The 56,663-nt window shown below is 72.1% G+C and carries 50 protein-coding genes (2 of these 50 cut by a window edge); 25 read left to right on the top strand and 25 right to left on the bottom strand.

Annotated features, from left to right (window positions below):
- Window positions 1-1,718, top strand: partial view of a 1,4-alpha-glucan branching enzyme gene (gene glgB / locus ACIP8Z_RS25930; RefSeq protein WP_402087322.1) — the 3' portion only. Its footprint begins 565 nt before the window's first position; 1,718 of the gene's 2,283 nt are visible here — the last part of the coding sequence; its start codon lies beyond the left edge, outside the window; it ends in the stop codon at window positions 1,716-1,718.
- A gap of 153 nt (window positions 1,719-1,871) precedes the next feature.
- Complete coding sequence (locus tag ACIP8Z_RS25925) at window positions 1,872-2,789, top strand: ScbA/BarX family gamma-butyrolactone biosynthesis protein (RefSeq protein ID WP_402087320.1); 918 nt, start codon at window positions 1,872-1,874, stop codon at window positions 2,787-2,789.
- Here the strand turns inward: ACIP8Z_RS25925 and ACIP8Z_RS25920 are convergent.
- The 5 genes from ACIP8Z_RS25920 to ACIP8Z_RS25900 all read right to left on the bottom strand — a co-directional run bounded on the left by ACIP8Z_RS25920 (window position 2,764) and on the right by ACIP8Z_RS25900 (window position 6,997).
- Window positions 2,764-5,007, bottom strand: a complete 2,244-nt coding sequence (locus ACIP8Z_RS25920; RefSeq protein ID WP_402087317.1) for a HelD family protein — start codon at window positions 5,005-5,007, stop codon at window positions 2,764-2,766. The two genes, ACIP8Z_RS25925 and ACIP8Z_RS25920, sit on opposite strands and share 26 nt — an antisense overlap.
- A gap of 141 nt (window positions 5,008-5,148) precedes the next feature.
- Window positions 5,149-5,484 carry an SCO4225 family membrane protein gene (locus ACIP8Z_RS25915; protein WP_402087314.1) on the bottom strand — a complete coding sequence of 112 codons (336 nt, stop codon included), beginning with the start codon at window positions 5,482-5,484 and terminating at the stop codon, window positions 5,149-5,151.
- A 152-nt stretch (window positions 5,485-5,636) separates the two neighbouring features.
- Window positions 5,637-5,990, bottom strand: a complete 354-nt coding sequence (locus tag ACIP8Z_RS25910) for a thioredoxin family protein (RefSeq protein WP_402087312.1) — start codon at window positions 5,988-5,990, stop codon at window positions 5,637-5,639.
- The gene (locus ACIP8Z_RS25905) at window positions 5,987-6,418 is read right to left on the bottom strand and encodes a MerR family transcriptional regulator (protein WP_319309774.1); all 432 of its coding nucleotides are present in this window, start codon (window positions 6,416-6,418) and stop codon (window positions 5,987-5,989) included. The genes ACIP8Z_RS25910 and ACIP8Z_RS25905 overlap by 4 nt, the downstream gene beginning before the upstream one ends.
- Window positions 6,419-6,472: 54 nt before the next feature.
- Window positions 6,473-6,997: an Lrp/AsnC family transcriptional regulator gene (locus ACIP8Z_RS25900; RefSeq protein ID WP_402087309.1), complete on the bottom strand. Its 525-nt coding sequence runs from the start codon at window positions 6,995-6,997 to the stop codon at window positions 6,473-6,475.
- Between the two features lie 77 nt (window positions 6,998-7,074).
- Between ACIP8Z_RS25900 and ACIP8Z_RS25895 the strand changes: the two genes are divergently transcribed.
- Together ACIP8Z_RS25895 and ACIP8Z_RS25890 are read left to right on the top strand one after the other, a co-directional pair.
- Window positions 7,075-7,998: an NAD-dependent epimerase/dehydratase family protein gene (locus tag ACIP8Z_RS25895; RefSeq protein ID WP_402087306.1), complete on the top strand. Its 924-nt coding sequence runs from the start codon at window positions 7,075-7,077 to the stop codon at window positions 7,996-7,998.
- Between the two features lie 11 nt (window positions 7,999-8,009).
- A complete protein-coding gene (locus tag ACIP8Z_RS25890; RefSeq protein WP_402087515.1) occupies window positions 8,010-8,879 on the top strand; it encodes an aldo/keto reductase in 870 nt (289 codons plus the stop codon).
- 216 nt (window positions 8,880-9,095) lie between these two features.
- On the opposite strand, the gene ACIP8Z_RS25885 is transcribed toward ACIP8Z_RS25890, so the two are convergent.
- A complete protein-coding gene (locus tag ACIP8Z_RS25885) occupies window positions 9,096-10,511 on the bottom strand; it encodes a cation:dicarboxylate symporter family transporter (RefSeq protein ID WP_402087303.1) in 1,416 nt (471 codons plus the stop codon).
- 194 nt (window positions 10,512-10,705) lie between these two features.
- Between ACIP8Z_RS25885 and ACIP8Z_RS25880 the strand changes: the two genes are divergently transcribed.
- The 5 genes from ACIP8Z_RS25880 (at window position 10,706) to ACIP8Z_RS25860 (ending at window position 16,758) form a co-directional block, all read left to right on the top strand.
- Window positions 10,706-12,652 (top strand): ATP-binding protein, encoded by a 1,947-nt coding sequence (locus ACIP8Z_RS25880; RefSeq protein WP_402087301.1) that lies wholly within the window; start codon window positions 10,706-10,708, stop codon window positions 12,650-12,652.
- On the top strand, window positions 12,649-13,344 hold the full coding sequence (locus tag ACIP8Z_RS25875) for a response regulator (protein WP_402087298.1): 696 nt from the start codon (window positions 12,649-12,651) through the stop codon (window positions 13,342-13,344). Before ACIP8Z_RS25880 ends, ACIP8Z_RS25875 begins: the two co-directional genes overlap by 4 nt.
- 177 nt (window positions 13,345-13,521) lie before the next feature.
- Window positions 13,522-14,130, top strand: coding sequence for a helix-turn-helix domain-containing protein (locus ACIP8Z_RS25870; protein WP_402087512.1), 609 nt, complete (start codon window positions 13,522-13,524; stop codon window positions 14,128-14,130).
- Window positions 14,131-14,208: 78 nt separating this feature from the next.
- A complete protein-coding gene (locus ACIP8Z_RS25865) occupies window positions 14,209-14,949 on the top strand; it encodes a tyrosine-protein phosphatase (protein WP_402087296.1) in 741 nt (246 codons plus the stop codon).
- 147 nt (window positions 14,950-15,096) lie between these two features.
- Window positions 15,097-16,758, top strand: coding sequence for a protein kinase (locus ACIP8Z_RS25860; protein WP_402087293.1), 1,662 nt, complete (start codon window positions 15,097-15,099; stop codon window positions 16,756-16,758).
- A 25-nt stretch (window positions 16,759-16,783) separates the two neighbouring features.
- Here ACIP8Z_RS25860 and ACIP8Z_RS25855 read toward each other — a convergent pair whose 3' ends face one another.
- On the bottom strand, window positions 16,784-17,902 hold the full coding sequence (locus ACIP8Z_RS25855; RefSeq protein ID WP_402087291.1) for a helix-turn-helix domain-containing protein: 1,119 nt from the start codon (window positions 17,900-17,902) through the stop codon (window positions 16,784-16,786).
- A gap of 280 nt (window positions 17,903-18,182) precedes the next feature.
- Complete coding sequence (locus ACIP8Z_RS25850) at window positions 18,183-19,208, bottom strand: ATP-dependent 6-phosphofructokinase (protein WP_402087289.1); 1,026 nt, start codon at window positions 19,206-19,208, stop codon at window positions 18,183-18,185.
- 345 nt (window positions 19,209-19,553) lie between these two features.
- Here ACIP8Z_RS25850 and pta point away from each other — a divergent pair, with 345 nt between their 5' ends.
- The 3 genes from pta to pyk all read left to right on the top strand — a co-directional run bounded on the left by pta (window position 19,554) and on the right by pyk (window position 24,408).
- Window positions 19,554-21,635, top strand: coding sequence for a phosphate acetyltransferase (gene pta / locus ACIP8Z_RS25845; RefSeq protein ID WP_402087287.1), 2,082 nt, complete (start codon window positions 19,554-19,556; stop codon window positions 21,633-21,635).
- Complete coding sequence (locus tag ACIP8Z_RS25840) at window positions 21,632-22,903, top strand: acetate kinase (RefSeq protein ID WP_402087285.1); 1,272 nt, start codon at window positions 21,632-21,634, stop codon at window positions 22,901-22,903. The genes pta and ACIP8Z_RS25840 overlap by 4 nt, the downstream gene beginning before the upstream one ends.
- Window positions 22,904-22,977: 74 nt before the next feature.
- Entirely contained in the window at window positions 22,978-24,408 is a 1,431-nt protein-coding gene (pyk, locus tag ACIP8Z_RS25835) for a pyruvate kinase (protein ID WP_402087283.1), read from the top strand.
- Window positions 24,409-24,481: 73 nt separating this feature from the next.
- Here pyk and ACIP8Z_RS25830 read toward each other — a convergent pair whose 3' ends face one another.
- From ACIP8Z_RS25830 to ACIP8Z_RS25815, 4 genes are all read right to left on the bottom strand, one after another.
- Complete coding sequence (locus ACIP8Z_RS25830) at window positions 24,482-25,801, bottom strand: hypothetical protein (protein ID WP_402087281.1); 1,320 nt, start codon at window positions 25,799-25,801, stop codon at window positions 24,482-24,484.
- Window positions 25,791-26,378, bottom strand: coding sequence for a DUF6114 domain-containing protein (locus ACIP8Z_RS25825; RefSeq protein WP_319309788.1), 588 nt, complete (start codon window positions 26,376-26,378; stop codon window positions 25,791-25,793). Before ACIP8Z_RS25825 ends, ACIP8Z_RS25830 begins: the two co-directional genes overlap by 11 nt.
- A gap of 119 nt (window positions 26,379-26,497) precedes the next feature.
- Window positions 26,498-27,178, bottom strand: coding sequence for a DUF6230 family protein (locus tag ACIP8Z_RS25820; RefSeq protein ID WP_030321181.1), 681 nt, complete (start codon window positions 27,176-27,178; stop codon window positions 26,498-26,500).
- A gap of 590 nt (window positions 27,179-27,768) precedes the next feature.
- A complete protein-coding gene (locus tag ACIP8Z_RS25815; protein WP_402087278.1) occupies window positions 27,769-28,746 on the bottom strand; it encodes a tetratricopeptide repeat protein in 978 nt (325 codons plus the stop codon).
- A gap of 322 nt (window positions 28,747-29,068) precedes the next feature.
- On the opposite strand from ACIP8Z_RS25815, the gene ACIP8Z_RS25810 reads away from it, so the two are divergent.
- The gene (locus ACIP8Z_RS25810; RefSeq protein WP_055604165.1) at window positions 29,069-29,701 is read left to right on the top strand and encodes a TetR/AcrR family transcriptional regulator; all 633 of its coding nucleotides are present in this window, start codon (window positions 29,069-29,071) and stop codon (window positions 29,699-29,701) included.
- A gap of 122 nt (window positions 29,702-29,823) precedes the next feature.
- Here the strand turns inward: ACIP8Z_RS25810 and ACIP8Z_RS25805 are convergent, their stop codons facing one another.
- The 4 genes from ACIP8Z_RS25805 to ACIP8Z_RS25790 form a co-directional block, all read right to left on the bottom strand.
- Complete coding sequence (locus ACIP8Z_RS25805; protein WP_319309790.1) at window positions 29,824-31,524, bottom strand: methylmalonyl-CoA mutase family protein; 1,701 nt, start codon at window positions 31,522-31,524, stop codon at window positions 29,824-29,826.
- A gap of 71 nt (window positions 31,525-31,595) precedes the next feature.
- Complete coding sequence (locus ACIP8Z_RS25800) at window positions 31,596-31,928, bottom strand: DUF3817 domain-containing protein (protein WP_055601175.1); 333 nt, start codon at window positions 31,926-31,928, stop codon at window positions 31,596-31,598.
- Between the two features lie 65 nt (window positions 31,929-31,993).
- Entirely contained in the window at window positions 31,994-32,503 is a 510-nt protein-coding gene (locus tag ACIP8Z_RS25795) for a MarR family winged helix-turn-helix transcriptional regulator (RefSeq protein ID WP_402087275.1), read from the bottom strand.
- A gap of 31 nt (window positions 32,504-32,534) precedes the next feature.
- Window positions 32,535-33,905 (bottom strand): MFS transporter, encoded by a 1,371-nt coding sequence (locus ACIP8Z_RS25790; protein ID WP_402087273.1) that lies wholly within the window; start codon window positions 33,903-33,905, stop codon window positions 32,535-32,537.
- Window positions 33,906-33,988: 83 nt separating this feature from the next.
- On the opposite strand from ACIP8Z_RS25790, the gene ACIP8Z_RS25785 reads away from it, so the two are divergent.
- Both ACIP8Z_RS25785 and ACIP8Z_RS25780 read left to right on the top strand, forming a co-directional pair.
- Entirely contained in the window at window positions 33,989-34,984 is a 996-nt protein-coding gene (locus tag ACIP8Z_RS25785) for a DUF5937 family protein (protein ID WP_402087270.1), read from the top strand.
- 71 nt (window positions 34,985-35,055) lie between these two features.
- On the top strand, window positions 35,056-36,078 hold the full coding sequence (locus tag ACIP8Z_RS25780) for a glycoside hydrolase family 6 protein (RefSeq protein WP_402087509.1): 1,023 nt from the start codon (window positions 35,056-35,058) through the stop codon (window positions 36,076-36,078).
- A gap of 18 nt (window positions 36,079-36,096) precedes the next feature.
- Here the strand turns inward: ACIP8Z_RS25780 and ACIP8Z_RS25775 are convergent, their stop codons facing one another.
- From ACIP8Z_RS25775 to ACIP8Z_RS25745, 7 genes are all read right to left on the bottom strand, one after another.
- The gene (locus tag ACIP8Z_RS25775) at window positions 36,097-38,058 is read right to left on the bottom strand and encodes a galactose oxidase-like domain-containing protein (RefSeq protein WP_402087268.1); all 1,962 of its coding nucleotides are present in this window, start codon (window positions 38,056-38,058) and stop codon (window positions 36,097-36,099) included.
- Between the two features lie 3 nt (window positions 38,059-38,061).
- Window positions 38,062-39,885, bottom strand: coding sequence for a glycosyltransferase family 2 protein (locus tag ACIP8Z_RS25770; RefSeq protein ID WP_402087266.1), 1,824 nt, complete (start codon window positions 39,883-39,885; stop codon window positions 38,062-38,064).
- Between the two features lie 90 nt (window positions 39,886-39,975).
- Complete coding sequence (locus tag ACIP8Z_RS25765; RefSeq protein WP_402087264.1) at window positions 39,976-40,668, bottom strand: TetR family transcriptional regulator; 693 nt, start codon at window positions 40,666-40,668, stop codon at window positions 39,976-39,978.
- A complete protein-coding gene (locus ACIP8Z_RS25760) occupies window positions 40,665-41,324 on the bottom strand; it encodes a DUF4166 domain-containing protein (protein WP_402087506.1) in 660 nt (219 codons plus the stop codon). Before ACIP8Z_RS25760 ends, ACIP8Z_RS25765 begins: the two co-directional genes overlap by 4 nt.
- 44 nt (window positions 41,325-41,368) lie before the next feature.
- Complete coding sequence (locus tag ACIP8Z_RS25755) at window positions 41,369-42,091, bottom strand: hypothetical protein (RefSeq protein WP_402087261.1); 723 nt, start codon at window positions 42,089-42,091, stop codon at window positions 41,369-41,371.
- A gap of 156 nt (window positions 42,092-42,247) precedes the next feature.
- On the bottom strand, window positions 42,248-42,541 hold the full coding sequence (locus ACIP8Z_RS25750) for an MTH1187 family thiamine-binding protein (RefSeq protein WP_402087258.1): 294 nt from the start codon (window positions 42,539-42,541) through the stop codon (window positions 42,248-42,250).
- A complete protein-coding gene (locus ACIP8Z_RS25745; protein WP_402087256.1) occupies window positions 42,538-42,891 on the bottom strand; it encodes a DUF3817 domain-containing protein in 354 nt (117 codons plus the stop codon). Before ACIP8Z_RS25745 ends, ACIP8Z_RS25750 begins: the two co-directional genes overlap by 4 nt.
- 107 nt (window positions 42,892-42,998) lie before the next feature.
- Between ACIP8Z_RS25745 and ACIP8Z_RS25740 the strand changes: the two genes are divergently transcribed.
- From ACIP8Z_RS25740 to ACIP8Z_RS25725, 4 genes are all read left to right on the top strand, one after another.
- The gene (locus tag ACIP8Z_RS25740) at window positions 42,999-43,637 is read left to right on the top strand and encodes an AIM24 family protein (protein ID WP_030321149.1); all 639 of its coding nucleotides are present in this window, start codon (window positions 42,999-43,001) and stop codon (window positions 43,635-43,637) included.
- On the top strand, window positions 43,637-44,287 hold the full coding sequence (locus ACIP8Z_RS25735) for an AIM24 family protein (RefSeq protein WP_055602106.1): 651 nt from the start codon (window positions 43,637-43,639) through the stop codon (window positions 44,285-44,287). Before ACIP8Z_RS25740 ends, ACIP8Z_RS25735 begins: the two co-directional genes overlap by 1 nt.
- A gap of 23 nt (window positions 44,288-44,310) precedes the next feature.
- Window positions 44,311-45,069: an AIM24 family protein gene (locus tag ACIP8Z_RS25730; protein WP_266973781.1), complete on the top strand. Its 759-nt coding sequence runs from the start codon at window positions 44,311-44,313 to the stop codon at window positions 45,067-45,069.
- Between the two features lie 83 nt (window positions 45,070-45,152).
- Window positions 45,153-45,629, top strand: coding sequence for a MarR family winged helix-turn-helix transcriptional regulator (locus tag ACIP8Z_RS25725; protein ID WP_402087253.1), 477 nt, complete (start codon window positions 45,153-45,155; stop codon window positions 45,627-45,629).
- A 90-nt stretch (window positions 45,630-45,719) separates the two neighbouring features.
- Here the strand turns inward: ACIP8Z_RS25725 and meaB are convergent, their stop codons facing one another.
- Window positions 45,720-46,676: a methylmalonyl Co-A mutase-associated GTPase MeaB gene (meaB, locus tag ACIP8Z_RS25720; protein WP_055602103.1), complete on the bottom strand. Its 957-nt coding sequence runs from the start codon at window positions 46,674-46,676 to the stop codon at window positions 45,720-45,722.
- A 35-nt stretch (window positions 46,677-46,711) separates the two neighbouring features.
- The gene (locus tag ACIP8Z_RS25715) at window positions 46,712-47,914 is read right to left on the bottom strand and encodes an acetyl-CoA C-acetyltransferase (protein ID WP_383869395.1); all 1,203 of its coding nucleotides are present in this window, start codon (window positions 47,912-47,914) and stop codon (window positions 46,712-46,714) included.
- 137 nt (window positions 47,915-48,051) lie between these two features.
- Here ACIP8Z_RS25715 and mce point away from each other — a divergent pair, with 137 nt between their 5' ends.
- The 6 genes from mce to ACIP8Z_RS25685 all read left to right on the top strand — a co-directional run.
- Window positions 48,052-48,504, top strand: coding sequence for a methylmalonyl-CoA epimerase (gene mce / locus ACIP8Z_RS25710; protein ID WP_055602101.1), 453 nt, complete (start codon window positions 48,052-48,054; stop codon window positions 48,502-48,504).
- A 215-nt stretch (window positions 48,505-48,719) separates the two neighbouring features.
- The gene (scy, locus tag ACIP8Z_RS25705; RefSeq protein ID WP_402087503.1) at window positions 48,720-53,243 is read left to right on the top strand and encodes a polarized growth protein Scy; all 4,524 of its coding nucleotides are present in this window, start codon (window positions 48,720-48,722) and stop codon (window positions 53,241-53,243) included.
- Window positions 53,244-53,357: 114 nt separating this feature from the next.
- Window positions 53,358-54,293, top strand: coding sequence for a cellulose-binding protein (locus tag ACIP8Z_RS25700; RefSeq protein WP_030321132.1), 936 nt, complete (start codon window positions 53,358-53,360; stop codon window positions 54,291-54,293).
- 163 nt (window positions 54,294-54,456) lie between these two features.
- On the top strand, window positions 54,457-55,425 hold the full coding sequence (locus ACIP8Z_RS25695; protein ID WP_402087249.1) for an ABC transporter ATP-binding protein: 969 nt from the start codon (window positions 54,457-54,459) through the stop codon (window positions 55,423-55,425).
- 3 nt (window positions 55,426-55,428) lie between these two features.
- Window positions 55,429-56,208: an ABC transporter permease gene (locus ACIP8Z_RS25690; protein WP_319309805.1), complete on the top strand. Its 780-nt coding sequence runs from the start codon at window positions 55,429-55,431 to the stop codon at window positions 56,206-56,208.
- A gap of 184 nt (window positions 56,209-56,392) precedes the next feature.
- A protein-coding gene (locus ACIP8Z_RS25685) for an ATP-binding cassette domain-containing protein (protein WP_402087247.1) crosses the window boundary here: on the top strand, window positions 56,393-56,663 show its 5' end (the start). The gene runs 884 nt beyond the window's last position; 271 of the gene's 1,155 nt are visible here — the first part of the coding sequence; the start codon lies at window positions 56,393-56,395; its stop codon lies off the right edge, out of view.

The following is a 56,663-nucleotide window of genomic DNA, read 5'->3' as shown; positions in this document are numbered from 1 at the left end:
CCGGGCTGCCGATGCGCTCGCTGGGTTCGACGGGTGTGTGGGAGCTGTTCGTGCCGGGGGTCGGCGAGGGCGCGCTCTACAAGTACGACATCACTCGGCCCGACGGTACGCACACCGTCCGCGCGGACCCGATGGCCCGCCGTACCGAGTGCCCGCCGAACACGGCGTCGATCGTCACCGCCTCGCACTACACCTGGGACGACGCCGAGTGGATGGCGCGGCGCGGGGCGCGCCCGCCCCACGAGGCGCCGATCTCCGTCTACGAGGTCCATCTGCCGTCCTGGCGGCCGGGGTTGACCTATCGGCAGCTGGCCGAGCAGCTCCCCGCGTACGTCCGCGATCTCGGCTTCACGCACGTGGAGCTGATGCCGGTCACCGAGCACCCCTTCGGCGGCTCGTGGGGCTACCAGGTCACGGGCTTCTACGCGCCGACGGCCCGCATGGGCACCCCCGACGACTTCAGGTTCCTGGTGGACGCGCTGCACCGGGCGGGCATCGGGGTCCTGATGGACTGGGTGCCGGCGCACTTCCCGAAGGACGACTGGGCGCTGGCCGAGTTCGACGGGCGGCCGCTGTACGAGCACGAGGACCCGCGCCGTTCGCACCATCCCGACTGGGGCACCCTTGAGTTCGACTACGGCCGCAAGGAGGTGCGCAACTTCCTGGTGGCGAACGCCGTGTACTGGTGCCAGGAGTTCCACATCGACGGCCTGCGGGTGGACGCGGTGGCGTCGATGCTCTACCTGGACTACTCGCGGGAGCACGGGGAGTGGCTGCCGAACGAGCACGGCGGCCGGGAGAACCTGGACGCGGTGGCCTTCCTCCAGGAGATGAACGCGACGGTGTACCGGCGCTGCCCGGGGATCGTGACCTTCGCGGAGGAGTCCACGGCCTGGGACGGGGTGACGCGGGCGACGGACCAGGTGGGGCCGGGCGGCTTCGGTGGTCTGGGCTTCGGGATGAAGTGGAACATGGGCTGGATGCACGACTCGCTTGAGTACGTACAGAAGGAGCCCGTGCACCGCAAGTACCACCACCACGAGATGACGTTCTCGATGGTGTACGCGTACAGCGAGAACTACATCCTGCCGATCTCCCACGACGAGGTGGTGCACGGCAAGCGGTCGCTGGTGTCGAAGATGCCGGGCGACTGGTGGCAGCAGCGCGCCAACCACCGCGCCTATCTGGGCTTCATGTGGGCGCACCCGGGCAAGCAACTGCTGTACATGGGGCAGGAGTTCGCGCAGGGCGGCGAGTGGTCGGCGGACCACGGGCCGGACTGGTGGCTGCTCGACCCGGCGTACGGCGCGGAGCCGGACCACCGGGGTGTGCGGGATCTCGTCCGGGACCTGAACACGGTGTACCAGGCGACGCCTTCGCTCTGGGAGCGGGACACCGTGCCGGAGGGCTTCCAGTGGGTGGTCGGGGACGCGGCCGAGGACAACGTCTTCGCGTTCCTGCGCTTCGACGCCTTCGGCTCGCCGCTGCTCGCGGTCTCGAACTTCTCGCCGGTCGTACGGCACGACTACCGGCTCGGCGTGCCGGACGCGGTGGTGGCCTGGGCGGAGGTCCTGAACACGGACGCCGGCCGGTACGGCGGCGGGGACGTGGTGGGGCGGGATCCGGTGAAGACGGAGTCGGTTCCGCACCACGGGCGTTCGGCCAGCATCCGGATGACGCTGCCGCCGCTCGCGACGGTCTGGCTGCGCCCGGCCTGAGTCGCGCCGGGGCCGGCGGGGCGGGAAAGTCCGCTGTCTGTCCGATAATTGACGGTCATTCTGTTGATCGTTCATTCGTTCGGGCATTCCGCCCGTTGTTCGGATATCTTCGCTCTCCGGATCAGACCGACAGGTCCAGATGGGCGGGGAACGATGCAGGAGACCGTCGAGCGACGTCTGTCGCCGCAGCTCTGCCACCGGGTGCGCAGCGAGGACACCTTTCCCGTCGAGTGGCGACCGCTCGACGGGAGGGACCGCTTCGCGGTCCGGGCCGCCTGGCCCACCGACCACCCGTTCTTCACCCCGGTCCGCCGGGGTGCGGAGCGGTACCACGACCCGCTCCTGGTCGTCGAGACGTTGCGGCAGGCCACCATGGCCCTCCTGCACTCGGTCCACGGACTTCCGCTGACCCGGCACATCCTGCTGGGCGAGATCTCCCTGACCTGCGACCCGGCGGGCCTCTCCGTCACCGGCGACGCGCCGGACAACGAGGTCCGGTTCGTCGAACGCACACTGCGCGGCGATCAGTTGACCGAGGTGCTCGTGGAGTGGACCGTGCGGCGCGACGCGCGCGTGGTGGCGACGGGCGCCGCCCACGCCCGGCTCACCGGCGGCGCCGCCTACCGCAGACTGCGCGGCGGACACGTCGAGGCCGGGGTCGTCCACCCGGGACCGGGGACCCACCGGGCGCCTGCGCCGCTCGCCGGGCGGGCGAGGCCCGAGGACGTCCTGCTCGCCCCCACCGGGCGGGAGGGGGTGTGGGAACTGGTCGTCGACACCGGTCACCCCACCCTCTTCCAGCGGCCCAACGATCACATCCCGGGAATGCTCTTCCTGGAGGCCGCCCGGCAGGCCGTCTCCGCCGCCGTGTGGCCCCGCCCCTGTCTGCCGGTCGGCCTTCGGATCGCCTTCGACCGGTACGCCGAGTTCCACGGCGGCCCCTGCCTGCTCCGGGCCGTGCCCATGAGCACGGCAGGGGCGGCGGAGACGGCCGACGCACCCGGGATGTTCGAGGTCACCGGGTACCAGGACGGCGCACGGCTCTTCACCTGCGAGCTGCGGACCGGATGATCGCGAGCCGCTGGGTCGCCCGGGTCAGCGCCACGTACAGGTCGTTCGTCCCGTGCACGGCCCCGGCCACGATGCCCTCCGGGTCGACGACCAGCACGGTGTCGAACTCCAGGCCCTTCGCCTGCCGGGGGTCCAGCAGCACGACCGGCCGGGTGAGGTCGGGAGCCGGGCCGTACGCGGCCTCGGGCAGCGCGGCGATCAGCCCGGGGTGCAGCTCCGGCGGGGCGATCACGGCGATCCTGCCCTCCTCGCGCAGTTCGGTCGCGACCGCGTCGGCGGCCTCCTTCACCGGGTCGTCCACCGTCCGGTCCCAGGGCTCCACCCCGGTGGACCGCACCGAGCTCGGCGGCTCGAACCCCGGGTCGTCGGCCCGCCGCACCTCGGCCGCGACGGCCATGATCTCGGCGGGCGTGCGGTAGTTGACGCCGAGGCGCACCAGCTCCCAGCGGTCCTCCACGTACGGGGCGAGGATCCGTTCCCAGGCGCCGACGCCGGCCGGGTCGCCGGTCTGGGCGGGGTCGCCGACCAGGGTCATCGAGCGGGTGGGGCTGCGGCGCATGAGGAGCCGCCAGGCCATCGCGGAGAGCTCCTGCGCCTCGTCGACGATGATGTGCCCGAAGGCCCAGGTGCGGTCGGCGGCGGCGCGCTCGGCGGCCGTCCGGTGGTCGGCCTCCTCGTGGCGCTCGGCGAAGCGCTCGGCGTCGATGATGTCGTGGGCCGAGAGGACCTCGGAGGCGTCCTTGTCGTGCTCCTCCTTGTCCTCGAACTCGTAGGTGCGGGAGGCGTAGGAGACGTCGAGGACGCCCTGTGCGTACTGGATCTGCTTCTGCCGTTCGGCCTCCTCGGCGGCGCGGACCGCGGAGTCGTCCTCGCCGAGGAGTTCGGCGGCCTCGTCGAGCAGCGGCACGTCGGCGGGGGTCCAGGGGCCGTCGCCGCGCCGGATCTCCCGGGCGTCGGCCTCGTCGAGGTGGGTGGGTTCGGCCAGGTAGTCGGCGAGGAAGTCCCGCGGGGTGAGCGCGGGCCAGAGGGTGTCGATCGCCGCGTACACCTCGGGGTTCCCGGCGATGCCCTTGGCGAGCAGGGCGATGTCGTCGGGGCCGAGGAAGTTGGGGCCGCCGTAGGGGTCGGCGCCGATCCGGTCGGCGAGCTGTTCGGCGAGCGCGTCGAGGATCCGGAAGACGAAGTAGGGGCGGGCCAGGTTGTGCGGGAGGGCCGTCTCGCGGGCCTTGTGGCGGGCCTCCAGGGCCATGTCCCAGTCGATGACCAGGTCGCCGTCGTCGTGCGGGACGATCAGTGGCTCGCCGCGCTCGGGGACCTGCTGGCGGTCCCGTACGGCCGCGGCGAGGGCGTCCGCCATGGCGGCGGAGCCCTTGACGGCGGCGGCGCGGGGGGTGTCGGTGCCGGTGGCGCGGACGCCGGGGAACAGCTCGGCGGGGGTGGCGAGGAGCACGCCGGTCTCGCCGAGCGAGGGCAGGACGTTGCCGATGTAGCCGAGGAAGGCCGGGTTGGGGCCGACGATGAGGACGGCCCGCTTGGCGAGCTGCTCGCGGTGCGCGTAGAGGAGGTAGGCGGCGCGGTGCAGGGCGACCGCCGTCTTGCCGGTGCCGGGGCCGCCCTCGACGACCAGGACACCGCGGTGCGGGGAGCGGATGATGCCGTCCTGCTCGGCCTGGATGGTCTGCACGATGTCGTGCATCCGGCCGGTGCGGGCGGCGTCGAGCGCGGCGAGCAGCACCTCGTCGGCGTCGCGGTTCTCGTGCCCGGTGCGGGTGGCGTCGCCGAGGTCGAGCACCTCGTCGTGGAGTGCCGTGACCGTCCGGCCGAGGGTGCTGATGTGCCGGCGGCGGGAGAGCCCCATCGGCTCGTATCCGGTGGCGAGGTAGAAGGGCCGGGCGACCTCGGCGCGCCAGTCGACGACCAGCGGGGTGCGGTTCGGGTCGTCCTCGCGGATGCCGAGCCGGCCGATGTGGTGGTCGCGCCCGTCCTTGAAGACGAGCCGGCCGAAACAGAGTCCGCTCTCCCCGGCGTTGAGCGCGGCGAGCAGCCCGGACTGCTCGGCGACCATGACGTCGCGTTCGAGCCGTCCCTGGTTGCCGCCGACCCCCGGGGTGCGCAGGGCGCGCTCGACGGCGGCCTCGGCCTGGTCCCTCAGATCGTCGAGTCGTGTGTACAGATCGGTGATGAATTGCTGCTCGTTCCGAAATTCCTCGGTTGACAATTCGACTCCCGGCGCGATACAGTGCGTTTATTGAACTTCTCTGCGCCTGTGGTGTTTCCGGGCGCAGAATCCATCAATATACGCGATGAAATACCCCGACTGTCAATTGTAGTCGGGGTATTTCTGTATGCCCTGCCGGACTCACGCGGTGGTGCGGGCCCGCCGCGCCGGGTTTCCCCGGAGCGCCCGGTATACGAGGCCGAGGAGGAACGCGTGGAGCAGCGCGGAGAAGGCCAGCGCCGCGAGGAAGTACCCGCTCGCCAGGGCCGAGTCGCCGTCCGCGAAGCCGGGGAGGAGCAGGACCATGCTGGTGGGCGCGGTGATCAGGAGGATCCAGACGGCCGCGAAGCCGGTGTCCGCGGTCGCCGAGGTGAACACCATGGGGAGCGCCGCCACGGCCGCCAGGCCGAGGTAGACCAGCGAGGCGGGATTGGCGAACGTGATCCGGACGAGTGTGCGGGCGCGACTGTCTCGCATGATCGATTCCTCCTGAGCGGATCGGCTCCGCCGTGTCGACGAGGGTTCCATCGTGCGGCGGAGCGGCCCCCGGCACCTGAGTAGCGCTACTCAACTCCCCCTGGGGTCATGCACGTTGCGGGCCGACCGTGGGGCGCCACCACCCTCGCGGATCACCCGCACGCGTCCTGCCCGAGGACGTCCTCCAGATCCTGCAGCAGGCGGCGCTTCGGGCGGGCGCCGACGATCGACCTCACGGGCTCGCCCGCCCGGAAGACCATGAGGGTGGGGGTCGCGAGGACGCCGTACCTCATCGTGGTCTCCGGGTTCCGGTCGACGTCGATCTCGACGATCCGGAGCCGCTCGGCCTCCTCCGCGGCGAGGGAGGCGAGCACCGGCGTCAGCTGCCGGCACGGCCCGCACCACTCCGCGGTGAACTTCACCAGGACCGGCAGCTCGGCGGCCAGCACCTCCGTACCGAAGTCCGCGTCGGTGACCTCGGCCACGCCCTCCGCGTACGTCCTCATCCTTGCCGTCCTTCCGTCGTCGCTTCCGTGTCCCACTCCGCACCGAGCTCGCACCGGGGTTCCGGGCCGTGCGGCAGCTCCGCCTCGGCCCGCAGCAGCTGCGCGCCCACCTCGGCGCGTACCGCCTGGAGCTGTGCGATCAGCCCGTCCAGCTCGGCGACCTTCCGCCGGTAGACGGCGATCGACGCGGGACAGGAGTCCCCCGCCGGATGCCCGGCGCGCAGACAGTCGACGAACGGCCGCGTCTCCTCCAGTTCGAACCCGAAGTCCTGCAGGGTCCTGATCTGCTGGAGGAGGCGCAGGTCGTCCTCGCCGTACGTGCGGTAGCCGTTCTCCGTGCGCCGGGCGGCCAGCAGGCCACGGGACTCGTAGTAGCGCAGAGTCCGTGTGGTCGTTCCGGCCCGCTCGGCGAGCTCTCCGATGCGCATGTCCACGACCGTAAGCCTTGACGCCCACGTCAAGGCAAGGAGTCGGGGAAGGCGTCAGGAGCGGGCGGGCGGCAGCAGCGGTTTCCGGTCGACCGGGGACGACAGCACGATCGACGTCGTGGTCCGGCCGAGCGCCGAGGTCTGTTCCAGGACGTCTTCGAGGTGGACGGTGTCGGTGACGGCGACCTTGAGGATCCAGCAGTCCTCGCCGACCACGTGGTGGACCTCCAGGATCTCGGGGCGCGCGATCAGTTCGAGGGTCCGCGGGTGCCTCAGGTTGTAGCCGCCGTGCGGGTTCACCCGGATGAAGGCCTGGATGCCGTAGCCGAGGCGGGCCGGGGAGACGTGGGCGCCGTAGCCGGTGATCGCGCCGCTCGCCTCCAGGCGCCGGACCCGCTCGGTGACGGCCGCGGGGCTGAGCCGGACGCGGCGGCCGAGTTCGCTGAGCTTGATGCGGCCGTCGCTCTGCAGGAGGTCCATGATCTGCCGGTCGACGGCGTCGAAAACGGCCACCGAGGTTTCTTCGGTGGCCGACCGCGAATGCCGTGGTTCCTTCGGCGCGACTGCCTGGACACCCATGTCTCCCCCTTCAGACGGCGAAGAATCAACGTAACACTTGTCCTGTGAGACAAGGGAGTTGGGACGGTGGGACATATATGAAGGACGTTCTGGTCATCGGCGGGAACCGGTATTTCGGAAAGCGGCTCATCGCGCTGCTCAAGGAATCCGGTCATCGCGTCGCGATGCTCAATCGGGGTTCCTCGGAGGCGCCCGACGGAATCGAGCAGCTCGTCGCCGACCGCGACGACGAGGCCGCCCTGGAAGCCGTTCTCGCGGGCCGTTCCTTCGATGTCGTCGTGGACCAGGTCTGCTACACCCCGCGCCAGGCGGAGATCGCCCGCCGCGTCTTCGCGGGGCGCACCCGGCGCTATGTGATGACGTCGACGGTGGAGGTGTACGAGTACGAGGACTCGGCCGCACCCGTCCCCGAGGACGCCCTCGACCTGGGCGCGGTCACCGTCGACACGGGCGCGGCCTGGGAGGACCCGGAGTTCCGCGAGGCCCACTACGGGGAGGGGAAGCGGCAGGCGGAGGCGGTCTTCGCGCGCGCGGCAGCCGACGGCGCCGGCGCGCCCTTCACGTGGGCGTCGGTGCGGGTGGCCCATGTGCTGGGCGGCGCCGACGACTTCACCGGCCGGCTCGACCACTACGCCCGGCGCGTCCGGGCGGGCGAGCCGATCGCCGTACCGGTCGCGAACCATCCGGCGACCTATGTGTACGTCGAGGAGATCGCCGCGTTTCTCGCCTGGGCGGCGGTCGGAGCGGACTTCACCGGCCCGGTGAACGCCCATTCCCACGGGCCGCTGACCACGGCCGAGATCTGCGCCGAGGTCGAGAGGCGGGTCGGCGGCCGGACCGTCTTCCAGGAGGTGGAGGTCGGCGAGATCTCGCCGTTCTCGTTCGCCCGCTCGTACGCGATGGACAACTCCCGTGCGGTCGGCCTCGGTTATTCCTTCACTCATTCCTCCGCCTGGCTCGCGGACGCCGTGGCCGAGACGATCGGCGAGGTGACGACGTGACGCGCTTCCGGATGCTGGGCGACGTACGGGTCGGGGCGGTCGGCCTCGGCACCATGCCGCTCTCCGTGGAGGGCCGGCCGGACGAGGCGCGGGCGGTGGCCACCGTGCACGCCGCCCTCGACGCGGGCGTGACCCTGCTCGACACCGCCGACTCCTACCATCCGCCGAACGGCACGCCCGGCGAGGGCGAACTGCTCGTGGCGCGGACCCTCGCCTCGTACGGGGGCGACGTGGACGGCGTACTCGTGGCGACGAAGGGCGGACGGGGCCGTACGGCGGACGGCGGCTGGACCGTCGACGGCCGGCCCGAGCACCTGCGGCGGGCCGCGGAGGCGTCGGCGCGCCGACTCGGCTCCACACCGATCGGCCTCTACCAGCTGCACAAGCCGGACCCGGCCGTCCCGTACGCCGAATCCCTCGGCGCGATACGGGAGTTGCTGGACGCGGGCACGGTCCGGCTGGCCGGGATCTCCAACGCCGGCGTCGAGCAGATCCTGCTCGCCCGCGAGATCCTGGGCGACCGGCTGGTCTCGGTGCAGAACCGCTACTCACCGGCGGACCGCACGAGCGAGCCGGAGCTGCGGCTCTGCGCGGAGCTGGGTCTGGCCTTCCTGCCGTGGAGCCCCCTGGGCGGCATCTCGCGCAGCTCCCTCGACGGCACCTCCGCCCAGGAGGAGGACCCGGCGTTCGGGGCCTTCCACCGGGTGGCACGGGCACGGGGGGTCAGCCCGCAGCGGGTGGCACTGGCGTGGCTGCTCGCGCGCTCGGAGACGGTCCTGCCGATCCCGGGGGCGAGCCGCCCGGAGTCGGTACGGGACTCGGCGGCGGCGAGGGCGTTGGTGCTGACGAGGGAGGAGGTGGGGGAGCTGGACGGGGCATGAGGGCGGGGCAGGGGCCTCGGGCCGGGCCATGCGGCAAGGGCGCCCCCGTGCGGAGGCGCCCTTCCCTCGGGCCCCGGATCCGGCTCAAGGCCCGGGACCTGACTGTGGGGGTGTGTCAGGGGGTGGGGGTGCGGGTCCGGGTCGGAGCCACCGTTCGGGAAGGGGCGGGGGGAACAGGCCCCGCCCGACCGCCCCGCCCCACCCCACGGCCCGTCGTCAGACGCCCGCGCGTGCCTTCTCCTCGCCCTCCTCCGCCCGCTGGTCCGGGACCTCCGCGGAAGCCGGCCCGTGGTCGTCCACCAGCGTCTTCTCGTCGAACGGCACCCGCCCGGCCAGCACCTCCGCCACCCGCTCCTTGTCGATCTCCTTCGTCCACGTGCCGACGAGCACCGTCGCGACCGCGTTGCCCGCGAAGTTGGTCAGCGCGCGCGCCTCGCTCATGAAGCGGTCGATGCCGACGATCAGGCCCACCCCGTCGACCAGCTCGGGCCGATGCGACTGGAGGCCGCCCGCGAGGGTGGCGAGACCGGCGCCGGTGACGCCCGCCGCACCCTTCGAGGCGATGATCATGAAGACGAGGAGGGAGATCTGCTCACCGACGGAGAGCGGGTCGCCCATCGCCTCGGCGACGAAGAGCGAGGCCATCGTGAGGTAGATCGCGGTGCCGTCGAGGTTGAAGGAGTAGCCGGTCGGCACGGTGATGCCGACGACCGGCTTGCTGACACCCAGGTGCTCCATCTTCGCGATCAGCCGCGGCAGCGCGGACTCGGACGAGGAGGTGGAGAGGATGAGCAGGAACTCGCGGCCCAGGTACTTGAGGAGGGTCCAGATGTTGAGCCCGGCGACCAGCCTGAGGAGCGTCCCGAGGACCACGAACACGAAGATCGCGCAGGTCAGATAGAAGCCGATCATGATGACGGCGAGCGACTTCAGCGCGTCGACACCGGTCGCGCCGACCACGGCCGCGATCGCGCCGAACGCGCCGACCGGGGCGGCCCACATGATCATGCCGAGGATGCGGAAGACGAGCCGCTGGATGTGCCCGATCCCGCGCAGCACCGGCTCGCCCGCCGCGCCCATGGCCTGGAGCGCGAAGCCGGCGAGCAGCGCGACGAGGAGGGTCTGGAGGACCTCGCCCTCGGTGAAGGCGGAGACGATGGTCGTGGGGATGATCCCGAGGAGGAAGTCCGGCGTGGACTCGCTCGCGCCCTCGGCCTGCTTGGCGCCGGCCTCGGCCAGCTCCTTGGTGAGGTGCAGCCCGGAGCCGGGCTCCAGGATGTTGCCGACGACGAGGCCGATCGCGAGTGCGACGGTCGACATGAGGAGGAAGTAGCCGAGGGCGAGACCGCCGACGGCACCGACCTTCGCGGCCTTCCGGACCGATCCGACGCCGAGCACGATCGTGCAGAAGATGATCGGCGAGATCATCATCTTGATCAGATTGACGAAGCCGGTGCCCAGCGGCTTCAGCTCGACGGCGACGCCGGGCGCCAGGAATCCGACCGCGATGCCGAGCACCACGGCTCCGATCACGGCCAGGTACAGATAGTGCGTACGGTCCCGTCTTGCGGCCACGGGGTCCTCCTCGTGCTGATGGGTGTCCACGTCCCGGTGGACTTCGAGAGCATCCATCAGCCTGTGACCGGGGTCACGGTTACGTACGTTTCGTTCACGACCGAACCGTGCGGACGGGACGGACGGGGGCGGCCGGGGCCCGACGGGGGGGCGGCCGGGGGGCCGGACGAGAGGCGTCCGTGGAGGGCGGCGAGGGAACGATTCGGGAACGCAATGCGTCGCCGCACCGTCCCACGTGCACACTTACCCGCATGCGTTTCCCCCTCCCCCGCCCCCGCAGCCTGGCCGGCCAGCTCTTCGCGATGCAGGTCGTGCTCGTGGCTGTCGTCGTGGCCGGGTGCGCGGTCTTCGCATACGTCACGGACCGGGCGCAGGCCGAGGAGAACGCGCGGCGCCAGGCCACCGCGACCGCCGCGGCGGTCGCCGACTCCCCGTTCGTGGTCGCCGCGGCGCGGTCCGCCGACCCGACGGCGGTGCTCCAGCCGTACGCCGAGGCGCTGCGCCGCCACGCGGGCGTGGCCTTCGTGGTGATCATGGCGCCGGACGGCACACGCTGGACCCATCCCGAGCCGGAGCAGATCGGCCGGACGTACCTCGGGCACATCGAGGAGGCGGCGGCGGGCCGGACGCACTCCGAGACCCACCTGGGGGTGCTCGGTCCTTCCGTACGGACGGTGGCGCCGGTCTTCGACGGCGGCGGCCGGGTCGTGGCGCTGGTCAGCGCCGGCATCACGATCGACAAGATCAGCGAGCAGGTACGCGAGCAGGTCACCGCGCTGCTCGTCATGGCGGGCGCGGCGCTCGCGCTCGGCGGGGCGGGGACGTACGTGATCAACGCGCGGCTGCGGCGCCACACGCACGGCATGAACGCGACGCAGCTGAGCCGGATGCACGACTACCACGAGGCCGCGCTGCACGCGGTCCGCGAGGGACTCGTGATGCTCGACGGGCGGCGGCGGATCGCGCTGATCAACGACGGGGCGCGGGAGCTGCTGGGCCTGGACGAGGGGGTCGTCGGCCGTCCGGCGGCGGAACTCGGCCTCCCCGCGACGCTGACCGGCGCGCTGCTGTCCTCGGAGCCGCGGGTCGACGAGACGCATCTGACGGCGGACCGGGTGCTGGTGGTCAACACCCGGCCGGTGGTGGGCGGGGAGCGGCGCGGCACGGTCGCCACCCTCCGGGACCGTACGGAACTCCAGGCGCTGTCGGGCGAGCTGGACTCGGAGCGGGGGTTCACGGAGGCGCTCCGCTCACAGGCCCACGAGGCGGCGAACCGGCTGCACACGGTCGTGTCGCTCATCGAACTGGGCCGGGTGGCGGAGGCGGTGGAGTTCGCGACGGCGGAGCTGGAACTGGCCCAGGCGCTCACGGACCGGGTCGTGGACGCCGTCGGGGAGCCGGTGCTCGCGGCGCTGCTGCTCGGCAAGGCGGCGCAGGCGAACGAGCGGGGCGTGGAGCTGGTCCTGACGGAGGACAGCCGCATCGACGACGGCCTGGTGCCGACGGCGCTGCCGTCCCGGGACCTGGTCACGATCCTCGGCAACCTCATCGACAACGCGGTGGAGGCGGCGGGCGGCACCCCGCACGCGCGCGTGACGGTCACGGTCGCGGCGCGCGCGGGAGACGGCGAGCTGCTCCTCCGGGTCGCCGACACCGGCCCCGGCGTCCGCCCGGCCGACCGCGACGCGGTCCTGGGCCGGGGCTGGACCACCCGGGGCCCGGGCCGGGGCCTGGGCCTGGCGCTGGTGGGCCAGGCGGTGTCCCGCGCGGCGGGCACGCTGGAGGTGACGGACGCGGAGGGGGGCGGGGCGCGGTTCACGGTACGCCTGCCGCTGCCGTCACCCCTGCCGGTTCCGACGCCGGATCCGGTGCCGTCACCGGTGCCGGTTCCTGTGCCGGTTCCTGTGCCGCGAGAGGGCGCACCGGGCACGGCGGCCGCGCCCAGCCCCGTCGCCGGACCGGACACGCCCACCGGACCGCACGCATCCCCCGGACCGGACGCACCCACCGCGCCCAGCCCCGCCCCCGGGCCGGACACGCCCACCGCGCCCAGCCCCGCCCCCGGGCCGAACACGCCCACCGCGCCCAGCCCCGCCCCCGGGCCGAACACGCCCACCGCGCCCAGCCCCGCCCCCGGGCCGGACACGCCCACCGGGCCGGACACGCCCCCCATCGGCCCCTCCGAGGTGGTTTCGTGAGCACGCTTCCCCTGCGGGTGCTCGTCGTCGAGGACGACCCCGTCGCCGCCGACGCCCATGCCCTCTACGCCGGGCGCGTCGACGGGTTCACCGTCGTCGGCGTCGCCCACTCCCGGGCCGCCGCCGTGCGCCTGCTCGAACGGACGCCCGTCGACCTGATCCTGCTCGACCTCTACCTGCCCGACGGCCACGGCCTCCAGCTGTTGCGCGCGCTGCGCGCCGCCGGGCACTCCGCCGACGTCATCGCCGTGACCTCCGCCCGTGACCTGGCCGTCGTCCGCGAGGGCGTCTCGCTCGGCGTCGTCCAGTACGTCCTCAAGCCCTTCGCCTTCGCGACCCTGCGGGACCGGCTCACCCGGTACGCCGAGTTCCGGGCGACCGCCGGCGAGGCCTCGGGGCAGGACGAGGTCGACCGGGCGCTCGCCACCCTCCGGGCCCCGCACCCGACCACCCTCCCGAAGGGCCTGAGCGCGCCCACCCTGGAGTCCGTCACCCGGACCCTCCGGTCCACCCCGGCCGGGCTCACCGCCGCCGAGGCCGGTACGGCCGTCGGGATCTCCCGGATCACCGCGCGCCGCTATCTTGAGCACCTGGTGACCGAGGGCCGGGCCGTGCGCGCGCCGCAGTACGGTCAGATCGGACGGCCGGAGCTCCAGTACCGCTGGCTCGACGGCCCCGCCCGCGGTCACTGATCGTCTTCCCCTCCGCCACCCGCGGTTACCGACCGGTTCCCACGTTCCTACGAGTTCGCATGTTGGGGGAACGCACCGTAGCCAGCCGTCACCCTCCGCACCTACGTTGACCGGGTGCACCAACCCTCCCCACCCTTCAACGCCCTGGCCGCGCGGCGCTTCCGTGAGGGTCTCGGCATGACCCACGGTCACGTCGCGTACGGCCTGCGCGCGCAATACGGCCTCTTCGTCACCCCCGACACCGTCGTCGCATGGGAACGCGGCCGGGCCCTCCCGAGCGAGCAGGAACTCACCGCCCTCGCGGGCGTCCTCTGGTGTGCCCCCGCCGAGCTCATCGCCGCCGCCTCCACCCTCCGCGAGCACCGGATGGCGCGCGGCCTCGCCCCCGAGGAGCTGGCCCGGCGGGTCGGCGTCGCGGCCCACGCGTACCAGCGCATGGAGGACGAGGGCCGCTGGCGCGGCACCGAGCGCCAGACGGCCGCCCTCGCCGAGGTCCTCGGTCTCGGCCCGCGCGCCCTCATCACCGCCACCGGCGGCGACGAGCGCCTCGCGGAGCTGCTGCGGGACGCCGCCACCACCCGCTGGCAGGCGTACGTGAAACCGGCCGTGAAGATGCTGCCGCTGCCCAGACAGACCCTGGAGTACGCCCTCCAGCGGCTGCACACCGACTACCACGCCAAGATGGCGGCGACCAGCAGCTGGGGCGCCTCGGCCGGCACCGGCGACGAGGGCCGCGCCTTTCTCGACGACATCACCGGGCACTTCTGGGCCGCCGTCGGCTCCTAGCCGGCGCCCGGCCGGAACCCGGCTGCCACGCCGCTGCCGGAGCGCTGACTTCCGCATCCCGGCCCGTACATTGGCGCCGTGAGACGACACATATCCTTCGAACGACTCCACAACTTCCGTGACCTGGGCGGCTATCGGACCGCCGACGGCGGGACCGTGCGGTGGGAGACCCTCTACCGCTCCGACTCCCTCGCCAAGCTCGCGGACGCCGACCCCTCCGATCTGGAGCGCTTCCGCGCGCTCGACGTGACCACGGTGATCGACCTGCGCTACCCGTGGGAGATCGCCGCCAAGGGCCGCCTCCCGGAGACCGAGGACGTCTCCTGGCACAACCTCTCCATCGAGCACCGCCCCTACGACCAGGCGGAGATCGACCCGGACCTCGACCCCTGGCGCTACCTCGCCGACCGGTTCGCCGAGGTCGCCGAGGACGGCGCGGTGGAACTCCGTACGGCCCTGGAGGTCATCGCCTCCGCCGACGGCCCGCTCGTCTTCCACTGCGCGTCCGGGAAGGACCGTACGGGGCTGCTCGCCGCCGTCCTCCTCGCCCTCCTGGGCGTTCCGGACGAGGAGATCCTCGCGGACTTCGCGCTCACCGAGCTGGCCACGGAGCGGCTGATCGCCGACTGGCGGGCCTCCCACCCCGGCCGCGAACTGCGCTGGCCGGGCTACGGCCGGGCGCCCGCCGACATCATCCGGCTCTTCCTCGCGGATCTGCGCGCGCGGTACGGCTCCGTGGACGCGTACGTCACCGGCCACGTCGGGCTCGACCCGGCGGTGGTGACGGCGCTCAGGGCCCGGCTGGTCGAGCCGGCCTGACGGCGGCCCTCCGCCGCGGCCGTTCCCGTGCCGCCGGGGCCGTTCCCGTACCACCGGCGGCCCTTTCCGGGCCGCCGGGATCAGTAGGATCTCGGCGGACGGACGGCGCTGCGGCGCCATGGGGGCTTGTGCCGTGGGGGGCCTGTGATGAAACCGCTCGACGACTCCGAGCCGACCGAGGTCGGCCCGTACCGGCTGCTCGCCGAGCTCGGCCACGGCGGCATGGGCCGGGTCCTCCTGGGCGCGGCCCACGACGGCCGGCTCGCCGCCGTCAAGCAGGTGCACGCCCGGTTCGCGTCCGACGGCGACTTCCGGGCCCGCTTCCGCCGTGAGGTCGCCGCCTCCCGCAGGGTCTCCGGCGCCTACACGGCGGCCGTGATGGACGCCGACGCGGACGCCGCGCTCCCCTGGCTCGCCTCGGTGTTCGTGACCGGGCCCTCGCTGGGGGCGGCGGTGCGGGAGACCGGTCCGCTGCCCGAGGCGGCCGTACGCCGGCTCGCCCTGGGCCTGGCGACGGCGCTGACCGAGATCCACCGGGTGGGGCTGATCCACCGCGACCTCAAGCCCGAGAACGTCCTGCTCGCGGAGGACGGGGTCCGGGTCATCGACTTCGGCATCGCGCGGGCGGTGGAGCACCCGGGCGCCGCCGAGCCGACGCAGCTGACCCAGACCGGCTGGGTCATCGGCTCGCCCCCGTTCATGTCGCCCGAGCAGGCCGAGAGCCGGGAACTCACCCCCGCGAGCGATGTGTTCTCGCTCGGCGCCGTCCTCGTCCTCGCGCTGACCGGGGCGTCCCCGTTCGCCGGCTCCTCGACCTTCCAGACGCTCGCCAACGTGGTGCAGGGCGTCCCGGATCTGAGCGGGGTTCCGGCGGGGCTGCGCGGGATCGTCGAGGAGTGCCTCGCCAAGGACCCGGCCGCCCGGCCCACGCCGGCCCGGCTGATCGGGCTCCTCGGCCCGGTCCCGCCGGCCGCCCGCGTCTGGCCCCCGGCGGTCCACGCCCTGGTGGCCGACCAGCGGGCCCGTATCGGCGCGTTGCTGGGCGAGGGCCCGGCCCCGACCCCCACGGTCGTCGAGCCGGCCCGCCGTACGGACGTGCCGGCGACGGCCGATCAGCCGCCCGCCCGGCCGACCGCCGAGGTGACCGCCCACCTGACCGGCCGGCCGACCGCCGAGGCGACCGCCCACCTCACCACCCTGCCGGCCGGCCGGCCCGTCGATCGGCCGGCCGGTCGACCGGCCGCCCGGCCGAGCCGGAGAACCGTGGCGCTCGGCGCGGCGGGGCTGCTCGTCGTGGCGGGGACGGGTGTCGGCGGGTACTTCCTGTTGCGGGAGGACCCGGGCGCGGACAGGTACCGCACGCTGCCCGCCTGCCAGGACGTGGACCTGGCACTGCCCTCGTACGAGCGGGACCCCCAGCGGGACTTCTCCGTCAGCCACGCCGACGGCCCGGAGATCCGCTGCTCCTGGACCACCGGGGAGTCGAGCGGGGCGAAGGCCGAGAGCGCCGAGGTCTGGTGGAACCTGAAGACCCCCACGGGCCGGCTGGGCGAGGCGACGGACCGTCAGAAGGCCGAGCACTCCGCGCAGTCGGACGGCGGCACCATGAACCTGGACGTCGGCGACGAGGCCTACTGGGCGGTCCTCTCGGCAGGCGAGGGCGACTGCGTCCTGCGCGTGCGCGACAGCAATCTCACCCTGCGCGTCTCGGTCACGCTCAAGGACAAGGGCGACCCCGAGACGAACTGCCGGCCGGAGGCCGTGCGCATCGCCAGAAGCGCTCTCGACGTCCCGGCCCTGAGTCCCTGACCCCCTCGCCTTTTCGGGTTCCCGCTCAGTCCCGCCGGTCGAAGGAGAAGAGCTGGCCGGCCGCGTCCGGGGTGCAGGGCGCCTGGGCCAGCTTCGCCCAGGCCGCCGCGCGGTCGCCGACGACGGTGACGCAGGCGCCGGGGGTCGCGGAGCCGACCGGGACGATCCGGTAGCCGCGGACGGGGCCTCCGGGGGTGCCGTACGGCTCCAGGGCGAAGGCCTCGACCCGGCTGGGGTCCCCGCACTCGGAGTCCTCGTACGCGGAGTCGGGTATCCGGCCGCCGGAGGGGATGCCGGAGCAGCCGGGGCCGAAGTCGGGATGGTCGGAGACGATCCTCCACCGGCCGGTGCCCACCGTGGCGAGGGAGTAGAGCGGGAAGCCCGACTCGGCGCACGGCACCTGGTGGACCTGCCCGGTGCGGGTGCCGCGCCGTTCGGCGAGGCAGAAGTCGGTGCCGGTGACCCGGATGCGTACGTCTCCCACGGCGGGGGCCGCTGCGACGGGGATACGGGGCGGCTGACCCGCGGGGCCGGTGCCGCCGTCGCGGAGGAAGGCGACGACGCTGACCCCGGCGAGGACGAGCCCGGCCACGGCGACGGTGGCGACGAGCGCGCGCCGTACGCGGGACGAGGTGTCGCGAGGGGGGCCGGACGGGGTGCCGGACGTGCCGCCCCGCGACTCGGCCGCGGCCTCGGGCCCGGGCCAGGCGGGCGGTGGGCCGACCGCCCCCGTCGGATCGGGCGCCGTCGCCCCCGCCGCCTCGGGATCGGCCGTCGCACCCAGACCGGAGTCCGAGCCCGCATCCGAGTCCGCGTCCGTCTCGGAGTCCGCGTCCGCCTCGGCAGCCCCGTACGCCCCCCGTGCCGCCAGCTCCGTCCGTGCCGTCCGCCACTCCTCCAGCCCGGCCGGCGCCACCCCGCAGGCGCGGACGAAGGCGGTCAGCAGTTCCTCGCGGGGCAGGGTCGCGCGGGCCAGCATGTTCGCCACGGTGGACCGGGGCAGGACGTCCCCGTGTGCCTCCGCCCGGGCCGAGAGCTCGCGGTAGGTCAGGCCCGACCAGTCCTTGAGGGCCTGGAGGCGCGCGAGGAACTCGGCGGGGGTGCGTGCCTCCCGTGGGTCAGGGGTGTGCCGCCCCGGTGTCATCCGCGCCTCTTCCCTTCGAGCGAGCCACCGAACTCCGCCGGACAGGGGTTGGGACATGTCCGGGACAAGCCCCAAGCCTTGTTGATCGCACGCTCCGGCTCAAGAGTGGAACCCGGCATTTCCAGGGGTGATGCCGCGCACAGCGGAGTGGCCCCGACCGTCCACGGGGGGACGGTCGGGGCCACTCGGGTGTGTCCGGGTCCCGGCGGGAATCCGGGACGGTTCGGGACGGAGGTCCCGACGACAGGGCCGCAGGACAGGGCCGCAGGGCGGAGACGCTCTAGAAGACGGACTCCGCCTCGCGGATGCGGTCCTCCGGGACCGTCTTGAGGCGGGTGACCGCCTCGGCCAGCGGCACCATCTCGACGCCCGTGCCCCGCAGCGCCGTCATCCTGCCGAACTCGCCGCGGTGCGCGGCCTCCACCGCGTGCCAGCCGAAGCGGGTCGCGAGCACCCGGTCGTACGCGGTCGGCGTGCCGCCGCGCTGGACGTGGCCGAGGATGACCGGGCGGGCCTCCTTGCCGAGGCGCCGCTCCAGCTCGACGGCGAGCTGGTTGCCGATGCCCTGGAAGCGTTCGTGGCCGAACTGGTCGATCTCGCCCTTCTTGTACTCCATCGAGCCCTCGGCCGGATGGGCACCTTCGGCGACGCAGATGACGGCGAACTTCTTGCCGCGCGCGAAGCGCTCCTCGACCATCTTGACCAGGTCGTCGATCTCGAAGGGCCGCTCGGGGAGGCAGATGCCGTGCGCGCCGCCGGCCATGCCGGACTCCAGGGCGATCCAGCCGGCGTGGCGGCCCATCACCTCGACGACCATCACCCGCTGGTGGGACTCGGCGGTGGTCTTGAGCCGGTCCATGGCCTCGGTGGCGACGCCGACGGCGGTGTCGAAACCGAAGGTGCGGTCCGTGGACGAGATGTCGTTGTCGATCGTCTTCGGGACGCCGACGACGGGCATGCCGGCGTCGGAGAGCATCCGGGCGGCGGTCAGGGTGCCTTCGCCGCCGATCGGGATGAGGACGTCGATGCCGTACTCACGGGCCAGGTCGGGGGCCGATTCCGCGGCCTCGGCCAGCCGGTTCCGCTCCAGGCGCGCGGAGCCGAGGATGGTGCCGCCGCGAGCCAGGATGCCGCTGACGGCGTTGAGGTCGAGGGGGCGGTAGTGGCCGTCGAGGAGGCCCTTGAAGCCGTCCTCGAAGCCGATGACCTCGTCGTCGTGGCCGGTCAGCGCCCGGTGCACGACCGACCGGATCACTGCGTTCAGGCCGGGGCAGTCTCCGCCTGCGGTGAGAACTCCGATGCGCATCGTGCTGTGTCTCCTGCTCGGTCGCGTTCCGTTGTGAGCCAGAGCGATTCTCACACGCCCGGCCTGAGGGGCGCGCTCGCGGCGGCTCCGCGCGTCCTTGCCGGGGCGCTCGCGGAGGCCTTTCGTCCCGGGGTTCCGGGCCCTTCGTCCGGCGGGCGACCTAACCATCGGCGGGGGTATTGTCAAGGGGGTAATGCCGCCCTATCGGGGCTTTCTGAGCACAGCCGGTTGACGCGAGGGACGACGGCGTCGACCGGCGTACGGGCCGCGAGCGTGCCACGAGCGCACCGCTCGCCCCGGCTCCGTGAGTCCCGTTTTCCGCAGGACTGGACAGGAGACCACGGCGTGACGCGCAGCGTGTACGTGACCGGGATCGATCGCGGTGACGGCCGCCAGGTCGTCGAGCTGGGAGTCATGGAGCTCCTCACCCGCCAGGTGGACCGGGTGGGGGTGTTCCGGCCGCTGGTGCACGACGGTCCCGACCGGCTCTTCGACCTGCTGCGCACCCGCTACCGGCTCTCACAGGACCCCTCGACGGTCTACGGCATGGACTACCACGAGGCCTCCGCGCTGCAGGCCGAGCGGGGCACCGACGAACTGGTGTCGCAGCTGGTCGACCGCTTCCACACGGTCGCCCGCGACTACGAGGTCGTCCTCGTCCTCGGCACCGACTTCGCCGCCACCCAGCTCCCCGACGAGCTGGCGCTCAACGCGCGGCTCGCCAACGAGTTCGGCGCCTCCGTCATCCCGGTCGTCGGCGGCAAGGGCCAGTCGGCGGAGTCCGTACGGTCCGAGGCGCGCAACGCCTTCCGCGCGTACGACGGACTCGGCTGCGACGTGCTCGCGATGATCGTCAACCGGGTGGCGGGCGAGGACCGGGAGGTCATCGCCGAGCGGCTCGCGGCCCGGCTGCCCGTACCCTGCTACGTCCTGCCGGACGAGCCGGCGCTCGCCGCACCCACCGTCGCCCAGATCAAGCACGCGCTCGGCGCCTCCGTGGTCCTCGGCGACGAGGCGGGCCTGGCGCGCGACGCGCTGGACTTCGTCTTCGGCGGCGCGATGCTGCCGAACTTCCTCAACGCGCTGACCCCGGGCTGCCTGGTCGTCACCCCCGGGGACCGGGCCGACCTGGTCGTCGGGGCGCTGGCCGCGCACTCGGCCGGCACCCCGCCGATCGCCGGCGTGCTGCTCACCCTGAACGAGCGGCCCAGCGACGAGATCCTCACCCTGGCGGCCCGTCTCGCGCCGGGCACCCCGGTCATCTCCGTACCGGGCAACAGCTTCCCGACCGCCACCGAACTCTTCGCCCTGGAGGGCAAGCTGAACGCGGCCACCCCGCGGAAGGCGGAGACGGCGCTCGGCCTGTTCGAGCGGCACGTGGACACGGCCGACCTGCTCAAGCGGGTCTCGGTGGCCCGCAGCGGCCGGGTCACGCCGATGATGTTCGAGCACGAGCTCATCGAGCAGGCGCGCGCCGACCGGCGCCGGGTGGTGCTCCCCGAGGGCACCGAGGAGCGGGTGCTGCGCGCCGCCGACGTGCTGCTGCGCCGTGACGTGTGCGATCTGACGCTGCTCGGCGACATCGAGGTCATCCGCAAGAAGGCCGCCGATCTGGGCATCGCGCTCGCCGGCACGCAGCTGATCGACCCGGCGACCTCGGAACTGCGGGACTCGTTCGCCGAGAAGTACGCGGCGCTGCGGGCCCACAAGGGCGTGACCGTGGAGCTGGCGTACGACGTGGTCTCGGACGTCAACTACTTCGGCACGCTGATGGTCCAGGAGGGTCTGGCCGACGGCATGGTCTCCGGTTCGGTGCACTCCACGGCGGCGACGATCCGCCCCGCCTTCGAGATCATCAAGACCAAGCCGGACGCGTCGATCGTGTCCTCGGTCTTCTTCATGTGCCTCGCCGACAAGGTCCTCGTGTACGGCGACTGCGCGGTCAACCCGGATCCGAACGCCGAGCAGCTCGCGGACATCGCCGTGCAGTCGGCGGCCACCGCGGCCCGGTTCGGCGTCGAGCCGCGGATAGCGATGCTCTCGTACTCGACCGGCACGTCGGGCTCCGGCGCCGACGTCGACAAGGTGCGGGAGGCGACGAAGCTGGTCCGCGAGGCGCACCCGGAGCTGCGGATCGAGGGGCCCATCCAGTACGACGCCGCCGTCGAGCCCTCGGTCGCGGCGACGAAGCTGCCGGGCTCGGAGGTGGCGGGGCAGGCGACCGTGCTGATCTTCCCGGACCTCAACACCGGCAACAACACCTACAAGGCCGTGCAGCGTTCGGCCGGCGCCGTGGCCGTCGGCCCGGTGCTCCAGGGTCTGCGCAAGCCCGTGAACGACCTCTCGCGCGGCGCGCTCGTCAGCGACATCGTCAACACGGTCGCCATCACGGCGATCCAGTCCCAGGCCCAGGAGATCCCGGCATGACAACCCCCACCCGCGTCCTGGTCCTCAACTCCGGTTCCTCGTCGCTGAAGTACCAGCTGCTCGACATGCGCGACGGCAGCCGGCTCGCCCAGGGGCTCGTGGAGCGGATCGGCGAGGAGACCTCGCGGCTCGTGCACACCCCTCTCCTGGGCGGTGGGGGTGAGAAGCACGAGAAGAACGGCCCGATCGCCGACCACGCGGCCGCGCTGAAGGCGGTCTCCGAGGAGCTGGCGGCGGACGGTCTCGGGATCGACTCCCCCGAGCTGGCGGCGATCGGCCACCGGGTGGTGCACGGCGGGCTGCGGTTCACCGAGCCGACGGTCATCGACGACGAGGTGCTGGCGGAGATCGAGCGGCTCGTGCCGGTGGCGCCGCTGCACAACCCGGCGAACCTCACGGGCATCCGTACGGCGATGGCTCTCCGTCCCGACCTGCCGCAGGTCGCGGTCTTCGACACGGCCTTCCACACGACGATGCCGGAGTCGGCGGCGCGGTACGCGATCGACGTGGAGACGGCCGACGCGTACCGGATCCGGCGGTACGGCTTCCACGGCACCTCGCACGCGTACGTGTCGCGGGAGACGGCGAGGCTGCTCGGCAAGGAGCCGGAGGAGGTGAACGTGATCGTGCTGCACCTGGGCAACGGCGCGTCCGCGTCCGCGGTGCGGGGCGGCCGGTGCGTGGACACCTCGATGGGCCTGACGCCGCTGGAGGGCCTGGTCATGGGCACCCGCTCGGGCGACATCGACCCGGCGGTCACCTTCCACCTCAAGCGGGTGGCGGGCATGTCGGCCGACGACATCGACGCCCTGCTGAACAAGAAGTCCGGCCTGGTGGGGCTCTGCGGCGACAACGACATGCGGGAGATCCGCCGCCGGATCGACGAGGGCGACGCGCGTGCGGCGCTCGCCTTCGACATCTACGTCCACCGGCTGAAGAAGTACATCGGGGCGTACTACGCGGTGCTCGGCCGGGTGGACGCGGTGGCGTTCACGGCGGGGGTCGGGGAGAACGCGGCCCCCGTGCGGGAGGCCGCGATCACGGGCCTGGAGGAGCTGGGGCTCGCGGTGGACGCGGACCTCAACGCGGTGCGGTCGGACGAGGCACGGCTGATCTCGCCGAACTACGCGCGGGTGGCGGTCGCCGTGGTGCCGACGGACGAGGAGCTGGAGATCGCCCGGCAGGCCTTCGCTCTGGTGGGCGGGGAGACACCCGGGGAAAGGCGCGGGGAAGGCCTCGGAGAAACACTCGGAGAAGTGAACGCCTGAGCGACCCCGCGCCCATTTGTACTTTCCGCCAGTCGGAATATTCCGCAGTGAAACAAACCGATAGGATCCGCCTCATGCGCCGTTCCAAAATCGTCTGCACGCTGGGCCCCGCCGTCGACTCGTATGAGCAGCTGAAGGCTCTCATCGAGGCCGGCATGAACGTGGCCCGATTCAACTTCAGCCACGGATCCCAGGCGGAACACCAGGAGCGGTACGACCGCGTCCGGCAGGTCTCCGCGGACACCGGTCGCGCCGTCGGCGTGCTCGCCGACCTCCAGGGCCCCAAGATCCGTCTCGAGACCTTCGCCGAGGGCCCGGTCGAGCTGGTGCGCGGTGACGAGTTCACCATCACCACCGAGGACGTCCCCGGTGACAAGTCCATCTGCGGCACCACCTACAAGGGCCTGCCCGGCGATGTCTCCAAGGGCGACCAGATCCTGATCAACGACGGCAACGTCGAACTGCGGGTCGTCGAGGTCGAGGGCCCCCGGGTCAAGACCATCGTCGTCGAGGGCGGTGTCATCTCCGACCACAAGGGCATCAACCTGCCCGGTGCGGCGGTCAACGTCCCCGCCCTGTCGGAGAAGGACGTCGACGACCTCCGTTTCGCGCTCCGCATGGGCTGCGACATGGTCGCGCTCTCCTTCGTCCGTGACGCCGACGACGTCAAGGACGTCCACAAGGTGATGGACGAGGAGGGCCGCCGGGTCCCCGTCATCGCCAAGGTGGAGAAGCCGCAGGCCGTCGAGAACATGGAGGCCGTCGTCGCGGCCTTCGACGCGGTCATGGTGGCCCGTGGCGACCTCGCCGTCGAGTACCCGCTCGAGAAGGTCCCGATGGTGCAGAAGCGCCTCGTGGAGATGTGCCGCCGCAACGCCAAGCCGGTGATCGTCGCGACCCAGATGATGGAGTCGATGATCACCAACTCCCGTCCGACCCGCGCCGAGGCGAGCGACGTCGCCAACGCGATCCTGGACGGCGCGGACGCGGTCATGCTGTCGGCCGAGTCCTCGGTCGGCGCGTACCCGATCGAGACCGTGAAGACGATGTCGAAGATCGTCACCGCGGCCGAGGAGGAGCTGCTCTCCAAGGGCCTGCAGCCCCTGGTCCCGGGCAAGAAGCCGCGCACCCAGGGCGGTTCCGTCGCCCGCGCGGCCTGCGAGATCGCCGACTTCCTGGGCGGCGAGGCCCTGGTCGCCTTCACCCAGTCCGGCGACACGGCCCGCCGCCTCTCGCGCTACCGCGTCCAGCAGCCGATCCTCGCCTTCACGACGGACGAGAACACCCGCAACCAGCTCACCCTGAGCTGGGGCGTCGAGTCCTTCGTCGTCCCGCACGTGGACAACACGGACGCGATGGTCGACCTGGTGGACGCCGAGCTCCTGAAGCTCCAGCGCTACAACGCGGGCGACACCATGATCATCACGGCCGGTTCGCCCCCCGGCGTCCCCGGCACGACGAACATGGTCCGCGTCCACCACCTCGGTGGCGGCGAGCGCGCCTGACGTCACGACGAAGCCCCCGTCCGCTGGGTGCGGACGGGGGCTTCGTCGTGCGGCTGAGAACGTCGGGCGCCGATCAGCTGGGCTCGATCGTGTTGCGGAGGCCGGGGACCCTGAGGGTGCCGCCGAACTGGCCGGCCTGCATCACCGTCACATCGGTGAAGATGGCGAGCGGAACGTCGAGCGGCGGCGGGGTCGCCGGGCTGAACGTGACCGGGAAGATCCCGAAGAGGTTGCCCTTCAGGGACTCCGTGTACATGGTCACCGTGCCCTCGGTGATGGTCGACTCCTCGCCCGGGGTGGACCGGACGTGGCCCGACAGACCGTCGGAGTGGACCGTCGTCTGGTGCAGATCCTTGATCTTGACCGTGGACGCGGTGAACTTCAGCGCCTTCTTGATCTTGCCGCTGCCGGTCTTGACCTCGACGATGCCGTGGTACTTGAGGCCCAGCAGGGTCAGCTTCGTGCTGTCCAGGCGCCACGGCTCGTCCGGGAGCAGTGGGATGCCGGGCTCCAGCTCGGCCGCCGCCAGCGCCTCGGGGTCCGGCACGGCGCACGGGATGTGCGGCTTGGCGCCGTCGGGTATGGACTCGTCCTTCTTGGCGTCCAGGCCCTTGGCGCTCTCGGGCAGTTCCTGGACCTTCGCGCCGGCCTGCTCGGCGGCCTCCTCGATCTGCCGCTTCGTCTTCTCCGCGCCCGGGTCGGCGGTCGCCTTCGGAGCGGCGGTCGACTTCGGCGGGGTGGTCGCGGCCGGCTCGTCGGCGGTCCCCGGCTTGTCGGCGGGGGCCGTGGCGGAGGCGCTCGGGGCGGGTGCCTGGGTCGTCGGGGCCGCCGTGGTGGGCGTTGCCGTCGGCTTCGGGTCCGGGCCGTCGAACAGGTCCTTGAGGGCGTCGCCGACGCCCAGCGGGTCGAGCGGGTTCTTCGACTTCGTCGGCGTGGGTGTGGCCGTCGGGGTCGGCGTCGCGGTCGGCGAGGCGGTGGTCTTCGCCTGTTCCCGCGCCTGCGTGGCCGCCTGCTCGGTCTCCGTCGCGGTCGGCGCCGGGCTTCCGGTGGCGGTGGGGGTCGCGGTGGCGGTGGGGGTGGCGGTCGCGGAAGGCGTCGCGGTCGGCGTGGAGGAGGGCGTCGGCTTCGTCGTCTCGGCCGGCTTCTCCGTCTCCTCCTGCGTCGGCTCGTCGGAGCGCGTCACACAGGGACCGGGGGCGAAGGGGATGTCCTTCTCGTCGGCGAGGGCGAGCCTGGGCGTGAGGCCCATGCCCACGAACACCGCGGTCGGCATGGCGGCCAGCGCCATCGCCTTGCCCGCGGGGCCCTGGATCCTGTTCAGCAGCGACTTGCGCGGGGCCGCGTGCCGCGGGCCCTCCTTCGCGAGCGCCGACTGAGTCTCGTCACCCCGCACTGTTCCTCCCGCCCTTGGCGTCGATCGTCGTGTCGGTCAGCGGCTGCGCGCCCTCGCGCTGCTCCGGGAATACGGCCGCCACCATGGCCTCGGTCTCGGGGTCGAGGGCGGGGACGGCCTCGTCGGAGGCCTCCGGCCGGCCGTCGTGCTCTGCGTCGGCCTCTGCCTCGTCGGTCTCCTCGGCCGGCGGGGCGGGCGCCCACGCGGCGGACATGCCGCCGCCGATGACCGCGAACAGATAGCCGATGATCAGGCCACCGAAGTTGGAGACCGGGATGGAGACGAGCGCCAGGACGATCGTCGCGACACCCGCGAACACCCGGACGATGGGCTGGAACCACATCGTCAGACCGAGCGTGATGAGCAGGACGCCGATGATCAGCGCGCCGGCTCCGGCGGTCGTCTGCATGGCGAGGGTGACATTGCCGAGCCGCATGTCCCCGTACGGAAGGTAGGCGATCGGTACGCCGCCGATCATGGTGAACAGTCCCGCCCAGAAGGGCCGGGTCTGCCGCCAGACCTTGAACCGGTTCTCCTTCTTGGGGACTTCGCGGGAGGCGGGGATCTCGGCGCTCATGGAACAGCTCCCTGGAAGCGGTGTTGCTGAGATGTTGAAGAGAGGGTGCCTGGGGGGGGTGGGACCGCACGGGGCGGCCCCACCCTCAGGACGACCTGGTCCTCACGGACCGGTCAGTCCTAGTAGCACTCCTTCGAGGTGCCCCGGTGCAGGGACAGGTGAAGGTCGGGGAGCTTGAAGGTGCCGGCCGTGGTGGCCCACGCCTTCTGCTCCACGTTGTTCAGCGTCGCCTGCTCGGCGCGCTGGCCGAAGCCGTACGGGTTGGCCTTGGTGTTGGGCTGGATGCCCGGCTTGCCCGGAACCGGCTGGCCGTTGACCTTGTGCAGGTCGCCGGCGGCGATGCCGATGTCGATGTTGGTGAACTCGGCGTCGGCCTTGAGCTCGGAGACATCGAGGTAGATGCCCTTCGCGTAGACCTTGTCCTCGGCCTTGCCGGTCTTGGCGGCCTCGGTGCCGGCCTCCAGACGGAGGGTGACGTCACCGATGAACGGCACCTTCGGCGTCACGACCGACTGGCACATGTTCGTGATCCAGGCCTCGGAGAAGCCGGACACCGCCACCGGGGCGGCGAAGTCCTTGCCCTCGAGGTCCTTGCCGGCGTCGACGCTGCCGTACTGGACGAAGTCCGTACCGACGAGGCTGTTGGCCTTAACCTTGAATTCCTGGCCGGAGATGCTGAAGGACGCGGCCAGCGCGCCCTGGGCCAGGCCGACACCGATCGCGGCCGTCGCGGCCACACTCGGGACCATGACGACGGCGAACCGCTTCCATCTGGTCCCGCCACGAACCTGGGACTTCATGAGAATTCCTCCTTCTCGGACGTACATCTCCGGAAGGGCGCGGGGCCCGTCCTGGGATGGGAGAAGAGCTACGTCCTCGGGAAGGAGAGCGCCGAGGCATCAGGCGGCGCGTTGCGCGTCCGAATCACCGGCGATCACCCCCGAGCGACAACCATGGGCCGCGCCTTGGCGCGCGACCTGATTGGACAGGCCCCGTTCGGTGCGAGCGGGAACCCCCCTGTCCACGACCGGTGCCGGAACACCGGTCCACCCGGTGGGGACCCTCGCCGCGTCCCGGGTGGTTGCCGGGGTGGTGCGGTTCGGACCGAGCGTCGCCGATCGTGGTCCATTCCGGGCCCCCGCACAAGGGGGTTCGTTACTGGCTAGTAACGGGTGGATAACCACGCCATGGCGGGGCGGGGCCGAATGGGCACGGAGGGTACGTTCGCGTGGTGAGGAATGTCGGCAGATTGCCGGAAGAATACGGACAGACTCACAGGTTCGATTTACTGCAAGTAACAGCGGCCGCGATTACCAAGTTTTGGTAAAGCGCGGCCGCGTTTTGTCACCCTGCTGCCAAATCGTCGGACGATCGGGCGCGCCGGACGGGACTAGAACAGCACCCGCGCCAGGGCCTGCCGGGCCGCCGTGACCCGCGGGTCGTCGGCGCCGATCACCTCGAAGAGCTCCAGGAGCCGCAGCCGCGCCGCGTCCCGGTCCTCGCCGGCCGTGCGGCGCACGGTCTCGACGAGCCGCCCGAAGGCGTCCTGCACATGACCGCCCACCAGATCGAGGTCGGCGGCGGCGATCTGCGCGGTCACATCGGCCGGTCCGTCGGCGGCGGCCTTGCGGACCGCGGCCGGGTCGAGGTCCTGCACCCGGGCGAGGAGTTCGGCCTGGGCGAGACCGAGCTTGGCCTCCGGGTGGGCCGGGTCGTCGGCGAGCACGTTCTTGTACGCCTGGACGGCGCCGGCCAGATCACCCGCGTCGAGCGCGGACATGGCCGCTTCGAGGAGCGCGTCGTAGGGGCCGACGGGCTGCGCGGCCGTGGCCGTACCGCCGTCGAGGGCCTCGCCGTTCGCGTCGACGACGATGCCGGTCAGACCGAAGCGCTCCTCGCCGATCTGGATCAGCTGGTCGAGGGTCTCGCGGATCTGGGCCTCGGGCACGGCGCCCTGGAAGAGCGGCAGCGCCTGACCGGCGACCACCGCGAAAACGGCCGGAATTCCCTGGATGCCGAACTGCTGCATCAGCATCTGGTTGGCGTCGACGTCGATCTTCGCGAGCAGGAAGCGGCCGTTGTACTCGACGGCGAGCCGATCCAGGAGCGGGCTCAGCTGCTTGCAGGGCTCGCACCACTCGGCCCAGAAGTCGAGGACGACCGGGACCTCGGCGGAACGCTGGAGCACATCGCGCTCGAAGCCCGCCTCGTCGACGTCGATCACCAGGGCGGACGGGGGCACGGCGGCGGGGCCACCCTGCCGGGCGGCTGCGGCGCGCGTCTGCTCCGCCTTCGCCTTGGCCTCTCCGGCCGCCTTCACCGCGGCGAGGTCGACGACGCCGCTCATGGACATGTTTCGGGGCTGCATACGTACATCCTCCCCCTTCCGCGCGCGTAACCGGTAAGCCATGGCTGAACCGTGCCGTCCGCACGTCTCCCGCCGGTGTGCGAGACGTGGGGCGACACGGTTCCTCGTCTTCGGTTCGCACCGGGTCCCCACCCGGTGCGGTGCACCGGGTCCCCACCCGGTGCGTGGTTGTCGCTCAGGCCGCTCAATGCCTTTCGCTACAGGTCGTAGCGTAACTCTCCCGGGTGAGCCGGGGGGAGGGCGCGGACCGGATCCGTACGGTGAACTGCCTCACACGTCGCCCCTCTGGCGCACTACCTACCGGCGGGTATGGTCGACGTCCATGTGTAGCCGCACCAACCGCAGCAGCCGTACGGGACGCCCCCGCTCCACCGAGGCCGACACGGCCATCCTGGAGGCGACCCGCGCGGCCCTGGTCGAGCTGGGTTGGTCCAAGCTCACGATGGGGGACGTGGCCGGCCGGGCCGGGGTGGCCAAGACGACCCTGTACCGCCGCTGGGCCAACAAGAGCGAGCTCGTGGTCGACGCCGTCGCCGTCCTCTTCGATGAACTCGAACTGCCCGACCTGGGTTCCCTCCAGGCCGACATCGAGAACGTCGTCCTGCAGTTCGCCGCCCTCCTCGAACGCCCCGAGACCAAGACGGCCCTGATGGCGGTGGTGGCCGAGTCGACCCGCGACGAGCCGCTGCGCGAGCGGATACGGGCCTCGATCGTCGACCGGCAGAAGCGGCTCGTCCTGGAGGGCCGGATGCGGGCGCAGCGGCGCGGTGAACTCCCGGCGGACCGGGACCCGGTCGCGGTGGACGCCACCGACGACCTGATCTTCGACGTGATCGCGGGCGCCGTCGTGCACCGGGCGCTGGTGAGCGCGGAGCCGGTCGACGAGCCGTGGGTGGCGCGGCTCTCGGCGCTCCTGGTGGGCGGTCTGGGAGCGGCGGCGGCCGCCGGCGGCTGAGGCCCGCACGCCTCAGGGGCGGTACGGGAGTTCCCGTACCGCCCCTGAGGCGTGACGCGCGACGTGGCCGGCGCGCGCGGCGTGCGGAAGGGTCAGCCTTCCGCGCGCGGCGTGCGGAGGGGTCAGAAGCCCGGGGGCTCCGTGTAGACGCCCCACTCGTCCCGCAGCGCGTTGCAGATCTCGCCGAGGGTGGCCTCCGCGCGGACGGCGTCCAGCATCGGGGCGATCATGTTCGAGCCGTCCCGGGCGGCCGCCAGCATGGCGTCGATCGAGGCGCGGACCTTGGCGTCGTCACGGCGCTCCTTGCGCTCGCCGAGGACCCGGACCTGCTCCCACTCGACCTCGTGGCTGACCCGGAGGATCTCCAGGTCGCCGGTGACGGAGCCGTGGTGGACGTTGACGCCGACGACCCGCTTGTCGCCCTTCTCCAGGGAGCGCTGGTACTGGAAGGCGGACTCGGCGATCTCGCCGGTGAACCAGCCGTCCTCGATGCCGCGCAGGATGCCGGAGGTGATCGGCCCGATCGGGTGCTGACCGTCCGGGTGGGCGCGGCGGCCGCGCTCCTTGATCTGGTCGAAGATCTTCTCGGCGTCGGCCTCGATGCGGTCGGTGAGCTGCTCGACGTACCAGGAGCCGCCCAGCGGGTCGGCGACGTTGGCGACGCCGGTCTCCTCCATCAGCACCTGCTGGGTGCGGAGCGCGATCTCGGCGGCCTGCTCGCTGGGGAGCGCGAGGGTCTCGTCGAGGGCGTTGGTGTGGAGGGAGTTGGTGCCGCCGAGGACGGCGGAGAGGGCCTCCACGGCGGTCCGTACGACGTTGTTGTACGGCTGCTGGGCGGTGAGGGAGACACCGGCGGTCTGGGTGTGGAAGCGGAGCCACTGGGCCTTGTCGGTCGTGGCGCCGTAGACCTCCTTCATCCAGCGCGCCCAGATCCGGCGGGCGGCGCGGAACTTGGCGATCTCCTCGAAGAAGTCGAGGTGGGCGTCGAAGAAGAAGGACAGGCCGGGGGCGAAGACATCCACGTCGAGGCCGCGGCTGAGGCCGAGCTCGACGTATCCGAAGCCGTCGGCGAGGGTGTACGCGAGCTCCTGCGCGGCCGTCGCCCCGGCCTCGCGGATGTGGTAGCCGGAGACGGAGAGCGGCTTGTACGCGGGGATGCCCTGCGCGCAGTGCTCCATCAGGTCGCCGATGAGGCGCAGATGGGGCTCGGGCTCGAAGAGCCACTCCTTCTGCGCGATGTACTCCTTGAAGATGTCGGTCTGGAGCGTGCCGTTGAGCACGGCCGGGTCGACGCCCTGCCGCTCGGCGGCGACCAGGTACATGCAGAAGACGGGCACGGCGGGGCCGGAGATCGTCATCGAGGTGGTGACGTCCCCGAGCGGGATGTCCTTGAAGAGGACCTCCATGTCGGCGGCGGAGTCGATGGCGACACCGCAGTGGCCGACCTCGCCGAGGGCGCGGGGGTCGTCGGAGTCCCGGCCCATGAGGGTGGGCATGTCGAAGGCGACGGAGAGGCCACCTCCGCCGGCGGCCAGGATCATCTTGTAGCGCTCGTTGGTCTGCTCGGCGTTGCCGAAGCCGGCGAACTGGCGGATGGTCCAGGTCCGGCCGCGGTAGCCGGTGGCGTGGAGCCCCCGGGTGTACGGGTACTCGCCGGGCCAGCCGATGCGTTCGAAGCCCTCGTAGGTGTCGCCTGGCCGGGGCCCGTAGACGGGCTCGACGGCGTCGCCGGAGAGCGTGGTGAAGTCGGCGTCCCGCTTGCGGGCCTTGTCGTAACGGGCCTGCCAGCGACGGCGGCCTTCCTCGATGGCGTCAGCGTCCATGCTTCGAATTTACTAGGACGTCCTAGTAAATGTCGATGGGAAACCCCCGCACATCAGTGCGGGGGTCCATGTCAGGCCTTGACCGGCTCCGGCCGCGCGCCGCTGATCAGCGGCAGCGTCTCGGCGACGACCTTGCGCTCGACGAAGAACGCGGCGAACGGGATGGTGCCCGAGACCAGGACCCAGAGCAGCTTCCCGAACGGCCAGCGGGCCTTGGAGCCCAGGTCGAAGGCGAAGACGAGGTAGATGATGTAGAGGACACCGTGGGCCTGGGAGACCGCGAAGGTCACGTCCTCGCCCATGTCGAACCCGTACTTGAAGACCATGCAGGTGCACAGCACGAGCAGCATGACGGCGGTGATGTACGCCATGACGCGGTAACGGGTCAGCACGCTGGATTTCATGCCGTCGAGCGTAACGGCACGTTCCGGGCGATCTTCGCGCGGGTCGGCCCTCGCGGCGCGAGGGGCTACTTCTCCTCGAAGTCGTCCGCCGCGACCCGCAGCGGGCGCAGCATCGCGAAGATCTCGGCGCACTCCTCCGCGTCGTACGCGCTGAGCCCGAACTCCATCTCCATCAGGTCGCGGGTGGCCGCCTCGACCACCTCGCGGCCCTTCTCCGTGATGGAGGCGAGCGTTCCGCGGCCGTCGTTCGGGTTGGGCCGCTTGTCGACGAGCCCGGACTTCACGAGCCGGTCCACCGTGTTCGTCACGGACGTGGGGTGGACCATCAGCCGCTCGCCGATCTTGGACATCGGCAGCTCGCCGGCCTTCGAGAAGGTGAGCAGCACCAGGGCCTCGTACCGCGCGAAGGTCAGCCCGTACGGCTTCACGACGGCGTCGACCTCCGCGAGGAGGATCTGATGGGCGCGCATGATCGAGGTGATCGCGGCCATCGAGGGGACCGGCCCCCAGCGCTTCTGCCAGAGTTCGTCGGCGCGGGCGATGGGGTCGAAGGGGAGACTGAGCGGCTTCGGCACGCGTCGACCTTACCGACTGGTCATATGCCGGTCAGCCCCGTCTCGCCTTTCGGTCGCCGGCCGACCCGACCGGGCCCGACTCCCCCGCCGCCCCGGCCGCCCGCAGCTCGGCGGCGGCCACGAGGAGACAGACCGTGCCGAGGACGCCCGTGCCCGCGACGACCACGTGCACGGGGGCGAACTCGGCCGCGATCCCGGCCCCCGCCATGCCGATGCCCTGGACGGTCATCATGCCCGCGCTCATCAGGGTCATGGCCCGCCCCCGCTGCTCCTCGGGGACGGCGGCGACGAACCAGGCGTCGAGACCGAGCGTGTACGCGCCGGTGGCGCCCGCCAGGAAGAGCGCGACGGCCGCCAGGGCGACGCCGGGCTCGGGGACGTACAGGAGGTAGGGCAGCACCCCGGTGACGGCGAGCGGCAGCACGATCCGGGAGCGGGTCGCGGCGGAGAGGAACGATCCGGCGAACAGCTCGCCCGCGATGGTGCCGACGGGCAGCGCGCACATGAGGAGCCCCAGGGCGGCGGTGGAGACCCCGATCTCGTCGGCGTAGGGGGCGGCGAGCGCCTCGGGGACGACGGCGAAGAGCGGCGGCATCCAGAACATCAGCATCAGGGCCCGCACCCGCCGGTTCCGCAGCACCGCCCAGGTGCCGGCGAGCCCGCTGTCCGCGGACCCGGACGCCCGGGCGGGGCGGCGGACGGTGCCGAGCCGGAGCAGCAGCGCGGAGACGAGGAAGGTGGTGGCGGTGACGGCGAGGGCGCCGCGCGGCGGGACGACGGTGAGCAGCACGCCGCCGACGGCGAAGCCGGTGAGGAGGGCGCTCTGGGAGACGATCCGCAGCAGGGAGCGGCCGAGGACGAAGAGGTCGCCCTCGCCGAGGATGTCGGCGAGGGTCGCCATGCGGGTGCCGTTGAAGACGGGCGAGACGACGGCGATGGCGCAGCGCAGTGCGAGCAGGACGGCGACGGGGGTGGCGGGGACGACCATGAGCGCGACGCAGCCGGCGCAGAAGAGGTCGCAGACCACGAGGATCCGGCGGGGCGGGAGCCGGTCGGTGAGCCCGGCGAGCAGGGTGCCGCCGACGAGGTAGGGGAGGAAGCCGAGGGCGAAGGTGAGGGAGGAGAGCAATGGGGAGCGGGTGAGGTCGTAGACGAGCACGGTGAGCGCGAGCTCGCTGACGACGACCCCGAGCAGGGAGAAGAGATGCGCCACGAAGACGACCCGGAACTCCCGCACCCGGAAGACGGCCCGGTAACCGGGTCCGGCGGGGGCGGACACGGGGTCGGCCTGCGCGGGGCCGGCGGACACCGGACCGGGCGGGGGCGGAGGCAGGGGCGCGGCGGCGGTCGGCTCCGGTCCGGTTCCGGGCGGCGCGGTGGTGGGGTCGTCGTGCTTCGGCATGTCCCGCAGCGTGCCGTCGGAGCCCCGGCCCGCCCTAGACTTTCGGGTCCAGACGAATCTTCCGGACGAAGGCGGGGGCGACCATGCCGTACCACCTGCGTTTCGGGGAGGCGGACACCCTGCGGATCCGGTTCGCGATCTCCCCGCTCTGGGAGACCCACTCCGCCGTGCGGGTCCTCGCCCGGCCCGGCAAGCAGGGCTACCACCTGCCGTGGATGCGGCGGATCGCGTCCGCCGCGCGGGAGCTCGACCTCGGGCCGCTGCATCTGCTGATGCCGTTGCACGGGCACAGCCCGGACTTCCTCTATCCGCCGCCGCTGGGGCCCGCCGCCGCGTTCGAGGACGAGATCGCCGCGGTACGGGAGACCGATCCGGCGCTCGCCCTCGACGACTTCGAGCGGGCGCTCGCGGACACCCCGGGGGCGGCCGCGACGGCCGAGGGGCGGCGGCTGCTCGCGGATCCCGCCGGGGCGGTGGGGCGGCTCGCCGATCTGCTCCAGGCCGCGTGGGAGGCGCTGATCGCGCCCGAGTGGCCCCGGCTGCGGGCGCTCCTGGAGGCCGACGTGGCGTACCACTCGCGGCGGCTCGCGGACGGTGGCCTCGAACGGCTCCTCGCCGAGCTGCACCCGGCCTTCGACTGGGCCGCGGAGACCTCCACGCTGAGGGTCGACTCCTACCGCGGTGAGCATGTGCGTCCGCTGGAGGGGCGGGGGCTCGTCCTGATGCCGTCGGTGTTCACCTGGCCGGACGTGGTGAGCGGTTTCGATCCGCCGTGGCAGCCGACGGTCGTGTACCCGGCGCGCGGGATCGGCGGGCTGTGGGCGGAGCCCCGGGACCGTACGCCGGAGGCGCTCGCCCGGCTCCTCGGCCGGGCGCGGGCGGACGTGCTGTGCGCCCTGGACGAGCCGGCCGGGACGACGGCGCTCGCGCACCGGCTGGGCCTGGCCCCGTCCTCGGTCTCCTCGCATCTGTCGGTGCTGCGGGACGCGGGGCTGTTGACCTCCCGGCGGTACGGCCACCAGGTGCTGTACGAGCGGACGCCGCTGGGGATCGCGGTGTCGCAGCCCGGAACCGACTGACCGTCATGCCAGGATGGCCCCGCTTCGTCCCCGTACGCGCCGTGCCCGCCGTACCCGACCCTGGGGGCCGGATGTCCCGCCGCACCGCCACCGTCGCCGCCCTGTCCCTGACCCTCGTCTCCGCGCTGCTCCTGGCCGGCTGCGGCGAGGACGCGCCCCCGAAGGGCCCCGTCGGGCCGCCGTCCACGCGCGGCGAGAGCGCGTCCCCGGCCGGCGGCTCGCCGTTCTGGGTCGACCCGGAGAGCGACGCGGCCCGGCAGGTGCGTCAGTACGAGGCGCAGGGCAGGACCGAGGACGCCCGGGTCCTCAAGCGGATCGCGGACCGGCCGGTCGCGGACTGGCCGGCCGGGGACGATCCCGTGCCGGAGATCACCCGCGCGGCGCGGGGAGCGGCGGCGGAGAACCGTACGGCCGTGTTCGTCGCGTACAACATCCCGCACCGCGACTGCGGCATGTACTCGGCGGGCGGCTCGCACGACGCGGAGGCGTACCGGACCTGGATCGACTCCTTCGCCACCGCGCTCGGGGAGGCCTCGGCGATCGTCGTCCTGGAGCCGGACGCGGTGCCGCACATCGTGGACGGCTGCACCCCGGCCCAGTACCACCACGAGCGGTACCAGCTGCTCGCCGAGGCCATCGAGCGGCTCAAGCGGCAGCCCCGGACGCGGGTCTATCTGGACGCCGGCAACCCGGCGTGGATCGACGATCCGGGCAAGCTGGTGGAGCCGCTGCGCCGGGCGGGGGTGGCCCGCGCGGACGGCTTCTCGCTGAACGTCTCCAACTTCCAGACGAACGACGCCGTGCGGCGCTTCGGCGCGACGCTGTCGGGGCTGCTCGGCGGCGCCCACTTCACCGTGGACACCAGCCGGAACGGCGACGGCCCGCTCCCGGGCGACCGGGCGGAGGCCTGGTGCAATCCGCCGGGCCGTGCCCTCGGCGTACCGCCGACGGACCGGACCGGGGACGACCTGGTCGACGCGTATCTGTGGGTCAAGCGCCCCGGCGACTCGGACGGCCCGTGCCGGGGCGGCCCGGCCGCCGGTACGTGGTGGCCGGACTACGCCCTGGGCCTGGCGCGCAGGGCGAAGTCGTAGGCCGCCGGGGAAGCGGACTCAGCCCACCTGGATCCACTTCGCCTCGGACGGGATGCCGTCCACGTCGGTGACGAAGAGCATGTACCAGCCGGGCGGTACGAGGGTCCGGTCCTCCGGTACGTCGACGGTGACCGTCGTCCCGTTCTGGCTCCTCGTCAGGCCGAGCTCCACCGAGCGCTGTTCGACGTCGGTGGTGTGGGTGACGGCGCTGGGCCGCATGAGCCGGGCCTTGACGATCCGGCCCGCGTCCCTGGTCTTGAAGGTGGCGCGGCCGTTCTGGTCGAGTTCCTGCGGCCCCTCCCCCAGGACGGGCCGGTCGGCGCCGGCCCTGTGGAGGTAGGGCGGGGTGAAGACCTCGACGCGCTGCTCGAAGGTGCCGAGCCGGGTGTTGTCCTTGTCGTCGAAGAGCGGGTCGGAGCCGAAGGTGGCGACCCGGCCGTCGGGCAGCAGCAGCGCCTCGGAGTGGTAGTTGCGGCCGACGGTGGGTGCGGCGGCCGCGGTGAAGGCATTGCTCCTCGGGTCGTAGAACTGCGCCTTGAGGATGTCGCTGCCGCCGCGGCCCCGGTAGTCCCTGGAGCCGCCGGTGGTGAGGACGGTGTCGTCGGGCAGCAGGACGCTGCTGAGGTAGCGGGTGCCCTGCGGGAGCGCCGGCCCGTCGGTGAAGACGGGGCCGTCCTCCGACACGTCGATGATCGAGGTGCGGGCGGTCGATCTGGCCGACTCGCCGACCCCGCCGCCGCCGAGGACCATGACCTTCTGGTGCTGGGCGGGGGGCAGGAGCAGGGAGGCGGACGTCTCCAGCTGGTCGGGGTCGGTGAGCCCGCCGAGCTTGGTGAAGGAGTTCTTCCTCAGGTCCCACAGGCCCGGTTCGCGGCCCTTCTCCGCGGGGCCGTAGCCGGCGTTGGAGCCGGTGTAGAGGAGCTTGCCGCCCTGGGTGAGGAAGAGGGACGGGTAGGTGGGGAAGTAGCGGAAGGGGCCCTTGGACCACTTCTTGGTCGCGGGGTCGTAGATCTCGTTGTCGCCGGGGACGACGTCGCCGACGTCGTTGAGTCCGGAGACGGCGAGGACCTTGCCGTCCTGGAGGGTGACGAGGGTGGGGTACCAGCGGGCGTCCTTCATGGGGGCGACCGGGATGTACCTCTCGGCCTTCGGGTCGAACTCGTAGGCGCCCTTGATGCCCTGGAAGTCCTGCTTCTCGGTGGTGAGCTTCTGCGCGAGGCCGTAGACGTCGTCGGCGGCGTCGCCCTTGAGCCCGACGACCTCGTACTGCGCGGCCTCGGTGGTGAGGGCCTGCGGGCCCTCCTCGCGGGCCTCGACGAAGACCCGGGCCTCGGAGGCGGTGACCTTGGTCTTCCACGGCTTCATCTGGCCGCTCGCGAAGTACGAGATCTCGAACGCGCGGGTGGCCTTGGGGACGGTGACGTCGGACGTGGAGACGTACTCGACCCCGGAAGGCGAGCGGAAGACGGTGCCCTTCTTGAGGGTGACCGCCTTGTCGGGGCTCTCGTTCTTGACCCGCATGCCGCCGCCGGCCCTCTTGACCTCGCCGTCGAGGATCTCGTACCGCGCGGTGCCGCCGGCGACGAGCAGCCGGCCGTCGGGGAGCTGGGTGTGGCCGGAGCAGAAGAAGTCCACGGGGGTGGGGATCTTCTTGAAGGTGTTCTTGACGGGGTCCCAGAGGACGGTCTCGAAGGTCCCCGCGTCGAAGTTCTTCTGGCTGTTGCCGGAGCCGGCGATCAGCAGCACCTTGCCGGTGTGCAGCAGAGCCGCGTGGATGGCGTTGATCCGGTACTCGCCTGGGACCGCGACCTCGGTCCAGGAGCCGAACCGCCGCTGGTAGCCGGGCTGGGCGATCTTGTACGCGTGGTACTTCTCCTCGGCGAAGGAGACGGCGGCAGGGGCGTTGAGCGCCGCGAGGATCAGTACCGCCGCGCTGCCGAGAAGGGTCTTCCTGAACTTCTTCGACGGCCGGTGGGCCATGGCTCAGTTCCCTCCGCTCGTCGTGGGGGCGGGGCTGCCGGGGGCGGCCGGCTGCGGCGGGGCGGCCGCCGTGACGACCTCGACCCCTTCGCGGGCGGCCGCCGTGCCGCGGGCCCGGACACGGGCGCGGGCCTCGGCGCGGACGCGGCGCGCGCGCCGTTCCCCGAGGGCCGTGAAGGCCCGGAGGGTGACCGGCGCGAGCGCGATGAGCAGGGCGAGGACCGCCCAGGTGCGCATGGCCGCGTGGGTGTGCCCGAAGGGGACGGAGGCGGCGAGCGAGGCGACGAGGACCGCCGCCCAGGCGAGATGGATACGGAAGGTCAGGATCCGGTCAGGGCTGACCTCACCGCCCTTGGGGGTGACGACGAAGCGGCCGCGGGTGCGGAGGACCGCCGAGCCGAGGGACGCGAGGTAGATCGGGGCGGAGAGCGCGGACATCGCCATGCCGGCGAGGCCGCCGGAGCCCTCGGGTTCGTGGGGCGAGACGTTGTGCCGCCGGTTCCAGAGGTAGAGGCCGATCTGGAGGGCGACGGCGTCGCTGTAGATCATCAGCCACACCGAGGTGGAGACCTGGGTGCCGGAGGCGCCGAACCAGAGATAGAGGACGCAGCTGAGGATGCCGAGGAGCCAGTTGACCGCGGTCATCGGGTAGTAGGCGAGCATCAGGGTGTAGTTGAGGAAGCGGCCCGGCGGGGTGCGGAAGGGCGCCTTCCAGTACTGCTTGACGATCGTCTCGTACGTGCCGCGGGACCAGCGGAGCTGCTGGGCGAAGAAGTCCGTCCAGGAGACCGGGCCCTCGCCGACGGCGAGGACGTCGGGGGTGTAGACGGAGCGCCAGTAGCGGCCGGTGCGCGGGTTCTTCCTGCGGTGCAGTTCGAAGCCGGTGGCCATGTCCTCGGTGACGGAGTCGTACAGGCCTCCGACCTGCTTGAGGGCGGAGATCCGGACGACGTTGTTCGTGCCGACGAACATGGGGGCGTGGTAGCGGTTCCCGGCGCGCTGGATGAGGGCGTGGAAGAGGAACTGCTGGGACTCGGCGGCCTTGGTGACGACGCCGGTGTAGTTGCCGTACACCTGCGGTCCGACGACGAAGGCGATGTCGGGGTCGCGGAAGTAGCCGAGCATCCGCTCCAGGAAGCCGGGGAGCGGGACGTGGTCGGTGTCGACGGAGGCGAAGTAGTCGTACGCGTCGCCGTGCATGGCGAGCCAGGCGTTGTAGTTGCCGTGTTTGGTCCGCGCCTTGTGTACGCCCTTCTCGCGGTTCCACTCGGGGACGCCGGCCCGGGTGAAGTGGCGTACGCCCAGCTCGGCGCAGAGCGCCTTGGCCTCGGCGGAGTCGCCCTCGTCGAGGAGCCACACGTCGAGGAGGCCGTCGTGCCGCAGCCGGGTGGCGCCCTCCAGGGTGCCGCGGACCATGGCGAGCGGCTCCTTGCCCGGGACGTACGTGGTGAGGAAGGCGACGCGGGTGCCCTTCTCGGCGTGCACGGGTATCGGGTCGCGGGCGACCATGGTCGCGTGGGCGATCGCCGTGACGTTCACCAGCATGAAGAAGCAGATGAGCCCGATCAACACGAGCATCACGGTGTCGAGGTGGACGAGCCGGGGGTCGCCGCCCTCGCGGACGGTCCGGTGGCTGGGCCAGACGAGATAGGCGAGCAGCAGCGCCGAGAGGGCCGGCGCGAGGGTCATCAGGAGGACGGCGCGTATCCGGTGCGGTTCCTTCGAGAGCAGGCTTCGGTACCGCACCCGGTAGGCCACCGGGTCCGGTTCCGCGAGCGGACCGGCGAGTCGGCTGTAGGTCTCGTAGTCGTAGCCTCCCGGCCCCACGGTGCCTCCAGCGGTCGTCGAACGGGTCGATACCCCAACGAAAGGGGCAAACGATCGGCGTGTCGACTGGAGTAGTCCGAGTGGGTTGGTCTAGCGCGTACGGCCGCTCTGCCGCCGGAGCGTGTACGTGACGGCCTTTCTGGCGACGGGGTTCAGCTCCTCCACGGCTGCCATCAGGGCGCCCAGCTGCTCCAGGGCAGCGAAGGCGGCCTCGGCGCCCGCCGGGTCGACGCCCTCGTACAGTTCGAGGCCGACGAAGGAGGCGCCGACCGCGCGGGCGAGCCCGGCGGGGTCGGTGAACTCGGCGAGCGGGGTCCCCGCCAGGACCCGGACGAGCACCTGCTCGATCTCGGTGATCCACAGGTCGAGACCGGCGACCGTGGCCGGCACCAGCCGGGGGTGCGCCTGCGCGCCGGCGAGCAGCTGCCCGAGGAAGGCGACATGGCCGGCCGCCCGCTCCTCCTCGTGCAGCTCGCGCCCGAAGGCGAGCAGCTCGGTGAGGCTGCCGACCGCGGCGAGCCGCTCGCGGTGCCGGGCGACCCGCTGCTCGGCGCCGTACCGGCAGGCCTCGGCGAGCAGCTCGTCGACGGACCCGAAGTGGTAGAAGACGAGGGCCTGGTTCACGCCCGCGGCGGCCGCGACGGCGCGGGCGGAGGCCTTGGTGATGCCCTGCTCGACGAGGGTCCGCAGGGCGCCCGCGAGCAGCTTCTCCCGGGTCCCCTGGCTGCGCGAGTCCTGCCCCCGGGACTCCCCCGCCCTCCGGTCCTTCACGTCCCCGCTCATGCCCGTACCTCCTCGCGCACCGGGCGCAGCCCCGCGCGCACCCCCCGGGATCGTAGGTCCATGTACTCGGCGACGAACGAACCCTCGTAACCGAAGACGGGACCGACGTACCTGTTCTCCACCCGGACGTCGACGTGGAAGCGGCCGGTGCGCTCGTCGAAGGACTCGCGCACCTCGGCCCGGCCGCCGATCAGTTCCGGGACGCGCACGTCCAGCGGGCCCTCGCGGAACCGGTGCTCGCCGGAGCGGATGAGCAGCGAGCCGTCCGGCTCGGCGGAGAGGTGCAGATCGCTGGCGAGGTGCTGGTGCGTGCCGAGGTAGTCGAGGACGCAGTCCCGCTCGGGGCTGTGGACCATGGTGGCGTCGAAGCGCCGGGGCCCGCCGGGCAGGTCGAAGGTCCGGACGAAGGTGACGGTCTCACGCCCGTACGAGTCCGCGTACGGCACGTTCTCGATGGTGAAGGGCACGTCGCGGCCGGTGCGGGGCAGCAGGATGTTCCGCAGTCCGCCGACCGCGAGGAACGGCTTCACGAGCGCCCGGCCGTGCCAGATCCGGTCCATGACACCCCGCCCGACGCAGAGCTCCCCGCTCGCGAGCCCGACGGAGAAGCGCCGCCGGAGCTCGGGGTGCAGGCGCTCGAAGGCCGCGTCCCCCATGGCCGTACGGAAGATGGAGGGCGCGGTGGAGGACACGGTCGCGGTCACAGCTGCTCCAGGGCGGCGAGGAGCCGGGGCTCCCGGGTGCGGGCGGGCGGGGTGCGCAGACAGCGCCGGGCCGCGGGGGTGCGCGGCGAGGGCGGTACGAGCACGGCGAGGGCGAGCCCGAGGACGGTGAGCGGCACGGCGGCGGGCGACACGAGCCCCAGCGGCAGCGCGGTGGCCGCCCACGGCGCGGCCACGAGCAGCGTCCGGGCGAGGAGTTCGAGCAGCCAGCGGTTCCGGGAGCGCTCCGGGGTGATGCCCCGCTCGCACCAGAGCCGCAGCCGGTCGAAGGACCAGGCGGTGGCCCAGCCCATGAGGGGCCGGAACACGAGCCGGTCGGCGAGGCGGCCGGGGCGGCCCCAGCGGGGCCGGTAGTCGTAGCCGGTGAGGAAGCGGACGCCGTCGGCCGTGGGGACGTACCTCCAGTAGCCGCTGCCCTCGGCGAGCAGCGACAGCGGGTGCGGGGAGGCGAAACGGAGGGCCGAGACCCGGTCGCCGCCGGCCCGGTGGCGCTCCCCCGCGGAGACACCGGTGCCGGCGACGACCAGGAAGGGCAGGACGCGCGTCGCGTACCGGAAGTGCCGCGGCTCGCCCTCGGCCCGCGGAAGGTACGCGATCTCCGTGAACCGCAGGTCCCACCGCTGGTGCCGGCCGGGTTCCTGCGTGCGTTCCCAGAGCGTCTCCAGGTCCGCGCGCACGCGCGTCTCGATGTAGAGACCCATCACCGTTCTCCCAGCTCATCCGGCATTTTGAGCGACCGCTCAAAACTGCCCGCGAGTGAAGGTAGCCGATTTTGAGCAGTCGCTCAACCAGCGGCCACGAAGAAGCCCCCGGCCCCTCGTCGGGGCCGGGGGCTTCCCGGGTTCGTCCGGCGGACGTCAGGCGCCGAGGTGGCGCTCCACGGTCTCGACCTTCGAGGTCAGACCGTCCGTCACGCCCGGCCGGATGTCGGCCTTCATGACGACCGAGACGCGCGGCGCGCGAGCCTCGACGGCGGCGACGGCACGCTTCACGACGTCCATCACCTCGTCCCAGTCGCCTTCGACGCTCGTGAACATCGCGTCGGTGCGGTGCGGGAGCCCGGAATCGCGGACGACCCGGACGGCGTCGGCGACGTACTCGCCGACCTCCTCCCCCACGCCCAGCGGGGTGACCGAGAACGCGACGATCACGCCTTCACCGCGCCTTCGGCGGCCGCGGCGCGGGCGCGGGAGGCGATGACCGCGTTCTCGGCCTCGCCCTTGAGCTTCCGCTCGGCGTAGAAGCCGCCCAGGGGCAGGACGGAGAGGACGAAGTAGAGGGCGGCGGTCCCGAAGCTCCACTTGGTCCGGTTCCAGGCGTCCAGCCAGAACAGGACGTAGAGGATGAACAGCACGCCGTGGATCGCACCCATGACCGGCACCGCGTTGAAGTCCGTCGTCCGCTTGAGCACCGAGCAGACCAGCAGGAGCAGGAACGAGACGGCCTCCGGCGCGGAGACGAGCCGGAGCCGGTGGAGGGAGGAAGCGGTCTTGATGTCCACGGAGGGGGTCACCTTCGTTCGATCTTGTGAACGGATGCACAAGGGCCCGTCCATTGTGCACGCCGACTTTGCTGTCTCTTTATCCGGGTCCCCAGTACCTTCAGCTGGTGGCAACGTTCCGACTCCAGGGCAGCAAGGTGCTCGCCGTCTCCATGACCGGCGACGCCGTCAAGGCGAAGAACGGCTCGATGGTCGCCTACGACGGCCAGATGGCGTTCAAGAAGATGAGCGGCGGCGGTGAGGGCCTGCGCGGCATGGTCACCCGCCGGCTCACGGGTGAGCAGATGGAGGTGATGGAGGTACGCGGCCAGGGGACCTGCTGGTTCGCCGACCGGGCCTCCGAGATCAACCTCGTCTCGCTCCACGGCGACAAGCTCTGGGTCGAGGCGAGCAATCTGCTCTGCACCGACGCGGGGCTGCGCACCGGCACCACCTTCACCGGCCTGCGCGGCGGGGCCACCGGCAACGGCCTCTTCACCACGACCGTCGAGGGCACCGGCCAGGCCGCGATCATGTCCGACGGCCCGGCGGTGGTGCTGCGGGTGACGCCGCAGTACCCGCTCCAGGTCGACCCCGGCGCGTACATCGCCCACCAGGGCAACCTCCAGCAGCACTTCCAGTCGGGTGTGACCTTCCGCACCTTCATGGGCGAGGGCGGCGGCGAGGCCTTCCAGATCCGCTTCGAGGGGGACGGCCTCGTGTACGTCCAGCCGAGCGAGCGGAACACGATCGGGGGCGACGTCTGATGCCGTTCCGCGAGATCAACTCGAAGATGGTCGAGGCGACCGTCGTCCCCGGGCAGCGGATGTTCAGCCAGCGCGGCGCGATGCTCGCGTACCGCGGCGACGTCACTTTCACGCCGAACACGGCGGGCGGTCAGGGCGGCGTGATGTCGATGATCGGCCGCCGGGTGGCCGGCGAGGCGACGCCGCTGATGACCGTCGAGGGCAACGGCACGGTGATGTTCGGGCACGGCGGTCACCACATCCAGGTGATCGGGCTGACCGGCGACACCCTGTACGTGGAGGCCGACCGGCTCCTCGCCTTCGACGGCACCCTGGAGCAGGGCACCATGTTCATGGGCTCGCAGGGCGGGGTCATGGGCATGGTCCGCGGCCAGGTGACCGGCCAGGGCCTCTTCACCACCACCCTGAAGGGCCACGGCGCGGTGGCCGTCATGGCACACGGCGGCGTCATCGAGCTGCCGATCACCCCGGGCCGCCCGGTCCATGTGGACCCGCAGGCGTACGTGGCCCACCACGGCGACGTACGGAACAAGCTCTCCACCGCGCTCGGCTGGCGCGACATGGTGGGGCGCGGCTCGGGCGAGGCGTTCCAGCTGGAGCTGAGCGGCAGCGGTGCGGTGTACGTGCAGGCCTCGGAGGAAAAGCTGTGACCGGTCCCGTGATCCACGACCCGATGACCCTGCCGTCGGACGACAACGTGAACCCGTACACCTTCTGCGTGGAGCTCAAGGGCTCCCAGTGGTTCCTGCAGAAGGGGAAGATGATCGCCTACTACGGGCGGATCGAGTTCAACGGCATCGGGCACGGGCGGCTGGACCGGCTGGTCCGGACGTCGTTCCACTCGCCGCTGCACGCGAGCGACTGGGTGGTGGCCGAGGGCAGCGGGAAGATGCTGCTGGCGGACCGGGCCTTCGACGTGAACTCGTTCGACCTGGACGAGGGCAATCTGACGATCCGTTCCGGCAATCTGCTCGCCTACCAGCCGACGCTCGCGCTGAAGCAGTCGATCGTGCCGGGCTTCGTGACGCTGATCGGCACGGGCAAGTTCGTGGCCGCGTCGAACGGCCCGGTGGTCTTCATGGAGCCGCCGATGCGGGTGGACCCGCAGGCCCTGGTCGGCTGGGCGGACTGCCCCTCGCCGTGCCATCACTACGACCACGGCTACATGACGGGCGTGATGGGCGGCGTCCGCGCGCTGACGGGCATCGGCGGCACCTCGGGCGAGGAGCACCAGTTCGAGTTCGTGGGGGCGGGGACGGTCCTCCTCCAGTCGACGGAGATCCTCATGGCGGACCGCGCGATCGGCGGCCCACCGGCCCAGCCGGGTGTACCGGGGGGCCATGGATCGCCCGGTTCCGGCCAGTCTGTGCAAGGCTCGGTACCGCGCCTTCCCGGCCAGCTCGGCGACCTCCAGCGTCGCTTCGGTCTGTGAGCGGTAGTCTGCGGAGGGTGACGTCTTCGAACGCACGCTCCCAGACTTCGTCAAGTATTCAACTTCTTAGGTAGAATCCATATATGGAGACCGAGACCGCCACCCCGTGGCTCACCGACGCCGAGCAGTGTGCGTGGCGCACATTCCTGGACGTCCAGAGGATGCTGACGTACCAGCTGGAGCGGGACCTCCAGCCCTTCGGACTGACCATGAACGACTACGAGATCCTCGTGAACCTCTCGGAGTCGGCCGAACGGCGGCTGCGCATGAGCGATCTGGCCGCGGCCACGCTCCAGTCGAAGAGCCGGCTCTCGCACCAGATCACCCGCATGGAGAACGCCGGACTCGTCCGGCGTGAGAACTGCGAGTCCGACCGCCGCGGCCTGTACGCCGTGCTGACCGACGCGGGCATGGAGACCATGCACAAGGTCGCCCCGCACCACGTCGAGTCGGTGCGCAAGCACTTCATCGACCAGATCGGCCCGGACGCGCTCGGCGATCTGCGCGATTCCCTGAAGCCGGTCGCGGACCAGCTGCGCGGCCGGCGCGGCAAGCCGTAGCGGCGGCCGCACCCGGCGGACCTGACGAAGTAGGGCCTCACCGGTCGTCCCGGTGAGGCCCTGATTCGTCCCTGGGGCGCCGTACGCCGCTCAGTTGCCCGTCAGGCTCGCGACCAGCTCGTCCGAGGCCGCGTACGGGTCGAGGTCGCCCGCCACGATCCGCTCCGCGAGCGCGTCCAGACGCCGGTCGCCGTGCAGATCGCCGATCCGCTCCCGCAGGGCCGTGACCGCGATGGTCTCGACCTCGCGCGCGGCACGGGCCCGACGGCGCTCCGCCAGGACCCCGTGCTCCTCCATCCAGGCGCGGTGCTTCTCCAGGGCCTCCACGACCTCGTCGATGCCCTCGCCGCGCGCCGCGACCGTCTTCACGATCGGCGGCCGCCAGTCGCCCGGGCCACGCGCCTCGCCCAGGCCCAGCATGTGGTTGAGCTCGCGGGCGGTGGCGTCCGCGCCGTCCCGGTCGGCCTTGTTCACCACGTACACGTCGCCGATCTCCAGGATGCCCGCCTTCGCGGCCTGGATCCCGTCGCCCATGCCCGGCGCGAGCAGCACGACCGAGGTGTCGGCCTGGGAGGCGATCTCCACCTCCGACTGCCCGACGCCCACGGTCTCCACGAGGATCACCTCGCAGCCGGCCGCGTCCAGGACGCGGATGGCCTGCGGGGCGGACCAGGCGAGGCCGCCCAGGTGACCGCGGGTCGCCATGGAGCGGATGTAGACGCCCGGGTCGGAGGCGTGCTCCGACATCCGGACCCGGTCGCCCAGGAGCGCCCCGCCGCTGAACGGCGAGGACGGGTCGACGGCCAGGACGCCGACCCGCTTGCCCGCCCGCCGGTAGGCGGAGACCAGCGCGGACGTCGACGTGGACTTGCCGACGCCGGGCGAGCCCGTCAGGCCCACCACGTACGCGCCGCCGGTGAGCGGCGCGAGCGTCGCCATGACCTCGCGCAGCTGCGGGGACGCCCCCTCCACGAGCGAGATCAGCCGGGCCACGGCCCGCGGCCTGCCCTCCCGTGCCTGGGTGACCAGAGCGGGGACGTCCACCATGTGCAGAGCTCCTTGCCTGACCTTGCCGAGGTGACTTACTTGCCCGCGACGCGGACGATCAGCGCGTCGCCCTGACCGCCGCCGCCGCACAGGGCGGCCGCGCCGACGCCGCCACCGCGCCGCTTGAGCTCCAGGGCCAGGTGCAGCACCACGCGGGCGCCGGACATGCCGATGGGGTGACCGAGCGCGATGGCGCCGCCGTTGACGTTCACCTTCTCGGGGGTAACGCCGAGGTCCTTCATTGACTGCACGGCGACCGCGGCGAAGGCCTCGTTGATCTCGATCAGGTCGAGATCGTCGACGGTCAGGCCCTCCTTCTTGAGGGCGTGCAGGATCGCGTTGGACGGCTGCGACTGCAGCGAGTTGTCCGGGCCCGCCACGTTGCCGTGGGCGCCGATCTCGGCGATCCACTCCAGGCCCAGCTCCTCGGCCTTGGCCTTGCTCATCACGACGACGGCGGCGGCGCCGTCGGAGATCTGCGAGGAGGTGCCGGCGGTGATGGTGCCGTCCTTGGCGAAGGCCGGGCGGAGCTTGCCGAGGGACTCGACGGTGGTCTCCGCGCGGATGCCCTCGTCCTTGGAGAAGACGACCGGCTCGCCCTTGCGCTGCGGGATCTCGACCGGGGTGATCTCGGCCTCGAAGATGCCGTTCTTCTGGGCGGCGGCGGCGCGCTGGTGCGAGAGGGCGGCGATCTCGTCCTGCTCGGGGCGCTGGATGCCCAGGCGGCTGTTGTGCTTCTCGGTGGACTCGCCCATGGCGATGTTCTCGAAGGCGTCGGTCAGACCGTCGTACGCCATGGCGTCGAGCATCTCGATGGCGCCGTACTTGAAGCCCTCGCGGGACTTCGGCAGCAGGTGCGGCGCGTTGGTCATCGACTCCTGGCCGCCGGCGACGACCACGTCGAACTCACCGGCGCGGATCAGCTGGTCGGCGAGCGCGATGGCGTCGAGACCCGACAGACACACCTTGTTGATGGTGAGCGCGGGGACGTTCATGGGGATGCCGGCCTTGACCGCGGCCTGGCGGGCGGGGATCTGGCCGGCGCCCGCCTGGAGCACCTGGCCCATGATCACGTACTGGACCTGGTCGCCGCCGATGCCGGCCCGGTCGAGCGCGGCCTTGATGGCGAAGCCGCCGAGCTCGGCGCCCGAGAAGGACTTGAGCGAGCCGAGCAGACGACCCATGGGCGTACGGGCGCCCGCGACGATCACTGAGGTGGTACCGGTCGTTCCAGACATGAGGCACGGCCCCTAGGGATGAGAAGTGAACGAGGGTTTACCGCCAATGTACTGAGCGGCGGACCGCCGGGTCACCGGCCGGTCGGTGTGACGGCGCGCACGTTGCGTAACCACCGTCACGGCGTTGCACTGGAGGCATGCTGACGCGAATCGACCACATCGGGATCGCCTGTTTCGACCTGGACAAGACTGTCGAGTTCTACCGTGCCACGTACGGTTTCGAGGTCTTCCACTCCGAGGTCAACGAGGAGCAGGGCGTCCGCGAGGCCATGCTCAAGATCAACGACACCTCGGACGGCGGAGCCTCGTACCTCCAGCTCCTGGAGCCCACCCGGGAGGACTCGGCGGTGGGCAAGTGGCTCGCCAAGAACGGCGAGGGCGTGCACCACATCGCCTTCGGCACGGCGGACGTCGACGGGGACGCCGAGGACATCCGGAGCAAGGGCGTGCGGGTCCTCTACGACCAGCCGCGGATCGGCTCCATGGGCTCCCGGATCACCTTCCTGCACCCCAAGGACTGCCACGGCGTCCTCACGGAACTGGTCACCTCGGCAGAGCCGTCTGCTGACCACTCCTCAGCGGAGCACTGACCTCCGGATTCCTGGCCCGGTAGAGTGGGCGACTCCGGGCCGGGGCCGGTCGGGGCCGCTCCGTGCGGCACCGTAGTCGGGATGTCGGGGTCGTCCGATCTGCCACGATTCCCCGGGGGTCCGTCCTCAGCCGTGAGGGGGCGGTGCTCGTTGGAGTTGCGACCAGGGTTGGGGTATCCCCTGCTCGAAGAGCTCGGGGAAGGATGGACCGCGCAGTGCGGGGCTACGAACGCCAGGAGAGCCACCGAGCTGAAGACGACCATCTCGCCAGGTTCGAAGCCGAGATGGACCGGCTGAAGACCGAGCGCGAGAAGGCCGTTCAGCACGCCGAGGACCTCGGATACCAGGTCGAGGTCTTGCGCGCCAAGCTCCACGAGGCGCGCCGCACCATCGCCTCCCGACCCGCCTACGACAGCGCGGACATCGGCTACCAGGCCGAGCAGCTGCTTCGGAACGCGCAGGCGCAGGCCGAGCAGCTCCGCCAGGACGCCGAGCGCGAGCTCCGCGACGCCCGCGCCCAGACGCAGCGCATCCTCCAGGAGCACGCCGAGCACCAGTCCCGGCTCCAGGCCGAACTGCACAACGAGGCGGTCCAGCGCCGTCAGCAGCTGGACCAGGAACTCAGCGAGCGCCGGCAGACCGTCGAGGCGCACGTCAACGAGAACGTCGCCTGGGCCGAGCAACTCCGCGCCCGTACGGAGGCCCAGGCCCGCCGGCTGATGGAGGAGTCCCGCGCGGAGGCCGAGCAGGCGCTCGCCACCGCCCGCGCCGAGGCCACCCGGCTCGCCGAGGAGACCAGCCGCCGCGTCGGCTCCGAGGCCGAGGCCGCCCGTGCCGAGGCCGAAGCGATTCTGCTGCGCGCCCGCAAGGACGCCGAGCGGCTCCTCGGCGCCGCCTCCAGCCAGGCGCAGGAAGCCACCAGCCACGCCGAGCAGCTCCGCTCGACCACCGCCGCCGAGACCGACCAGGCCCGCCGTCAGGCCACCGAGCTCTCCCGCGCCGCCGAGCAGCGCATGCAGGAGGCCGAGGAGAGGCTCCGCGTCGCGCGCGCGGAGGCCGAGAAGGCCCTCGCCGAGGCCAAGGACGCCGCCGCCAAGCAGCTCGCCACCGCCGAGTCGGTCAACGAGCAGCGCACCCGCACCGCCAAGACGGAGATCGCCCGGCTGGTCGGCGAGGCCACCAAGGACGCCGAGGCGCTCAAGGCCGAGGCCGCGGAGAAGCTGCGCGAGGCGACCGCCGAGGCGGAGAAACTCGTCGCCGAGGCCTCGGAGAAGGCCCGCACGGTGGCCGCCGAGGACTCCGCCGCCGCGCTCGCCAAGGCCGCGCGCAACGCCGAGGAGATCCTCACCAAGGCGTCCGAGGACGCCCGGGAGACCACCCGCAAGGCCTCCGAGGAGGCCGAGCGCATCCGCCGCGAGACCGAGGCGGAGATCGACCGGCTGCGCTCCCAGGCCGAGGAGCAGGCGGACGAGCTGCTCGGTTCGGCGAAGGACGACACCAAGGAGTACCGCGCCAAGACCGTCGAGCTGCAGGAGGAGGCCCGCCGGCTGCGCGGCGAGGCCGAGCAGCTGCGCGCCGAGGCCATCGCGGAGGGCGAGCGGATCCGCGGCGAGGCCCGCCGCGAGGCCGTCCAGCAGATCGAGGAGGCGGCCAGCAGCGCCGAGGAGCTCCTCACCAAGGCCCGTACCGACGCCGACGAGATGCGGACGAAGGCCGGCGCCGAGAGCGAGCGGGTCAAGTCCGAGGCCATGGAGCGCGCCCAGACGCTCCGGACGCAGGCCGAGGAGACCCTGGAACGGACCCGCGCCGAGGCCGAGCGGCTGCGCGCCGAGGCCGAGGAGCAGGCCGAGGCGGTGAAGGCGGCGGCCGAGGAGGCCGCGGCCGGGCTGCGCGCCGACGCCGAGCGGGCCGCCGAGGCCCGCCGCGCCGAGGCCGCCGAGGAGCTGACCCGGCTGCACACCGACGCCGAGGCGAAGGTCGTGGCGGCCGGGGAGGAGCTCACCGACGCGCGTGCCGAGGGCGAGCTGATCCGGCGCGAGGCCGCCGAGGAGACCGAGCGGCTGCGGACCGAGGCCGCCGAGCGCATCCGTACGCTCCAGGAGCAGGCCGAGCAGGAGGCCGAACGGCTGCGCGCCGAGGCCGCGTCGGACGCGTCCACCACCCGTACCGAGGCGGAGAACGCCGCCGGACGGCTCCGCAAGGAGGCGGCCGAGGAGGCCGAGCGGCTGCGCTCGGAGGCCCAGGAGACCGCCGACCGGGTACGGGCCGAGGCCGCCGCCGCCGCCGAGCGGGTGGCCACCGAGGCCGCCGAGGCGCTGGCCGCCGCGCAGGAGGAGGCCGTCCGGCGTCGCCGGGAGGCCGAGGAGACGCTCGAGTCGGCCCGTTCCGAGGCCGGCCGGGAGCGCGAGCACGCCCGCGAGCAGTCCGAGGAGCTGCTCGCCGCGGCCCGCAAGCGCGTCGAGGACGCGCAGGTCGAGGCGCAGCGCCTGGTCGAGGAGGCGGACGCGCGGGCGACCGAGATGGTCACCGCGGCCTCGCGCGCCGCCCAGGAGGTACGGGACTCGGTGGCGGGTCTGCGCGAGCAGGCCGAGGAGGAGATCGCCGGGCTGCGCAGCGCCGCCGAGCACGCGGCCGAGCGGACGCGTTCCGAGGCGCAGGAGGAGGCGGACCGGGTCCGCGCCGACGCGTACGAGGAGCGGGAGCGGGCGTCCGAGGACGCCGCCCGCACGCGGACGCGTGCGCAGGAGGAGACGGACGCCGCGAAGGCGCTCGCCGAGCGGACGGTCGCCGACGCGATCTCCGAGTCGGAGAAGCTGCGGGCGGACACCGCCGAGTACGCGCAGCGGGTACGCACCGAGGTGACGGATTCGCTCGCCGCGTCCGAGCAGGACGCGGCCCGCACCCGGGCCGACGCCCGCGAGGACGCGAACCGGATCCGTTCGGAGGCCGCCGAGCGCGCCGAGTCGGTCGTCGGCGAGGCCCGTGCGGAGGCGGACCGGATCGCCGCCGAGGCGGAGCAGGTCCTGGACGAGGCCCGTCAGGCGGCGGACAAGCGTCGCGGCGACGCGGCCGAGCAGGCCGACGCGCTCCTCGCGGAAGCCACCTCGGAGGCCGAGCGGCTCACCCGCGAGACGGCCGCCGAGGCCGAACGGCTCACCGCCGAGGCGGTCGAGCTCATGGAGACCACCGAGCAGGACGCCCGACGCCTCCGCACCGAGGCCGAACAGGTCAAGGCCGACGGAGAGGCGCACGCGGAGGCGCTGCGGGCGGCCGCGGTCGCCGACGCCGAGCGGGTCCTCGACGAGGCCCGCAAGGCCGCCGACAAGCGCCGCAGCGACGCCGCCGAGCAGGCCGACGCGCTCCTCGCGGAAGCCACCTCGGAGGCCGAGCGGCTCACCCGCGAGACGGCCGCCGAGGCCGAACGGCTCACCGCCGAGGCGGTCGAGCTCATGGAGACCACCGAGCAGGACGCCCGACGCCTCCGCACCGAGGCCGAACAGGTCAAGATCGACGGGGAGGCGCACGCGCAGGCCCTGCGGACCGCCGCCCTGGCCGACGGCGAACAGGTCCTCGACGAGGCCCGCAAGGCCGCCGACAAGCGCCGCGGCGACGCCGCCGAGCAGGCCGACGCGCTCCTCGCGGAAGCCACCTCGGAGGCCGAGCGGCTCACCCGTGAGGCGACCGCCGAGGCCGAACGGCTCACCCGCGAGGCGACCGCCGAGGCCGAACGGCTCACCCGTGAGGCCGGCGAACTCGCCGATGCCGTCACGGCGGAGGCGCAGGCCGCGGCCGAGGCGACCGTGGGCTCCGCCCAGCAGGACGCCGAGCGGATCCGTACCGAGTCGGAGCGGCTCAAGGCCGAGGCCGAGGCGGCCGCCGAGCAGATGCGCTCGGAGGCCCGCGCGGAGGCGGACCGGACGCTCGACGAGGCCCGGGAGGCCGGGGCCCGGAAGCGTTCGGACGCGGCCGAGCAGGCGGACCAGCTCATCAACAAGGCCCAGGAGGAGGCACTGCGCGCCACCACCGAGGCCGAGTCGCAGGCCGACCTGATGGTCGGCGCGGCCCGCAAGGAGGCCGAGCGGATCGTCGCCGAGGCGACCGTCGAGGGCAACTCGCTGGTGGAGAAGGCCCGTACGGACGCCGACGAACTCCTGGTCGGGGCACGCGGCGACGCGACGGCCATAAGGGAGCGGGCCGAGGAGCTGCGGGGCCGGATCGAGGGCGAGATCGAGGAACTGCACGAGCGGGCGCGCCGCGAGAGCGCCGAGCAGATGAAGACTGCGGGCGAGCGGGTCGACAACCTGATGAAGGCCGCGACGGAACAGCGGGCCGAGGCCGACGCGAAGGCCAAGGAGCTGGTCTCCGAGGCGAGTTCGGAGGCGAGCAAGGTCCGGATCGCCGCGGTCCGCAAGGCCGAGGCGCTCCTCAAGGAGGCCGAGCAGAAGAAGGCCTCGCTCGTCGCGGAGGCCGAGGGCATCAAGGCCGAGGCCGAGCGGGCTCTGGCGGAGGCCCGGGCCGAGGCGGAGAAGACGATCGAGGAAGGCCAGCGCGAACTGGAGGTGCTCGTCCGGCGCCGCAAGGACATCAATGCCGAGATCTCCCGTGTCCAGGACGTACTGGAGGCGTTGGAGTCTTTCGAGACGCCGTCCGCCGGTACGAAGTCCGCGGGGGCAGTGGGTGCCAAGGCGGCCGCGTCAGCGGGGTCCACTCGTTCGAGTGGCAAGCCCCAGGACGGCTAGCCACTCAAAAGGCTGGACATTCTCCAGATCAAACGGGCATACGCTCGATGACACGCCGCTTCGGCCCCTAGGATTCCCTCTAACACCTCACCGGTCTCATTCGACAGGAAACCCATGAGCGACACATCCTCCCCCTTCGGCTTCGAGCTCGTGCGGCGCGGTTACGACCGCGGTCAGGTGGACGACCGCATTACCAAGCTCGTGTCCGACCGCGACAGCGCACTGTCCCGCATCACCTCCCTGGAGAAGCGCATCGAGGAACTCCACCTCGAGACGCAGAACGCCCAGGCGCAGGTCACCGACGCCGAGCCGTCGTACGCGGGGCTCGGCGCCCGGGTCGAGAAGATCCTCCGGCTCGCCGAGGAGGAGGCGAAGGACCTGCGTGAGGAGGCCCGTCGCGCCGCCGAGCAGCACCGCGAGCTGGCCGAGTCGGCCGCCCAGCAGGTGCGCAACGACGCGGAGTCCTTCGCGGCCGAGCGCAAGTCGAAGGCCGAGGACGAGGGCGTCCGCATCGTCGAGAAGGCGCAGGGCGAGGCCAACACGCTGCGCGCCGAGGCGCAGAAGGACGCGCAGTCGAAGCGCGAGGAGGCGGACGCCCTCTTCGAGGAGACCCGCGCCAAGGCCGCCCAGGCCGCCGCGGACTTCGAGACCAACCTGGCCAAGCGCCGCGAGCAGTCGGAGCGCGACCTGGCCTCGCGTCAGGCCAAGGCCGAGAAGCGCCTCGCCGAGATCGAGCACCGCGCCGAGCAGCTCCGTCTGGAGGCCGAGAAGCTGCGTACGGACGCGGAGCGCCGGGCCCGTCAGACGGTGGAGACCGCGCAGCGCCAGGCCGAGGACATCGTGGCCGACGCGAACGCCAAGGCCGACCGGATCCGCAGCGAATCGGAGCGCGAGCTCGCGGCGCTGACGAACCGCCGGGACTCGATCAACGCGCAGCTGACCAACGTCCGCGAGATGCTGGCGACGCTGACCGGTGCCGCGGTGGCGGCGGCCGGCTCCCCGATCGACGACGAGCGCCCGGCCGGTGTCCCGGCCCAGCAGTCCCGCTGACGCCCGTCACCCGTACGCCCGTCCCGTGTACGGCCGCCCCCCGTACGGCCGTCCGGGTCGGGCCGTCGATCTGACGCACAGCCGGTAACGAGTTCGTAGCGTTCCCCAGAACCCCCTGTCATTCCGGTGGCGGGGGGTTTTGCGCGCCCGTAGGTTGGGACGCATGATCGAGCTTGAGGGCCTGACCAAGCGATACGGGGCGAAGACCGCGGTCGACCATCTCTCCTTCCAGGTGCGTCCTGGGGTGATCACGGGCTTCCTCGGGCCCAACGGGGCGGGCAAGTCCACGACGATGCGGATGATGCTGGACCTGGACAACCCGACGAGCGGGACGGTCCGGATCGACGGCAAGCACTACCGGGAGCTCGAGGAGCCGCTGAAGTACATCGGCGCGCTGCTCGACGCCAAGGCCATGAACGGCGGCCGCTCCGCGTACAACAACCTGCTGTGTCTCGCGCAGTCGAACCGCATCCCGGAGCGCCGGGTGGGCGAGGTGCTGGACCTGGTGGGTCTGACACCGGTCGCGCGGAAGAAGTCGAAAGGTTTCTCCCTCGGCATGGGGCAGCGGCTCGGCATCGCGTCGGCGCTGCTCGGCGATCCCGAGATCCTGATGTTCGACGAACCCGTCAATGGTCTGGACCCTGAGGGAATTCACTGGATCCGCAATCTGATGAAGGCGTTGGCGGCCGAGGGCCGGACGATCTTCGTTTCCAGCCATCTGATGAGTGAAATGGCCCTGACAGCCGATCATCTGATCGTGATCGGACAGGGAAAGCTGCTGGCCGACACGTCGATGGCGGATTTCATCCAGGAGAATTCCCGCAGTTATGTACGACTGCGCTCTCCGCAGCAGGAGCGGCTCCGGGACCTGCTGCACACGCACGGGTTCATCGCGGTCGAGGCGGGCAACGGCACCCTCGAGGTGGACGGGGCGACGACCGAGAAGCTGGGTGAACTCGCCGCCGAGAACGGGCTCGTGCTGCACGAGCTGAGCTCCCAGCGCGCCTCGCTCGAAGAGGCCTTCATGCAGATGACGGCAGGTGCGGTGGAGTACCACGCGCACGGCACCGATGTACACGGTGGCGCCCCGGCGCCCGGCCCCCAGTGGGGCACGACCTCCCAGGGAGCCTGAACGATGGCAGCGGTATCCGCGGTCCTGCAGTCCGAGTGGACCAAGATCCGGACGGTGTCGTCGACCGTCTGGACACTGGCGAGCGCCCTGATCGTCACGGTGGCGATCGGCGCGGCTCTGTCCGCCGTGTTCAACTCCACCTTCGACGACCTCAGCGAGGTCGAGCGGGCCACCTTCGACCCGACCCTGGTCAGCTTCTTCGGGATGACCCTGGGGCAGCTGGCGATGGTGGTCTTCGGCGTCCTGGTGGTGGGGACCGAGTACTCCTCGGGCATGATCCGCACCTCCCTGGCGGCCGTGCCGCAGCGCGCGACCTTCCTCTTCTCGAAGGTCGCGGTGGCGGGCGGACTCGCGTTCGCCGTGGGTCTCGCGACGAGCTTCCTCTCCTTCTTCCTGGGGCAGGCACTGCTCGGCGAGCACCGGGCCTCGATCGGTGACGACAACGTGCTGCGGGCGGTGATCGGCGGCGGGCTCTACATGGGCCTCATCGCGCTGTTCTCCATGGGCGTCGCGGCGATGCTGCGCTCGTCGATGCTCTCGCTCGGCATCCTGATGCCGTTCTTCTTCCTGGTCTCGCAGATCCTGGCCGCCGTGCCGAAGGCCAAGGAGGTGGCCCGCTACTTCCCCGACCAGGCCGGATCGAAGATCATGCAGGTCGTCCCCGACGCCATGAACACGGAGGAGGCTCCGTACGGCCCGTGGGCCGGTCTGGGGATCATGGTGCTCTGGGTGGTGGCCGCGCTGGCCGGCGGCTATCTGGTGCTGAAGAAGCGGGACGCCTGAGTCCTCGACCCCGAGAGCGGTCTCCGGGAGAACCCTGACGTTCCCCCGGAGACCGCCCGGAGGCCGTCTCCACTTCGCCGGAACCGTCAACGGCTGGATAAGCTCCTAGCTCATACGGGGGGCTCCGGCCGACGGCCGCCACGCCCCGACCATGGTGCGACCGACCTGTCGATGGGGCTGGAGAATGATCGAGGCAGTCGGCCTGACGAAGCGCTACGGCGCCAAGACGGCCGTGTACAACCTTTCCTTCCAGGTGAGGCCCGGTGTCGTCACCGGGTTCCTGGGGCCCAACGGGTCCGGCAAGTCGACCACGATGCGCATGATCCTCGGCCTCGACCGGCCGTCCGCGGGCCATGTCACGATCGGCGGCCACCCGTTCCGGCAGCTGCCGAACGCGCCCCGCCAGGTCGGCGCGCTGCTCGACGCGAAGGCCGTGCACGGCGGGCGGAGCGCGC

It is taken from the genome of Streptomyces sp. NPDC088553, from assembly GCF_044752965.1.
GTDB lineage: Bacteria > Actinomycetota > Actinomycetes > Streptomycetales > Streptomycetaceae > Streptomyces.
Note: the sequence above shows the minus strand (reverse complement) of the source record. Positions and strands in the feature narration are given on the sequence as shown.

Bases quoted from the DNA above. Each gene is read 5' to 3' on its own strand.
- ACIP8Z_RS25860 (WP_402087293.1), top strand. From the start codon at position 15,097: ATGAAACCGCTCGACGACTCCGAGCCGACCGAGGTCGGCCCGTACCGG.
- ACIP8Z_RS25715 (WP_383869395.1), bottom strand. From the start codon at position 47,914: ATGTCTGGAACGACCGGTACCACCTCAGTGATCGTCGCGGGCGCCCGT.
- ACIP8Z_RS25825 (WP_319309788.1), bottom strand. From the start codon at position 26,378: ATGAGCGCCGAGATCCCCGCCTCCCGCGAAGTCCCCAAGAAGGAGAAC.
- ACIP8Z_RS25840 (WP_402087285.1), top strand. From the start codon at position 21,632: ATGACAACCCCCACCCGCGTCCTGGTCCTCAACTCCGGTTCCTCGTCG.
- ACIP8Z_RS25695 (WP_402087249.1), top strand. From the start codon at position 54,457: ATGATCGAGCTTGAGGGCCTGACCAAGCGATACGGGGCGAAGACCGCG.
- ACIP8Z_RS25800 (WP_055601175.1), bottom strand. From the start codon at position 31,928: ATGAAATCCAGCGTGCTGACCCGTTACCGCGTCATGGCGTACATCACC.
- ACIP8Z_RS25910 (WP_402087312.1), bottom strand. From the start codon at position 5,990: ATGAGGACGTACGCGGAGGGCGTGGCCGAGGTCACCGACGCGGACTTC.
- ACIP8Z_RS25925 (WP_402087320.1), top strand. From the start codon at position 1,872: ATGCAGGAGACCGTCGAGCGACGTCTGTCGCCGCAGCTCTGCCACCGG.
- ACIP8Z_RS25730 (WP_266973781.1), top strand. From the start codon at position 44,311: ATGACCCTGCCGTCGGACGACAACGTGAACCCGTACACCTTCTGCGTG.
- ACIP8Z_RS25885 (WP_402087303.1), bottom strand. From the start codon at position 10,511: ATGGATGCTCTCGAAGTCCACCGGGACGTGGACACCCATCAGCACGAG.
- ACIP8Z_RS25785 (WP_402087270.1), top strand. From the start codon at position 33,989: ATGCCGTACCACCTGCGTTTCGGGGAGGCGGACACCCTGCGGATCCGG.
- ACIP8Z_RS25700 (WP_030321132.1), top strand. From the start codon at position 53,358: ATGAGCGACACATCCTCCCCCTTCGGCTTCGAGCTCGTGCGGCGCGGT.
- ACIP8Z_RS25775 (WP_402087268.1), bottom strand. From the start codon at position 38,058: ATGGCCCACCGGCCGTCGAAGAAGTTCAGGAAGACCCTTCTCGGCAGC.
- ACIP8Z_RS25900 (WP_402087309.1), bottom strand. From the start codon at position 6,997: ATGGGTGTCCAGGCAGTCGCGCCGAAGGAACCACGGCATTCGCGGTCG.
- ACIP8Z_RS25765 (WP_402087264.1), bottom strand. From the start codon at position 40,668: ATGAGCGGGGACGTGAAGGACCGGAGGGCGGGGGAGTCCCGGGGGCAG.
- ACIP8Z_RS25895 (WP_402087306.1), top strand. From the start codon at position 7,075: ATGAAGGACGTTCTGGTCATCGGCGGGAACCGGTATTTCGGAAAGCGG.
- ACIP8Z_RS25805 (WP_319309790.1), bottom strand. From the start codon at position 31,524: ATGGACGCTGACGCCATCGAGGAAGGCCGCCGTCGCTGGCAGGCCCGT.
- ACIP8Z_RS25870 (WP_402087512.1), top strand. From the start codon at position 13,522: ATGACCCACGGTCACGTCGCGTACGGCCTGCGCGCGCAATACGGCCTC.
- ACIP8Z_RS25850 (WP_402087289.1), bottom strand. From the start codon at position 19,208: ATGCGCATCGGAGTTCTCACCGCAGGCGGAGACTGCCCCGGCCTGAAC.
- ACIP8Z_RS25820 (WP_030321181.1), bottom strand. From the start codon at position 27,178: ATGAAGTCCCAGGTTCGTGGCGGGACCAGATGGAAGCGGTTCGCCGTC.
- mce (WP_055602101.1), top strand. From the start codon at position 48,052: ATGCTGACGCGAATCGACCACATCGGGATCGCCTGTTTCGACCTGGAC.
- ACIP8Z_RS25780 (WP_402087509.1), top strand. From the start codon at position 35,056: ATGTCCCGCCGCACCGCCACCGTCGCCGCCCTGTCCCTGACCCTCGTC.
- ACIP8Z_RS25815 (WP_402087278.1), bottom strand. From the start codon at position 28,746: ATGCAGCCCCGAAACATGTCCATGAGCGGCGTCGTCGACCTCGCCGCG.
- ACIP8Z_RS25855 (WP_402087291.1), bottom strand. From the start codon at position 17,902: ATGACACCGGGGCGGCACACCCCTGACCCACGGGAGGCACGCACCCCC.
- ACIP8Z_RS25890 (WP_402087515.1), top strand. From the start codon at position 8,010: ATGCTGGGCGACGTACGGGTCGGGGCGGTCGGCCTCGGCACCATGCCG.
- ACIP8Z_RS25760 (WP_402087506.1), bottom strand. From the start codon at position 41,324: ATGGGGGACGCGGCCTTCGAGCGCCTGCACCCCGAGCTCCGGCGGCGC.
- ACIP8Z_RS25735 (WP_055602106.1), top strand. From the start codon at position 43,637: ATGCCGTTCCGCGAGATCAACTCGAAGATGGTCGAGGCGACCGTCGTC.
- ACIP8Z_RS25690 (WP_319309805.1), top strand. From the start codon at position 55,429: ATGGCAGCGGTATCCGCGGTCCTGCAGTCCGAGTGGACCAAGATCCGG.
- ACIP8Z_RS25725 (WP_402087253.1), top strand. From the start codon at position 45,153: ATGGAGACCGAGACCGCCACCCCGTGGCTCACCGACGCCGAGCAGTGT.
- ACIP8Z_RS25905 (WP_319309774.1), bottom strand. From the start codon at position 6,418: ATGCGCATCGGAGAGCTCGCCGAGCGGGCCGGAACGACCACACGGACT.
- ACIP8Z_RS25880 (WP_402087301.1), top strand. From the start codon at position 10,706: ATGCGTTTCCCCCTCCCCCGCCCCCGCAGCCTGGCCGGCCAGCTCTTC.
- ACIP8Z_RS25810 (WP_055604165.1), top strand. From the start codon at position 29,069: ATGTGTAGCCGCACCAACCGCAGCAGCCGTACGGGACGCCCCCGCTCC.
- ACIP8Z_RS25755 (WP_402087261.1), bottom strand. From the start codon at position 42,091: ATGGGTCTCTACATCGAGACGCGCGTGCGCGCGGACCTGGAGACGCTC.
- pyk (WP_402087283.1), top strand. From the start codon at position 22,978: ATGCGCCGTTCCAAAATCGTCTGCACGCTGGGCCCCGCCGTCGACTCG.
- ACIP8Z_RS25915 (WP_402087314.1), bottom strand. From the start codon at position 5,484: ATGCGAGACAGTCGCGCCCGCACACTCGTCCGGATCACGTTCGCCAAT.
- ACIP8Z_RS25790 (WP_402087273.1), bottom strand. From the start codon at position 33,905: ATGCCGAAGCACGACGACCCCACCACCGCGCCGCCCGGAACCGGACCG.
- meaB (WP_055602103.1), bottom strand. From the start codon at position 46,676: ATGGTGGACGTCCCCGCTCTGGTCACCCAGGCACGGGAGGGCAGGCCG.